55 protein-coding genes and 1 pseudogene (1 of these 56 running past the window's edge) are annotated in these 57,671 nt (G+C 33.8%); 37 read left to right on the plus strand and 19 right to left on the minus strand.

The genetic code is table 11. The features are described from left to right. The 3 genes and pseudogenes from COJ46_RS08925 to COJ46_RS08935 all read left to right on the plus strand — a co-directional run. A pseudogene (locus tag COJ46_RS08925) lies at positions 1–257 on the plus strand (bifunctional 3-deoxy-7-phosphoheptulonate synthase/chorismate mutase); the annotation flags it as partial. A 36-nt stretch (positions 258–293) separates the two neighbouring features. Then, positions 294–1,394, plus strand: coding sequence for a prephenate dehydrogenase (locus COJ46_RS08930; RefSeq protein WP_097978174.1), 1,101 nt, complete (start codon positions 294–296; stop codon positions 1,392–1,394). Between the two features lie 217 nt (positions 1,395–1,611). Continuing rightward, complete coding sequence (locus COJ46_RS08935) at positions 1,612–2,844, plus strand: aminopeptidase (RefSeq protein WP_097978173.1); 1,233 nt, start codon at positions 1,612–1,614, stop codon at positions 2,842–2,844. Between the two features lie 66 nt (positions 2,845–2,910). Here COJ46_RS08935 and COJ46_RS08940 read toward each other — a convergent pair whose 3' ends face one another. After that, positions 2,911–3,456 (minus strand): GNAT family N-acetyltransferase, encoded by a 546-nt coding sequence (locus COJ46_RS08940; RefSeq protein WP_097978172.1) that lies wholly within the window; start codon positions 3,454–3,456, stop codon positions 2,911–2,913. A 181-nt stretch (positions 3,457–3,637) separates the two neighbouring features. On the opposite strand from COJ46_RS08940, the gene COJ46_RS08945 reads away from it, so the two are divergent. Further along, on the plus strand, positions 3,638–4,090 hold the full coding sequence (locus COJ46_RS08945; protein ID WP_097978171.1) for an SRPBCC family protein: 453 nt from the start codon (positions 3,638–3,640) through the stop codon (positions 4,088–4,090). A 63-nt stretch (positions 4,091–4,153) separates the two neighbouring features. On the opposite strand, the gene crcB (COJ46_RS08950) is transcribed toward COJ46_RS08945, so the two are convergent. The 4 genes from crcB (COJ46_RS08950) to COJ46_RS08965 all read right to left on the minus strand — a co-directional run bounded on the left by crcB (COJ46_RS08950) (position 4,154) and on the right by COJ46_RS08965 (position 6,842). Beyond that, positions 4,154–4,513, minus strand: coding sequence for a fluoride efflux transporter CrcB (gene crcB, locus COJ46_RS08950; protein ID WP_097978170.1), 360 nt, complete (start codon positions 4,511–4,513; stop codon positions 4,154–4,156). Beyond that, a complete protein-coding gene (gene crcB / locus COJ46_RS08955; protein ID WP_097978169.1) occupies positions 4,510–4,899 on the minus strand; it encodes a fluoride efflux transporter CrcB in 390 nt (129 codons plus the stop codon). The genes crcB (COJ46_RS08950) and crcB (COJ46_RS08955) overlap by 4 nt, the downstream gene beginning before the upstream one ends. Positions 4,900–4,950: 51 nt before the next feature. Further along, positions 4,951–5,712: a CPBP family intramembrane glutamic endopeptidase gene (locus COJ46_RS08960; RefSeq protein ID WP_176522628.1), complete on the minus strand. Its 762-nt coding sequence runs from the start codon at positions 5,710–5,712 to the stop codon at positions 4,951–4,953. 512 nt (positions 5,713–6,224) lie between these two features. Then, positions 6,225–6,842 carry a GTP pyrophosphokinase gene (locus COJ46_RS08965; protein WP_097978166.1) on the minus strand — a complete coding sequence of 206 codons (618 nt, stop codon included), beginning with the start codon at positions 6,840–6,842 and terminating at the stop codon, positions 6,225–6,227. Between the two features lie 290 nt (positions 6,843–7,132). Here COJ46_RS08965 and COJ46_RS08970 point away from each other — a divergent pair, with 290 nt between their 5' ends. Then, positions 7,133–7,912, plus strand: a complete 780-nt coding sequence (locus tag COJ46_RS08970; RefSeq protein WP_097978165.1) for a phosphatidylserine decarboxylase — start codon at positions 7,133–7,135, stop codon at positions 7,910–7,912. Between the two features lie 128 nt (positions 7,913–8,040). Here the strand turns inward: COJ46_RS08970 and sda are convergent, their stop codons facing one another. Continuing rightward, positions 8,041–8,181 (minus strand): sporulation histidine kinase inhibitor Sda, encoded by a 141-nt coding sequence (gene sda, locus COJ46_RS08975; protein WP_069035227.1) that lies wholly within the window; start codon positions 8,179–8,181, stop codon positions 8,041–8,043. Between the two features lie 261 nt (positions 8,182–8,442). Here sda and COJ46_RS08980 point away from each other — a divergent pair, with 261 nt between their 5' ends. Genes COJ46_RS08980 through COJ46_RS09010 form a run of 7 tightly spaced genes read left to right on the plus strand, consistent with a single transcriptional unit; the run spans position 8,443 to position 12,928 of the window. After that, positions 8,443–8,964 (plus strand): YqeG family HAD IIIA-type phosphatase, encoded by a 522-nt coding sequence (locus tag COJ46_RS08980; RefSeq protein WP_097978164.1) that lies wholly within the window; start codon positions 8,443–8,445, stop codon positions 8,962–8,964. After that, positions 8,961–10,070 (plus strand): ribosome biogenesis GTPase YqeH, encoded by a 1,110-nt coding sequence (gene yqeH / locus COJ46_RS08985; RefSeq protein ID WP_097978163.1) that lies wholly within the window; start codon positions 8,961–8,963, stop codon positions 10,068–10,070. Before COJ46_RS08980 ends, yqeH begins: the two co-directional genes overlap by 4 nt. A 23-nt stretch (positions 10,071–10,093) precedes the next feature. After that, positions 10,094–10,930 carry a shikimate dehydrogenase gene (aroE, locus tag COJ46_RS08990; RefSeq protein ID WP_097978162.1) on the plus strand — a complete coding sequence of 279 codons (837 nt, stop codon included), beginning with the start codon at positions 10,094–10,096 and terminating at the stop codon, positions 10,928–10,930. Next, positions 10,924–11,214, plus strand: coding sequence for a ribosome assembly RNA-binding protein YhbY (gene yhbY / locus COJ46_RS08995; protein ID WP_097978161.1), 291 nt, complete (start codon positions 10,924–10,926; stop codon positions 11,212–11,214). Before aroE ends, yhbY begins: the two co-directional genes overlap by 7 nt. A gap of 37 nt (positions 11,215–11,251) precedes the next feature. Further along, complete coding sequence (yqeK, locus tag COJ46_RS09000) at positions 11,252–11,827, plus strand: bis(5'-nucleosyl)-tetraphosphatase (symmetrical) YqeK (RefSeq protein WP_097978160.1); 576 nt, start codon at positions 11,252–11,254, stop codon at positions 11,825–11,827. A 4-nt stretch (positions 11,828–11,831) separates the two neighbouring features. Then, positions 11,832–12,188 carry a ribosome silencing factor gene (gene rsfS, locus COJ46_RS09005; RefSeq protein WP_097978159.1) on the plus strand — a complete coding sequence of 119 codons (357 nt, stop codon included), beginning with the start codon at positions 11,832–11,834 and terminating at the stop codon, positions 12,186–12,188. Continuing rightward, a complete protein-coding gene (locus COJ46_RS09010) occupies positions 12,185–12,928 on the plus strand; it encodes a class I SAM-dependent DNA methyltransferase (RefSeq protein ID WP_097978158.1) in 744 nt (247 codons plus the stop codon). The genes rsfS and COJ46_RS09010 overlap by 4 nt, the downstream gene beginning before the upstream one ends. A gap of 120 nt (positions 12,929–13,048) precedes the next feature. Here the strand turns inward: COJ46_RS09010 and comER are convergent, their stop codons facing one another. Further along, positions 13,049–13,864, minus strand: a complete 816-nt coding sequence (comER, locus tag COJ46_RS09015; RefSeq protein ID WP_097978157.1) for a late competence protein ComER — start codon at positions 13,862–13,864, stop codon at positions 13,049–13,051. An 89-nt stretch (positions 13,865–13,953) separates the two neighbouring features. Between comER and COJ46_RS09020 the strand changes: the two genes are divergently transcribed. After that, on the plus strand, positions 13,954–14,571 hold the full coding sequence (locus tag COJ46_RS09020; protein WP_097978156.1) for a helix-hairpin-helix domain-containing protein: 618 nt from the start codon (positions 13,954–13,956) through the stop codon (positions 14,569–14,571). An 11-nt stretch (positions 14,572–14,582) separates the two neighbouring features. Beyond that, positions 14,583–16,922, plus strand: a complete 2,340-nt coding sequence (locus COJ46_RS09025; RefSeq protein ID WP_097978155.1) for a DNA internalization-related competence protein ComEC/Rec2 — start codon at positions 14,583–14,585, stop codon at positions 16,920–16,922. 39 nt (positions 16,923–16,961) lie between these two features. Here COJ46_RS09025 and COJ46_RS09030 read toward each other — a convergent pair whose 3' ends face one another. Further along, the gene (locus tag COJ46_RS09030; protein ID WP_097978154.1) at positions 16,962–17,096 is read right to left on the minus strand and encodes a YqzM family protein; all 135 of its coding nucleotides are present in this window, start codon (positions 17,094–17,096) and stop codon (positions 16,962–16,964) included. Positions 17,097–17,305: 209 nt separating this feature from the next. Between COJ46_RS09030 and holA the strand changes: the two genes are divergently transcribed. Further along, the gene (gene holA / locus COJ46_RS09035) at positions 17,306–18,310 is read left to right on the plus strand and encodes a DNA polymerase III subunit delta (protein ID WP_176522626.1); all 1,005 of its coding nucleotides are present in this window, start codon (positions 17,306–17,308) and stop codon (positions 18,308–18,310) included. 183 nt (positions 18,311–18,493) lie between these two features. Continuing rightward, positions 18,494–19,303, plus strand: coding sequence for an aminoglycoside adenylyltransferase domain-containing protein (locus COJ46_RS09040; RefSeq protein ID WP_098565848.1), 810 nt, complete (start codon positions 18,494–18,496; stop codon positions 19,301–19,303). A gap of 81 nt (positions 19,304–19,384) precedes the next feature. Here COJ46_RS09040 and rpsT read toward each other — a convergent pair whose 3' ends face one another. Beyond that, on the minus strand, positions 19,385–19,651 hold the full coding sequence (gene rpsT / locus COJ46_RS09045; protein ID WP_056472820.1) for a 30S ribosomal protein S20: 267 nt from the start codon (positions 19,649–19,651) through the stop codon (positions 19,385–19,387). A gap of 219 nt (positions 19,652–19,870) precedes the next feature. Between rpsT and gpr the strand changes: the two genes are divergently transcribed. The 11 genes from gpr (at position 19,871) to mtaB (ending at position 33,146) form a co-directional block, all read left to right on the plus strand. Then, a complete protein-coding gene (gene gpr / locus COJ46_RS09050) occupies positions 19,871–20,971 on the plus strand; it encodes a GPR endopeptidase (RefSeq protein WP_097978152.1) in 1,101 nt (366 codons plus the stop codon). Positions 20,972–20,995: 24 nt separating this feature from the next. Continuing rightward, positions 20,996–21,346 carry a DUF3679 domain-containing protein gene (locus COJ46_RS09055; RefSeq protein ID WP_069035097.1) on the plus strand — a complete coding sequence of 117 codons (351 nt, stop codon included), beginning with the start codon at positions 20,996–20,998 and terminating at the stop codon, positions 21,344–21,346. A 109-nt stretch (positions 21,347–21,455) separates the two neighbouring features. Then, positions 21,456–23,276: a translation elongation factor 4 gene (gene lepA, locus COJ46_RS09060; protein ID WP_097978151.1), complete on the plus strand. Its 1,821-nt coding sequence runs from the start codon at positions 21,456–21,458 to the stop codon at positions 23,274–23,276. Between the two features lie 261 nt (positions 23,277–23,537). Next, entirely contained in the window at positions 23,538–24,674 is a 1,137-nt protein-coding gene (hemW, locus tag COJ46_RS09065) for a radical SAM family heme chaperone HemW (RefSeq protein WP_097978150.1), read from the plus strand. 189 nt (positions 24,675–24,863) lie between these two features. Further along, a complete protein-coding gene (gene hrcA / locus COJ46_RS09070; RefSeq protein WP_069035094.1) occupies positions 24,864–25,892 on the plus strand; it encodes a heat-inducible transcriptional repressor HrcA in 1,029 nt (342 codons plus the stop codon). Positions 25,893–25,949: 57 nt separating this feature from the next. Continuing rightward, the gene (gene grpE, locus COJ46_RS09075) at positions 25,950–26,522 is read left to right on the plus strand and encodes a nucleotide exchange factor GrpE (protein WP_097978149.1); all 573 of its coding nucleotides are present in this window, start codon (positions 25,950–25,952) and stop codon (positions 26,520–26,522) included. A gap of 94 nt (positions 26,523–26,616) precedes the next feature. Then, positions 26,617–28,440 carry a molecular chaperone DnaK gene (gene dnaK / locus COJ46_RS09080; RefSeq protein WP_069035092.1) on the plus strand — a complete coding sequence of 608 codons (1,824 nt, stop codon included), beginning with the start codon at positions 26,617–26,619 and terminating at the stop codon, positions 28,438–28,440. A gap of 384 nt (positions 28,441–28,824) precedes the next feature. Further along, positions 28,825–29,958 carry a molecular chaperone DnaJ gene (gene dnaJ, locus COJ46_RS09085; protein WP_097978148.1) on the plus strand — a complete coding sequence of 378 codons (1,134 nt, stop codon included), beginning with the start codon at positions 28,825–28,827 and terminating at the stop codon, positions 29,956–29,958. Positions 29,959–30,102: 144 nt separating this feature from the next. Next, complete coding sequence (prmA, locus tag COJ46_RS09090) at positions 30,103–31,053, plus strand: 50S ribosomal protein L11 methyltransferase (protein WP_097978147.1); 951 nt, start codon at positions 30,103–30,105, stop codon at positions 31,051–31,053. A gap of 1 nt (position 31,054) precedes the next feature. Next, the gene (locus COJ46_RS09095; RefSeq protein WP_097978146.1) at positions 31,055–31,807 is read left to right on the plus strand and encodes a 16S rRNA (uracil(1498)-N(3))-methyltransferase; all 753 of its coding nucleotides are present in this window, start codon (positions 31,055–31,057) and stop codon (positions 31,805–31,807) included. A 4-nt stretch (positions 31,808–31,811) separates the two neighbouring features. Beyond that, positions 31,812–33,146, plus strand: coding sequence for a tRNA (N(6)-L-threonylcarbamoyladenosine(37)-C(2))-methylthiotransferase MtaB (gene mtaB / locus COJ46_RS09100; RefSeq protein WP_097978145.1), 1,335 nt, complete (start codon positions 31,812–31,814; stop codon positions 33,144–33,146). 73 nt (positions 33,147–33,219) lie between these two features. Here the strand turns inward: mtaB and COJ46_RS09105 are convergent, their stop codons facing one another. Further along, on the minus strand, positions 33,220–34,698 hold the full coding sequence (locus COJ46_RS09105; RefSeq protein WP_097978144.1) for a S8 family serine peptidase: 1,479 nt from the start codon (positions 34,696–34,698) through the stop codon (positions 33,220–33,222). Positions 34,699–34,965: 267 nt separating this feature from the next. On the opposite strand from COJ46_RS09105, the gene COJ46_RS09110 reads away from it, so the two are divergent. Further along, positions 34,966–35,163, plus strand: a complete 198-nt coding sequence (locus COJ46_RS09110; RefSeq protein WP_097978143.1) for a hypothetical protein — start codon at positions 34,966–34,968, stop codon at positions 35,161–35,163. A gap of 49 nt (positions 35,164–35,212) precedes the next feature. Here COJ46_RS09110 and COJ46_RS09115 read toward each other — a convergent pair whose 3' ends face one another. The 8 genes from COJ46_RS09115 to nikC all read right to left on the minus strand — a co-directional run bounded on the left by COJ46_RS09115 (position 35,213) and on the right by nikC (position 43,075). Further along, positions 35,213–35,887, minus strand: coding sequence for a Rossmann-fold NAD(P)-binding domain-containing protein (locus COJ46_RS09115; RefSeq protein WP_097978142.1), 675 nt, complete (start codon positions 35,885–35,887; stop codon positions 35,213–35,215). Positions 35,888–36,124: 237 nt separating this feature from the next. Continuing rightward, positions 36,125–37,444 carry an SLC5/6 family protein gene (locus COJ46_RS09120; RefSeq protein WP_097978141.1) on the minus strand — a complete coding sequence of 440 codons (1,320 nt, stop codon included), beginning with the start codon at positions 37,442–37,444 and terminating at the stop codon, positions 36,125–36,127. Between the two features lie 3 nt (positions 37,445–37,447). Further along, positions 37,448–38,146: a response regulator transcription factor gene (locus COJ46_RS09125; RefSeq protein WP_097978140.1), complete on the minus strand. Its 699-nt coding sequence runs from the start codon at positions 38,144–38,146 to the stop codon at positions 37,448–37,450. Further along, the gene (locus COJ46_RS09130) at positions 38,143–38,904 is read right to left on the minus strand and encodes a sensor histidine kinase (protein WP_097978139.1); all 762 of its coding nucleotides are present in this window, start codon (positions 38,902–38,904) and stop codon (positions 38,143–38,145) included. The genes COJ46_RS09125 and COJ46_RS09130 overlap by 4 nt, the downstream gene beginning before the upstream one ends. 308 nt (positions 38,905–39,212) lie before the next feature. Further along, positions 39,213–40,199, minus strand: coding sequence for an ABC transporter ATP-binding protein (locus COJ46_RS09135; RefSeq protein WP_097978138.1), 987 nt, complete (start codon positions 40,197–40,199; stop codon positions 39,213–39,215). Continuing rightward, positions 40,199–41,227, minus strand: a complete 1,029-nt coding sequence (locus COJ46_RS09140; RefSeq protein ID WP_097978137.1) for an ABC transporter ATP-binding protein — start codon at positions 41,225–41,227, stop codon at positions 40,199–40,201. Before COJ46_RS09140 ends, COJ46_RS09135 begins: the two co-directional genes overlap by 1 nt. Positions 41,228–41,239: 12 nt before the next feature. Continuing rightward, a complete protein-coding gene (locus tag COJ46_RS09145) occupies positions 41,240–42,160 on the minus strand; it encodes an ABC transporter permease (protein ID WP_025569271.1) in 921 nt (306 codons plus the stop codon). A gap of 12 nt (positions 42,161–42,172) precedes the next feature. Then, positions 42,173–43,075, minus strand: coding sequence for a nickel transporter permease (nikC, locus tag COJ46_RS09150; RefSeq protein WP_097978136.1), 903 nt, complete (start codon positions 43,073–43,075; stop codon positions 42,173–42,175). A 210-nt stretch (positions 43,076–43,285) separates the two neighbouring features. Between nikC and COJ46_RS09155 the strand changes: the two genes are divergently transcribed. From COJ46_RS09155 to COJ46_RS09195, 9 genes are all read left to right on the plus strand, one after another. Next, the gene (locus tag COJ46_RS09155) at positions 43,286–44,842 is read left to right on the plus strand and encodes a glutathione ABC transporter substrate-binding protein (RefSeq protein ID WP_097978135.1); all 1,557 of its coding nucleotides are present in this window, start codon (positions 43,286–43,288) and stop codon (positions 44,840–44,842) included. A 106-nt stretch (positions 44,843–44,948) separates the two neighbouring features. Continuing rightward, on the plus strand, positions 44,949–46,427 hold the full coding sequence (locus COJ46_RS09160) for an amidohydrolase family protein (protein WP_098565849.1): 1,479 nt from the start codon (positions 44,949–44,951) through the stop codon (positions 46,425–46,427). 31 nt (positions 46,428–46,458) lie between these two features. Further along, positions 46,459–47,955, plus strand: a complete 1,497-nt coding sequence (locus COJ46_RS09165) for an amidohydrolase family protein (RefSeq protein WP_097978183.1) — start codon at positions 46,459–46,461, stop codon at positions 47,953–47,955. Positions 47,956–48,070: 115 nt separating this feature from the next. Further along, the gene (locus tag COJ46_RS09170) at positions 48,071–49,636 is read left to right on the plus strand and encodes a glutathione ABC transporter substrate-binding protein (RefSeq protein WP_097978133.1); all 1,566 of its coding nucleotides are present in this window, start codon (positions 48,071–48,073) and stop codon (positions 49,634–49,636) included. 718 nt (positions 49,637–50,354) lie between these two features. Then, the gene (locus COJ46_RS09175) at positions 50,355–51,626 is read left to right on the plus strand and encodes an amidohydrolase family protein (RefSeq protein WP_420488313.1); all 1,272 of its coding nucleotides are present in this window, start codon (positions 50,355–50,357) and stop codon (positions 51,624–51,626) included. Positions 51,627–51,649: 23 nt separating this feature from the next. Further along, on the plus strand, positions 51,650–52,891 hold the full coding sequence (locus COJ46_RS09180; RefSeq protein ID WP_097978131.1) for an amidohydrolase: 1,242 nt from the start codon (positions 51,650–51,652) through the stop codon (positions 52,889–52,891). 33 nt (positions 52,892–52,924) lie between these two features. After that, the gene (locus tag COJ46_RS09185) at positions 52,925–54,169 is read left to right on the plus strand and encodes an amidohydrolase (RefSeq protein WP_098565850.1); all 1,245 of its coding nucleotides are present in this window, start codon (positions 52,925–52,927) and stop codon (positions 54,167–54,169) included. Positions 54,170–54,514: 345 nt separating this feature from the next. Further along, the gene (locus COJ46_RS09190) at positions 54,515–55,420 is read left to right on the plus strand and encodes a DMT family transporter (RefSeq protein WP_097978129.1); all 906 of its coding nucleotides are present in this window, start codon (positions 54,515–54,517) and stop codon (positions 55,418–55,420) included. A 19-nt stretch (positions 55,421–55,439) separates the two neighbouring features. Continuing rightward, complete coding sequence (locus COJ46_RS09195) at positions 55,440–56,735, plus strand: uracil/xanthine transporter (RefSeq protein ID WP_097978128.1); 1,296 nt, start codon at positions 55,440–55,442, stop codon at positions 56,733–56,735. A gap of 204 nt (positions 56,736–56,939) precedes the next feature. On the opposite strand, the gene COJ46_RS09200 is transcribed toward COJ46_RS09195, so the two are convergent. Then, positions 56,940–57,671: the 3' portion of a LacI family DNA-binding transcriptional regulator gene (locus COJ46_RS09200; RefSeq protein WP_176522625.1), read on the minus strand. It continues 279 nt past the right edge of the window; 732 of the gene's 1,011 nt are visible here — the last part of the coding sequence; its start codon lies off the right edge, out of view; its stop codon occupies positions 56,940–56,942.

Here is a 57,671-nt window from a genome sequence, read left to right on the forward strand (position 1 = left end):
ATATCTCAGCAGTACCTATTCTGAAGAAAGAAACACATTTACCAGTTGTTGTAGATGTTACACATTCTACAGGTCGTAAGGACTTACTATTACCAACAGCAAAAGCAGCATTAGCAATTGGAGCAGATGCGGTAATGGCTGAAGTACACCCTGATCCAGCAGTTGCTTTATCAGATTCAGCTCAACAAATGAATATCCCACAATTTGAAGAATTTATGTTTGAGTTAAAAGACTTCCGTGCAAAACTTCAATCATAAATAATATTACTTAATGAAGGATAGGCGGTGAATGCCTTGAAAAAGAACGTCCTTTTAATTGGCACAGGATTAATCGGAGGCTCAATTGCCTTGGCAATAAAAAAAGTTCATGATGTAAATATAATTGGATATGATATAAACGAAAGACAACTTGAAATTGGTAAAAGAATTCAAGTTTTAGATGAAATCTCGGTACAGCTTAAAGACTGTGCCGAGAAGGCTCATCTAATCATTTTTTCTTGTCCTGTAGAGGAGTCAATAAAATATATACATATGTTAAGTGAATATGAACTTAAGAATGATGTCATATTAACTGATGTAGGTAGTACGAAAAGTGAAATTATGAGACATTCGAAGACTCTTACAGATAAAGGTTATTGCTTTATTGGAGGCCATCCAATGGCAGGCTCCCATAAAACGGGCATCGAGAGTGCAAAAGTTCATTTATTTGAAAATGCATATTTTATTTTGACACCAAGTGAAAATACTAAAAATGATCAAATTGATGAATTAAAAGAATGGCTTAAAGGAACAGGTTCACATTTTGTTGTAATTGATGAGGAAACACATGATCAAATCACCGGAGTGGTAAGCCATTTTCCACATCTCATTGCTTCTAATCTTGTTAAGCAAGTTAAAACTTACTCGAAGGACGAGCCTTTAGTAACAGCCTTAGCTGCCGGAGGGTTTAGAGATATTACTAGGATTGCATCAAGCAGCCCAAAAATGTGGACTGATATTGTGATACAAAATAAGGATACATTGCTTTCATTAATTTCGAATTGGATTGATGATATGAAAAAAATGTATCAGCTTGTTGAAAGCCAGGATAAAGAAGACATCTTTCATTATTTCAAGGAATCAAAAGATTTTAGAGACAACATGCCAGCAAAAGCAAATGGCGCCATCCCAAGTTATTTTGATTTGTATGTAGACGTTTTAGATCGGGTCGGTGAGCTTGCTAACATCACGACAATCTTATCGATTCACCAAGTAAGCATTACGAATCTAAGGATCATTGAATCACGTGAAGGGCTACCAGGTGTACTAAGAATAAGCCTTCAAACGGAAAATGACAGAGAGAAAGCTGAAAAGTTCCTAAATGTTAATGGTTATGAAACATACATTGTTTCATAAAAAATTTCAGACTTATTTACACAAAAAAAGCACTTTGAAGAGTGCTTTTTTTGGTTAAATAGCGACAACTAATCAAGTCATTTGCTAATCAGGTAAAGTCTCTCTGACATTTCAGATAAAAATGAATAGTCAGTCTCTTTTAAGTACCAATTTTCTGAACTTTATATTATAATTTAGTAGGTTAGGTTTTTAATTCGTTAAACATGGAGGGATATCAATGTCTCAGTTTGAAAAATCATTAGAAAAATATGCTGAACTTGCGGTAAAAAGTGGTGTTAATATCGTACCAGGACAAACATTACAAATAAATGCACCAATCGGAGCTGCAGAATTCGTTCGTAAAGTAGTAAAATTCGCTTACGAAGCTGGAGCTAAAAATGTAAACATCGATTGGAATGATGATGTAATTACTCGTACTAAATATGAACTAGCTCCTGATGAAGTTTTTGAAGAATTCCCAGGCTGGAAAGTAACAGCAATGGAAGAATTAGCTGAAAATGGCGGTGCTGTTTTATCAGTAATTTCACCAAACCCAGAATTATTAAAAGGGATCGATCCAAAACGTATTGCAAATTTTAATAAAACAGCTAGCAAAGCACTACATAATTATCGTGAATACATGATGGCTGATAGAATTCGTTGGTCAATTGTAGCTATTCCATGTGTTGAATGGGCTGAAAAAGTTTATCCAAATGAACCAATTGATAAAGCGATGGATTTACTTTGGGATTCAGTATTCAAAATTTGCCGAGTTGACAATGAAAATCCAGTTGAAGCTTGGGTTAAACACAATGATTTCTTACAAGAAAAAGTTGTTCAATTAAATGACAAACGTTACAAAACATTACATTACACAGCACCTGGTACTGATTTAAAACTAGATTTAGTAGATAATCATGTATGGAAAGGTGGCGGAGCGAACAGTGAAGATGGAAAATGGTTTAATCCTAATATTCCAACTGAAGAAGTTTTCTCTATGCCACATAGCCATGGTGTAAATGGTACTGTTCAAGCGACATTACCATTAAATTACGGTGGAAATTTAATTGAAAACTTCTCTTTAACATTTAAAGATGGTAAAGTTGTCGATTTCACAGCTGAAAAAGGCTATGATACTTTACAACACTTATTAGATACTGATGAAGGTGCTCGCCGTCTAGGTGAAGTAGCATTAGTACCACATGATTCACCAATTTCAAATACAGGTTTAATTTTCTTCAACACATTATATGATGAAAATGCTTCTTGCCACTTAGCTTTAGGTAAAGCATATCCAAACAATATGAAGGATGGAGAAAAATTACCTTCAGAAGAGCAAGAAAAATTAGGAATTAACCAAAGTTTAACTCACGTTGATTTTATGATCGGATCAGCGGAATTAAACATCGATGGAATTAAAGAAGATGGTTCAGTTGAACCAATCATGAGAAATGGTAACTGGGCATTTTAATAGTAAATAAAAAGAAAAGGGGAGTCTCAAAAGATTTTTTGGGACTCCCCTTTATTTTTACTGTTCTTAAATTGTTTGAAATTGATCGTTACTTCTTAAAACCGTTATAAACCCATCTAATATTGTATGACTAACAGAGAATCCCTTACGTTTATAAAATTCTAGAGCGTCTTCATTTCCATTTGAAACATAGATAAAATAATCCTCTACATCATCAAATTGCTTTAGCCAGTTCATTGACATTTTGAATAGTTTAGAGCCTACTCCATATTTTCTATATTCTTCTTTAATGTAAAATTGAGATAAACATCCAACATTCTTTTTATGGACTGAAGAAAGGTCAAAAAAAGTTGCAAATTCGCTTGAATATACTTCTTTTGGAGAAATATTTGAATAAACGTAACCAACAATTTGATCTTCATCTTTCACGATCACAATATAATTATGTATAGCCTTTTTTACTGAAGGAACCATACGTGAATCGAAATTCATACGATCAAACAACTCTGGTTTTATCTTCGCTTTTGCCTTCTGAAAAGTCATTAATTCATTACATAAATCTTTACATAATTCAATGTGATTCTCGTCAATCACTTCATAAGTTAACTTCATCTTGTCACCCCTCATTAAAATTGATTCTTTAGCTTTAAATAAATTTCGTATGATTTAATTTTAATCTATAAGTACTGGAAAATAAATGAAATAATAAGTTGATCCGTTTTTGGTATATAATGGAAGTGTCATCTAGAATCAATTCATCATTCTACACATAAAACAAATGGAGGATGAGAAAATGGAAGATCTTAAGTATGAGTTTTATATTGGGGCTAAACCTGAAGAGGTGTGGAACATATTTGTTTCGCCAGAAGGAACTAAAGCTATCTTTTTTGGTTGTATTTTAAAATCAACATTTGAAGTCGGAGCACAATATGAATATGTCGGACCAGGAGAAGCTGGAGATCATACAGTGCATGTTTATGGGGAAATTCTAGCATTTGAGCCTCATAAAAAGATGAGTTATACAGAACATCCAGGCCCAGTTTACCGTGAAAATCATGCTGAATTAGAAACTAGAATTACACTTACACTTGAAGAGATGGGTGAATGCACAAAATTAACACTAGTAAACGACAAATGGCCAGAAAATCACCCTTCATATGAAAATACGAAATCAACCTGGCCAATGATTTTAAGTAATGTAAAAACTTATTCAGAAGCTGGTAAAACACTAGATTTCGGCTGGTGAAAATTGAAAATAAAAAAAACCTCTGGGAACAGAGGTTTTTGTTTTAGATTTAAATTTATCGGTTCATCTAAAAATATGAAAACCGACATATGCACTACAAATACTAATAATAGTAGATAAAATGATATAAGATAACGCAGTTTTATACTTTTTTGCAACCAATAATTGAATCGATTCGTAACCAAATGTAGAAAAGGTTGTAAACCCACCTAATATTCCTACCCCAATAAACAGCCACATTGTAGTAGAAATCGATCTATCGAGATATAAATGGTTTAGTAAACCTAAAATAAACGATCCGAGTATGTTTATAACGAATGTTCCAGCAGGGAAATTTGTTTTAACTTTTTTATTAACATAGTTTCCAAGGGCATAACGAAAAATTGCTCCGATTCCCCCACCTATTCCAACAATAAAAATCATGATGAGGTTTCTCCTTTTACTTTGTTGAATTTCTCAGCCCCTTTAAAACCAAGATACGCCAAACTTATTCCGATCACTAAACTTGAGATGATATAGACTAAACTTATTAGTAATTTTTTTTCATCCATCAGAGCAACATTTTCAAGTGAAAAAGTAGAGAATGTAGTGAATGCTCCAGTAAATCCAGTTCCGATTAGTAAAGTATATTCAGGTTTTAATTTAACTTTAGCCATCGGTAAAAAGAAACCTAAAAAGAAGCATCCTATTATATTAATTAAAAACGTTTGAATTGGAAATCCATTTGAAAGAGGATGGATTGATAGACCTATTAGGTAACGGAGAATTGCTCCAAAAAATCCTCCGATTAGTATAAATAAATAATTCATAAAACACCTCATAAAAACATTATAAAAACGCTCCTTAGAGCGTTTTTTTTGTTAGTTTACAATAAAAAAAGCAATAATTGAAACTAAGTTATTTAAAAAATGGGCAAAAATCGTAACTTCGATTTTTTTTGTTTTGATATAGATAATACCAAAAATTAAACCAGCTAAGGAATAAGATAGTAATGCATAGATTGAAAAACCAGCAAGCATATGCAATAAACCAAACCCAAATGAACTTACAATTAAACCAATAATCGGCGAGTTTTTAAAAATTGATCCAATAATTAACTTTCGTGTAATCCATTCTTCTTTTATTGGTGCAAGAATAACCGCAGATATAATCATAAGGACTGGATTTGTCCGTAATAAGCCTTCCACTGCTTTTTGGTTATCTGGCGTAGCAATTGAGTAATTGAAATGTTGAAAAATAACATCAAGAAGTTGTGAAGAAGCCATAAGAACTACGTATGCCCCTAAAACGATCACAACATCAATCACATTTATATTTATTCGTCTTAAAGTTAGAAGTCCTTTTTTCTTCGTATAATAATAGAGCCATAATAAGCTGAGGACACCAAAAATTGAATCCGAATAAATTGATACGGTATTTACAAGATTATCAAATTGTTTTTCAGTAAGGTTTATATCCGCTACACTAACAAAAATCATACCCCATATTGAAGCAATCAAGATTAGTAAGTTCAAGCCAACAATAAATATTAAAAAATAGTAGCCAAGTGTTTTTAAGGCGGACTTACGTTCATTCGGAATATTTTCTGGAATGATTGTTTTATAGTTTAATTCATTATCCAAATCGGCTCCTCCAATTTTTTGATCTATGTTCATAAACTTTTTAATTTATATTTATACTAACATATCCTATTTTATCTTAAATTTAAAGCTGAAAGAGCTAGAAATAGAATATATGAGTTTAATTCTTTTAAAAGCTTTGTTATTTAATATATGAAAGATTGAGTGGATTATATGAGTTGTGAATGTACTAAAACATAATTAAAAAACAAGGTATGCTAATATAACTTGTTTTCACGTTGTTGAAATAAAGGGAGTAGAGTGATGTTGATTTCCATTACAGGATGCTCGCTTTCCATTGGGCGAGATTCTTTCGCCTCCTCGGCAAGCCTGCGGGGTCTTTAGCCAAAAAAGGAATTTTAACATCATTAATGTTCCACTTAATTTTGTTTTCTCTAGAGACCGTTTTATATTTCATCACTCTAAAAAACAAGGTATGTCAATATACCTTGTTTTTTCAATTACAAATTTAATTTTAGGAATACTAGGAAAGAAAATAGCCTAGCCTTAGTTCTTCAATTCAATTGTTCTACTTGATCTCTAATCATTTCCATTTTAAAGTCTAATGAATTTACAGTTGCAGAAGCTTCATTCAGACTTTCGATAATTGCTTTTGGTACCTTTTTATTGTATTTATAAAAAATCTTGTGTTCAAGGCTTGCCCAGAAATCCATTGCAACGGTTCTAATTTGGATTTCCACTTTTACTCTTTTTGTTTCAGAAGCAAGGAAAATTGGAATTTCAATAATCATATGAAAGCTTTTATAGCCATTTGGTTTTGGATTTTTTATATAATCTTTTATTTCTATTATATGGATATCGTCTTGTTGTTTTAATAGTTCATAGATCATATAAATATCACTAATAAATGAACAACTAATACGAACTCCAGCTATATCACTCATATAATTTTCCAAATTATATTGGGTAAGTTCTAATCCTTTTCGCTCAAGCTTTTCTATTATACTGTCAGGTTTTTTTAAGCGTGATTTTACGTGTTCTATTGGATTATGATTATGAGTTAAAGTAAATTCTTCATTTAAAATTCTAATTTTAGTATTGATTTCATCTAACGCAAATTTATATATTAAAAGTGTGTTAGTCCATTCACCTAAGCTTTGATCTTTCAACATAGGCAACCTCCTAATGTATATTACATCAGTAATTGTACCAGCTTAATGTGAACTCAGTGTGAAATCTTGGTGAACAGTTAGTGACAAGTAAAATACAGGGATATTAAGTGTTTTCGGTAAAGGGAATAGTAAAGGGTAGCAATGGCAGGATCATTAAAGAAGTAGAGAGTGCAAGTTATATTATAAGAATAAACAATTTATAGCAGCGAAAGTAAGACATTTAGGGTTTTGTTAGTTTTGGAATAATATGTTATAAATTTATATATATAATTTTAGTTAGGAGTACATTGATGAAACAGAGTTTTTATCGTTTGTTTATAGAGTTGACCAATAATCGTTTTACTTCGGGTCTTTTGCGTAGGCTTGCTACTTCTAGATTTAGTAGGGTTTTTATTAATCCTTATATTAAAGCGTTTAATTTAAATATGGATGAGAGTAAAGAGACTGTTTTTCCTACTTTACATGCTTTGTTTACTAGAGAACTAAAGCAAAATGCTAGACCGATTCATGCTGGAGAAAGTGAATTAGCTTGTCCGGTAGATGGTGTGTTAGAGTCATGTGGGAAAATTGAGATGGATATTAAATTTGTCGTTAAAGGAAAGACATATAGCATTATTGAGATGTTAGGTTCAAAGGAAATGGCAGATAAATATGATGAGGGTTATTATATGGTCTTGTATTTAAGTCCTAGCCATTACCATCGTATACATAGCCCGATCGAAGGCGAAATTGTATCACAATTCGAGTTAGGTGCTAAATCTTATCCAGTAAATAAAGCAGGATTAACTTATGGTAAAGATCCACTTTCAAAAAATTATCGAGTTATTTCAGAAGTATTATGCTCTGAAAACAATAAACATGTTGCGATGATTAAAGTTGGTGCTATGTTTGTTAACACAATCGTAGTAACCAAAAAAGAAAAGCGTTTGAAAAAAGGTGAAGAAGTAGGGTATTTTTCTTTCGGTTCTACAGTTGTTTTACTTTTTGAAGCTAATAGTTTTTCACCAAATTTGAAACTTCAATCTGGCCAAGCGATCAGAGTTGGTCAAAATCTTGGTAAATTACACTAAGTATGCACTTTTTTTCACGAAATGAGGGCCATCGTATAGAAAGATGGTTCTTTTTCTGTTATTGTAAAGAGTGCTTGTATTTTAATTTCACTTGTATTATTTGCATATATTGAAAATAATAAAAATGTTTAAGATGTTTTTTTTATATAGTAATCTAGACCTCTTCGTTTAATTTCTTTTTCAATTAAATAAATGAAGGCAGGATCAAGCTGTAAACCTAGAGCTTTTTTGTAGGACTCAAGTAACAACTCATCATTTAATTTGTACATATTATTTGCCCGGTTGGGCATTCACCTCCGAGTGAGATAAGTTTTTTGAATTTCTTCGTAAACTTAATGTATCAAATTTTTAAAAATAGAACAATCGTTCGTTTATCCACAGAAAAAGGTGGATAAGTTGTGGGTAAATTGTTTATATATTCTAAAAAAGGTAGATTTTTGGACTAAGGATAATGTGTATAAGATTTATCCACAGTTAGAATGATTGTAGTTATTTGTCGAACGATTTTAAGAATATATTGAGGTGTAATAATGTTTAATAAATTTTTACCGAGTGAAACTGTTAATAATGTTTATGCAATTACGCCTGAGCATTTAAAAGGCTTAGGAATAAAAGGGATCATTACTGATTTAGATAACACGTTAGTAGAGTGGGACCGTCCATTAGCTACTCCAGAGCTAACGAAATGGTTTAAAAGCATGGATGATGTAGGAATCAAAATTACAGTTGTATCGAATAACAATGCTGAGCGTGTTGGAAAGTTTTGTGATCCTTTAGGAATTCCATTCATTCATCGTGCGCGTAAACCACTCGCTACATCATATAAAAAAGCATATAAACAAATGAATTTAAAGCCAAATGAAGTCGTGATGATTGGAGATCAATTGCTTACAGACGTATTTGGTGGTAATCGTCAAGGAATTCATACAATTTTAGTTGTTCCGGTTGCAAGTACAGATGGAATTTGGACAAGATTTAATCGAATGGTAGAACGTAGAATTCTTTCATCCTTAAGGAAGCAAGGATTGCTACAATGGGAGGATAAAAAGTGAGTAATACAGAAGTTAGATGTATTGGTTGTGGGGTTGAAATTCAAACAGAAGATAAGAACAAGCTTGGATATGCACCGCCATCTTCATTAGAAAAAGATGAGATTATTTGCCAACGTTGTTTCCGTTTAAAAAACTATAATGAGATTCAAGATGTAGAGTTGACTGATTCGGACTTTATTCGTATCTTAAATGGGATAGGTTCTAAGGATTGTCTTGTTATTAAAGTCGTTGATGTTTTTGATTTTTCTGGTAGCTGGTTAAATGGAATTAATCGATTCGTTGGAAACAACAAAATATTATTAGTTGGAAATAAGGCAGATTTAATTCCGAAGTCAGTTAAGAAAAATAAGCTTACGCAATGGATGAGCGGAACTGCAAAACGTTGGGGACTTAAACCTGTAGGTGTTCATTTAATTAGTGCAGTAAAAGGCACTGGTATAGATGAATTAGCTGAAAGTATTGAAAAGCATCGTGAGGGTAAGGATGTATACGTTGTAGGTTGTACAAATGTTGGAAAATCAACATTTATCAATACGATGATTAAACGTTATAGTGAAGAGAATAGTAATATCATTACAACATCGCATTTTCCGGGTACAACACTTGATATGATTCAAATCCCACTTGATGATCAGAGTGATCTAATTGATACACCAGGTATTATTAATCATCATCAAATGGCTCATTTCGTTGATAAAAAAGGTTTAAAGATTATTACACCGAAAAAAGAAATTAAGCCTATGGTTTATCAATTAAATGAAGGACAAACATTATTCTTTGGTGGATTAGCTCGTTTTGATTATTTAGAGGGTGGAAGACGTTCTTTTACTTGTCACTTCTCAAACGAATTATCAATTCATCGTACTAAACAAGAAAATGCTGATGATTTATATGAAAGACAAGCTGGGGAATTATTAGTCCCACCATATGGTGAACAAATAAATGAGCTTCCTAAATTAGTGAAACATGAATTTATGATAAAAGATGCTAAAACTGATATAGTTTATTCAGGGTTAGGATGGATCACAGTGAATGAACCAGGTGCTAAAATTGTTGCTCATGTACCAAAAGGTGTATCTGTAACTCTTCGTAATTCTATTATATAAGAATAATTTGGGGGCTAAGAGAAATGAAAGACCAATATTATGTAATCGGTCAACCGATTGGTCATTCAATGTCACCAACTATGCATAATGAATGGTTTGGCTCTAATCAGATTTCGGGTCACTATTCTGCAAAAGAAGTTGGGATAACAGAATTAGAATCAGTTATGACAGAATTTCGTTCAACAGTTAAAGGATTTAATGTAACAGCACCACTAAAAGTAGAAATTATGCAGTACTTAGATGAAATAGATCCATTAGCAAAAGCAATTGGGGCAGTTAATACTGTCATCAATAAAAATGGAAAACTTTATGGTAAAAATACGGATGGAATCGGTTATTGTAGGGGCTTATCTTATGTTTTGAAAAATCCGATTGAAGATGAAAAAATTTTAATCATCGGTGCAGGCGGTGCTGCTAGAGCAATCCTTTATAGTTTACTGCACTTAGGGGTTAAGCATATTACAATCACCAACCGAACGTTAGAAAAAGCAGAGGATCTACTAGATGGTAAGCTGATGAATGAAGTTAATATTATGCCCATTTCAGATGCTGAAGAACATTTAGGTAACTTTTCTCTTATCATTCAAACAACTTCTGTTGGAATGAAGCCAAATGAAAATAGCACGCCAATAGCACTAACGAATTTATCACCAGATGCAATTGTATCGGACCTAATATATAGCCCATTTAAAACAGTATTCTTAAAAGAAGCTGAAGAAAGAAATGCGACTATACAAAACGGATTACCGATGTTTATATATCAAGGAGCATTAGCATTTCAAGAGTGGACGGGAATTTTTCCAAATACGATTGATGCATACTCATTATTAGAAAGAAAACTTGGAGGAACAAAATGTTAACAGGTAAACAAAAAAGATTTTTACGTTCGAAAGCTCATCACTTAAACCCTATTTTTCAAGTAGGTAAAGGTGGAGTTAATGAAAATATGGTTAAACAAATTTCAGAAGCGCTTGAAGTAAGGGAACTTTTAAAAGTAAGTATACTTCAAAATTGTGATGATGATCGTTATGATGTAGCGGATCAGCTTGTTGAAGGTACAAACGCTGAACTAGTACAAGTAATTGGACATACAGTTGTTTTATATAAAGAGTCTGAAGAAAATAAAACAATCGTACTTCCTTAATATGTAAAATACCGTTAATTAGAGGAGAAGCGGATTAATGGATAAACAAAAAGCACTTTCACTTGTAAAAGAAAAACTAACGAATGGGCGTTTTACACATACTATTGGTGTGATGGAGACAGCAGTTAGGCTAGCCGAAAAGTATGGTGCGGATGTAAAAAAAGCAGAACTAGCTGCAATTTTCCATGATGTCGCAAAATGCATGCCGATTAAAGACTTAAAATCAATAATGGAAGAAAATAAACTTTCATTAAAGCTTTTAAAGTACAATAAAGAATTATGGCATGCTCCTGTTGGTGCATATCTTACTGAACATGAATATGGAATTGATGATCAAGAGATATTACAAGCAATCACATATCATACAAGTGGTCATAAAGAGATGAATTTATTAGATAAAGTAATATATGTAGCAGATTATATTGAACCTAATCGTAATTTTCCAGGTGTAGAGGAAGCTCGTGGATTAGCGGATCAAGATTTAGATCGAGCTTTATTATTTGCATTAAAAAATACAATTACATTTTTGATTGATAAAGAACAAACAGTCTACCCATTAACGGTTAAAACATATAACTCAATATTAAAGCAAGTTAAAAGCCAGGGGGAATAAAAAAATGAATGAAAAAGAATTAATGAAGCTAGCTGTAAATGCTGCTGACGATAAAAAAGCTGAGGATTTAGTCGTATTAGATATGAAAGGAATCTCTGCAATTGCAGATTATTTCATTATTTGTCACGGTAATTCAGATAAGCAAGTTCAGGCTATTGCAAGAGAAGTGAAAGATCAAGCTCTACAAAATGGTAAAGATGTTAAACGTCTAGAAGGATTTGACGAAGCTCGTTGGGTATTAGTAGACATCGGTGACGTTGTCGTTCATGTTTTCCATCGCGACGAAAGAAACTATTACAACTTAGAAAAACTTTGGGGAGATGCACCTTCTCTTGATGTTTACGGAGAGCTTCTTTCATGACATACAATCGCTTCGCGTATTTGTATGATCAATTAATGAATGATGTCCCATATGAAAGATGGGTTCAATTCCTAAAAGATGCATTTCAAAAATATGAAATGCTTCAGCCTTCAATTTTAGATATAGGTTGTGGAACAGGTACATTACCCATCTCATTGGCAAAATTGAATTATTCAATTAGCGGGGTTGATTTATCTGAGGAAATGTTAAGTGTTGCAATGGCTAAAGCAGAAATTGAAAAAGTTAATATCCCTTTTTTTCAACAAAATATGGTGGAATTAGAAGGGTTTGATCAATTAGATTGTGTAACGATTTTCTGTGATTCACTTAATTATTTAGAAACAGAAGATCAAGTGAAACAAACCTTTATAAGAGTAAATGAAAGCTTAAAAGATAATGGTTTATTTTTATTTGATGTACATTCTCCATATAAAATTGAAGAAATCTTTGGTGAAGAGACATTTTTTATTGATGATGCAGAGTTAAGCTTAGTCTGGTCTTGTACGCAAGGGGAACATCCATTAAGTGTTGAACATGATTTAGTTTTCTTTATGAAAGAGGAAAATCGTGATTTATATGAACGCTTCGAAGAGTATCACAATCAAAGAACATTTCCAATAAATACGTATAAATCATTGTTAAATCAAACTGGATTCGAAGTAAAAGAAATCATAGCAGATTTCGATGAAGATGTAGATGATACTTCTGAACGAATCTTTTTTATTGCAATGAAAAAATAAAAAAACCCTTTTAAGAAAATTCCTTTTCTTAAAGGGTTTTTTTCTTTGTTAGACGTACAAAATTGAATTTTGTATTTTTGTTACGAATGAAGTAAAGCAGTATAATCATTTTTAAGATAATCAAAACTGTTCCTTTACTCGCTCAATTTCCTTATCAAACTTATCATGTGTTTTTTCAAAAATTTCTTCGAATAAATCTCCTACTCGTGCTTCTAATACTTTAATACCTTCACCAGTAATTCCGCCTTTTACACATACCTTTTCTTGAAGTGTCTCAAGCGTAAAATGTTTTTGTTCAATTAGTTTTCCAAAACCAATAATCATTTCTTCAGCTAAGATCGTTGCTTGCTCTTTTGAAATTGAAGTTTGACAAACAGCCGCATCGATAAATTTTTGAAGCAAGTAACTAAAAAATGCGGGTCCACAGCTTGCAATATCCGATGAAACTCTAGTGATATCTTCTGTAATCATGACTGGCTTAGATATGTTCGAAAAAAGTTCGATTATTTGTTCCTTACTTTTGGCCGTACACCTATTCCCGAAATTAACTAAAGTTACCCCACTCAATGCTTGATTCGTAATACTTGGAATAACGCGTGCAACTTGACATGGTAAGATCGCCTCTAATTGTTCAACATTAATTGGACTAGTGATCGATATAACGCAATGTTTTTTAGTGAAATATTTTTGTAAAGATGATAAAAGTGGCTGAATTTCTAAAGGCTTTACACACACTAATACAATTTCAGAAGCGGTAATTACTTCTTTGGCTGTCTCAACAACATTTAAATCAGGATATATATTTTTTAGCTCATAAGCTTTATACATTGAGCGGTTTGTAACAGTTATTTCGGAGGGCTTCACGGCATTTGATTTTATAAATCCATTGAGCAATATAGTGCCCATATTTCCTGTACCTATGATTCCTACGTTCATGAGTACATCCCTTCCTTTGCATACATTCTCTCCTACACTATATGAAGCAAGGTCGAAAATAATGATATAAGTTAAATGGAGGACTAATAATGAAAAAGTTAATTCATAATAAACTAGTTTGGCTCGGTCTCGTAATTGTCGGTATATTAGTCGTGAATTTTTATCAAACCGAGCGTAAAAATGAAGTGGTTTTTGCGAAACAATCAATTGAAGAAGAAATAGTAAAGAAGAAAGATGATCAGAAAAAAGAAGTTAGTATGCCAGTGAATTCAAAAGTATTTATGGTTGATGTAAAAGGTGCAATACAAAAACCAGGTGTAATCCAATGTAATGAAGGAGAACGTGTTTTTGACGTGATTAGATTGGCGGGGGGATTTAAAGAAAAAGCTGATGTTAATAAGGTTAATTTAGCCGAAAAAATAGTTGACGAGATGGTCATTTATGTACCGTTCAATGGAGAAGAAACCGATCAAACTATCATTACTAATAGAGGGGATGAAACCAAACAAAATGAGATGATTGATATAAACCATGCATCACAGTCAGATTTGGAAAAAATACCGGGTGTTGGTCCAGCGAAAGCAAAAAATATTTTAGAGTATATTGATCAAAACGGACCATTTACTTCAGTAGAACAATTAGAATCTGTAAATGGAATCGGCAAAAAATCCCTTGAAAAAATGACTCCGTATATTGTCATTCGCTAATTTAAATTATTATGAGTATTTATCTGGCTTATATTGTTTTTGTACAAATAATAACAATCGTCTTTTTTAAAAGCGATAATTTATTCTTTATATTAATATTACTCATTTTAATGATTTTTTTAGTCGGAAAGAAAAAATGGCTGCTTTTAATAATTTGTGTTATTTCGCTATGTATTACCTCTAGTATATGTTACCTACAAAACAATAAAGTGATTTCCTCTAAACCAAAGCCCACGCAAAATGTTCGTGGTGAAATTACTTCTACTCCAATAATAGATGGTAATAAGGTTTCGTTTACATTTAAACTCCATAATCAAGAGATCTTACTTAATAGTTTTGCTAATACAAAAGAACAATTAAAAGTTTTTCAAAAAAGAAAAATTGGTGAAATATGTGAAGTAAAAGGTGAGGTTACATTGCCTTTAGAAAACTCGAACCCATACTTGTTTAATTATAAGAAATACTTATTAAATAAAGGGATTCACTGGATTATTACTGCTAATCCAAATAGTTTAGGGGATTGTGAAAATGGAAAACGAACCATCATTCAATCAATAAATTATAGTCGACATGCTTTAACTAAATATGTAGAGGTAAATTTTAATTCCAATACAGAAGGTTATATTAATGCTCTACTATTTGGGGACCGTACAAAAATGAATGCAATTACAGAATCTCAATATCAAATAATTGGGATTGTGCATTTACTTGCGATTAGCGGTTCTCATATTAGTTTATTGAGTCTTGGTATCTATTTTCTCTTAATTAGAATTGGAGTAACGAAGGAAACCAGTTTATTTATAACGATTTTGTGTATTATATCGTATGGATTTCTTGCAGGTGCTTCAGCATCAGTTGTCAGGGCAGTTATTATTGGGGTTCTAGTTTGCTTCTACAAGTTAGCAAAAATGAAAGTTGACATTACTTCACTATTATTCACTTCTTGTATAATCATGTTATTTACAAAACCAAATTATATTGATGATATTGGATTTCAATTTTCCTTTGTAACAAGTTTTGTACTGGTTTTAACTTCTGAACAAATTTTAAATTACAAATCTTGGTATGCAAGGGCTCTTTATACATCGAGTATTACCCAATTAGCATCAATCCCTATATTACTTTTTAATTTTCATGAATTATCACCTTACAGTATAATAATCAACTTACTTTTCATTCCTTATATTAGTTTTATTATAATGCCACTATGTATTTTTTGTTTTGGCTTAAGTTTTATTAATTTAGAAATCAGCGAAATGTTAACATTATTGCTAACATTCTTTATTAACATGTCAGATAAATTATTGAGTATTTGCATGCAATTACCATTTATTAAGTTGATTTTTATACATCCTTCAAAAGGAATTCTATTTATATATATCGTGTTAATATTTTTAATTTTATACTTTATGGAAAGTCAGAAAGAGAAGAAATTATTGATGAATTGCCTGATTGGTTTTTTTATTCTTATTTTCGGGCATTTAGTATATCCCTCTATTAACCCTGTTGGAAAGATTATGTTTATAGATGTAGGTCAAGGTGACTGTATACTAATAAAATTGCCTTTTAATAAAGGGAATTATGTAATTGATACTGGAGGTAAGTTAACTGGTAAAGAAGAAACATGGATGAAGCGTAAAAAGCCATTTTCAACGGGCAATGATCTATTGATTCCAATATTAAAAGGAGAAGGAATAAGTAAAATAGATAAATTAATATTTACACATGGTGACATTGATCATATTGGAGGTGGAAAAGAGGTACTACAGTCATTTAATGTTAAACAATTAATCGTAGGTGACAAGACGGAATTTACTTCAGCAGAAAAAGAAAGAATTAGTATAGCCATAAAAAAGGGAGTCGAAATTAAAAAAATAAGCGAAGGTATGAGTTGGAAAATCGATACAAATTATTTTCAAGTGATTTCGCCAATTAAAGACTATGTAGGTGAGGAAAACCAAGGGTCAATTGTTTTAAAGGCATACATAGGCGGAAAGAATTGGATGTTTTCTGGTGATTTAGATGAAAATGGAGAAAATCGACTGATCTCTAAATATCCTGATTTAAAGGCAGATGTTTTGAAAATAGGGCATCATGGGAGCAAAACATCTACTTCCGAAAGGTTTATTAAAGCAGTTATGCCTAAAATTGGCATTATTTCAGTTGGCGAAAAAAATCGATATGGTCATCCAACAAAAGAAGTACTTGATCGATTAAAAAAGTACAATGTTAAAATCTTACGTACTGATGAACTTGGTGCAATAACTTATGAATTTAAAAGAGGACAAGGTACCATAAATACATTTAAAGCATATCGTAAAACAAATAACAGAAACCAAGAAAAAAATTAAAAAGACTGCCGAGGCAGTCCCGTCATTTGATTCTATGTATTATCTCGTAACAAACTCCACAATTGTTGCGATGATAAATAGAGTAGCGAAGAAACCAAATGAAACAGCAAAACCAACGCCAGAATCTGTTGAATCATTACGTTTGCTTTGAACATTTTTTTCAAAAGTATTCACAAATAACCCCTCCTAATTCAATTTTAGTATAAATCAATATAACTAAAAAATCCATAGTATGTTTGTTTTAGTTATACCGTTTTAAATGAAGAAACCGGGTCTTTATTTAAAACGTTAATATAAATTAGAGATTAGTATTTACTAATCTCTTCCTTCTCATGTAGGACATGTTATACTATACTAAGAAAATTAGTGTAGAGGAGCAAAACATGATTAATGATTTACATAAAAAATTGAAAAAGAATGTGTCGCCAATGTATTTATTGGTAGGTACTGAAGATTTTTTACTTCAAGAAGCAGAAAACTTAATCGTGAAAGCAGCTTTACAAGGAGAAATTGATGATTTTAACTATCAAACATATGATTTAAAAGAGTCTTATTTAAGTGAAGCTCTTGAGGATGCACAAACACCGTCCTTTTTCGGTGGAAATAAAGTCATCATCATAAAATCATGTTTGTTTTTAACAGCTCAAAAAGAAAAAATTGTACAAGATATAGAACCACTATTTGATTATATTGAAAATCCTGCGCCTTTTACTACTGTTGTTTTTGTTGCTCCTTTTGAAAAATTGGATGAGCGGAAAAAAGTAACAAAAGCGATAAAAAAACAAGTAGAGCTAGTTGAATGTCATCCTGTTGAAACGAGTAATTTAGACGGCTGGATTAAAGAGCGGTTCACTGGGAATGTAACGATTACTAAAGATGCGATTGAAAAATTAAAATTACTAGTTGGAAATAATTTATCAATTTTAAAACTTGAATGTGAGAAGCTACAATTGTTTATTGGGAATGAAGGCGAAGTTGATGCAGACCTAGTAGAAATGATGGTAGCAAAAACCATTGAACAAAACGTTTTTTCTCTTATTGAAAAAACAGCAGTAAGACAGACAACTGAGGCACTTAAAATTCTTCATGAATTATTATTTATAGGTGAAGAACCGATAAAAATAGTTGCCTTGTTAGCTAGTCAGTTTAGATTATTGTATGGAATAAAACAATTATCAAGTAGTGGATATTCAAATAATCAAATTGCCTCTTCAGTTGGTGTATCACCAGGAAGAGTGTTTTATGGACAAAAGCAAGCGAATAACTTTCAAGCAAGTGAATTGAAAGAAGCAATACGATTAATTGCTGAAGTTGATTACAAAATGAAAACTGGTCAAGGAGATAAGGTTATGATCCTTGAAATGTTGATTCTTCAATTAAATAAATAAATATAAGAAATACAGTCTTAAATGAGTATAAAAACAAATCAAATGGCAGTCCGATAACATTAAATTGGACTGCCATTTTTGTGTTATAAAAAGGCCACGATTTTCAGTCTACAACTTTTACAATTTGTTATAATGTAGTAATTGTTAATATTTACCAATAAGAGCTATTTGGGAGATGGGTGAATGAAGGAAATTCCTAAAGAAATAAACGTTGTATTAGATACATACTTACAATATTTTGATTTAAAATTACCCAATTTAATTGATTCATTTTATCTTTATGGATCGATTACATTAGGTGCTTTTAAGAATGGATTTAGCGATATCGATTTTATAGCAGTTGTTAAGCGTAAAGTATCTGATGCCGATGTAAAAATACTGAGAGAAATTCATAAAGATATGCAAAGAAAGTTTCCTAATACAATTTTGGATGGGTGGTATATTCTTAATGAAGATATCATGTCCTTAAATGAAGAAGGAAATTTATGTATTCGTTTCAATGATGGGAAGTTTCAAGGTTTAAATAAATTTCAAAAGAACTCCATAGATGCTTTTCAATTAAAAAAATACGGCATAACTGTCAGAGGGCTAAATATTGATAATGTGGATATTTCGGTAAACTGGGATATAATACTAGCTAATATGAGAGACAATCTTAATTCTTATTGGCTTAGCTGGTTAAACAAAAGTAAGAAGTTTCCTACAGTTAAATACTTGAGTTTATTTATAAGTTTAAGAAGTATTGAATGGGGGATTTTGGGAATTTCTCGACTTTATTATACATTTAAAGAAAAAGATATTACATCGAAAGTAGGAGCAGGTGAATATGTTTTAGAGGCTGTTCCGAAAAGATGGCATAAGATTATTACCGAGTCAATGAGATTACGAACTAATCAAAAAAAATCATATTACAAATCAATTTTTACAAGAAGAAAAGATGCAATTGATTATATGGAGTTTATGATTCGCGAATGTAATAAACTTATACGATAAGTGGACCTGTCTTTTGAAATTAAAAAACAAAACTTTATTGCACGAAAAAATGGTGTCTCAGATGAGACACCATTTAATTCATTACGCGTTCATAGCGTTAACTTTTTTAGCTAAACGAGACTTTTGACGTGAAGCAGCGTTTTTGTGGATTAGATTGCTGTTAACAGCTTTATCTAATTTTTTAGAAGCAGTTAATAAAGCTTCTTGCGCTTTTTCAGTTTCGTTATTAGTAACTAAAGCTTCAACAGTTTTCACTGCAGTACGCATTTCTGATTTTAGAGATGCGTTGTGAGCACGATGAGCTTCAGCTGTTTTTACACGTTTAATAGCTGATTTAATATTTGGCATACCTTTCACCTCCCGAATGCAGTCGAGAAATTTGCCTCGAATACAAATAGAACAAAACTTATTTTATCAAAACAAGTCCCATTTGGCAATAGAATTCATAAAGCTATTTTCGCCTTTTCAAAAGAAAAATAAACAACTCGTTTAGAATTGGTAACATCTAGCTAAACTAGTTAAGAAGAGAATTGTTAAATTTCGATGAGTATTGTGGAGGCTAGATAAATGAGTGAGTTAGATTTAAGTCAATATAGTGTTCGAACAGATTTAGCAGTAGAGGCAAAAGAGATGCTCGAGGAGCGTGAACAGACAAAGGAAGAAATTACCGGCGTAATCGTCAAAGAACGTGAAGCAGATGGTGTAAGTATTTCTCATGTTCATATTAAAGAATCGGCATCTGAAAGAATCGGTAAAAAGCCAGGGAATTATTTAACACTTCAAGTTCAGGGAATTCGTGAACAAGATACTGAACTTCAAGAAAAGGTTGAAAAAGTTTTTGCAAACGAGTTTTCTGCATTCCTAAAAAATTTAGGCATTACGGAAGATCAAACTTGTTTAGTAGTCGGATTAGGAAATTGGAATGTGACGCCTGATGCACTTGGTCCAATGGTTGTTGAAAATTTAGTTGTTACGAAGCATCTTTTTGAATTACAGCCTGAGAGTGTACAAGATGGATATCGTCCAGTTTGTGCTTTATCCCCTGGTGTAATGGGGATAACTGGAATTGAAACGAGCGATATTATTTCAGGTGTCATTGATAAAGTAAAACCAGATTTTGTTATTGCAATTGATGCGCTTGCAGCTAGGTCCATTGAGCGAGTTAATACAACAATCCAAATTACAGATAATGGCATTCATCCAGGTTCTGGGATAGGGAATAAACGTAAGGAATTAAGTAAGGAAACATTAGGTATTCCAGTAATTGCTATTGGCGTTCCAACTGTTGTTGATGCTGTTGCTATTACAAGTGATACAATTGACTTCATTTTAAAACATTTTGGACGAGAAATAAAAGAGGGAGACAAGCCTGCTAAAGCGCTAATCCCTTCAGGAATGGCATTTGGAGAAAAGAAAAAGTATACCGACGAAGATATGCCTAATGAAAAAGAACGTATGGCATTTATGGGGATTGTAGGAACACTTGAAGAGAATGAAAAACGGAAATTAATTCATGAAGTACTATCGCCACTAGGTCATAACTTAATGGTTACACCAAAAGAAGTGGATACATTTATTGAAGATATGGCAAATATTATTGCTGGCGGTATGAACGCTGCTCTGCATTCTAAAATTAATCAAGACAATATTGGCTCATATACTCATTAATATTTCGTAAGTGAGGAGAAACAAATGAAATATATGGTTCGGTATTTTACACTAATCATCATTTTTTCGATAACAATCATTACTTGTATGCAAGTTGCAAAAGATGGAATAAGTAAAGTTACTTCAACTGATTACTATCATGTAGACGATGTAGTAAAAATCTCAAAAGAAGATGGGAAAGCTGGTCCAGTACTTTTTGGAAAGGATTACACGAAAGAAGGACTAGCAATTAGAGAAGATCATTTAGAAAGATTAGGGGCATTTAATTATTTTACAGTTGTTGGTAAAGGACTATCCCATTTTGTTACGTATGTAACTGAAAAAGGGGTTAAGATTGTTGAAAAAATTCCTTCTATTATTGATAGCTTTAATTAGACCTTCTAAACTTCATTCGACATATACTGCTAATATAGATTGAATATTTCCCTATTTCTTTGATATAATCAAAACTATCTATGCTGTCGAGAAATTTAGGAGTGATGAAATGAATAAAGAGTCAAGATCAGAAAGACAAAAGAGAATTAGAAACTTTTCAATCATCGCACACATTGACCATGGAAAATCTACATTAGCAGATAGAATTCTTGAGAAAACAAATGCATTAACTCAGCGTGAGATGAAGTCTCAGCTATTAGACTCAATGGATTTAGAGCGTGAACGTGGAATTACCATTAAATTAAATGCTGTGCAGTTACAATATAAAGCCAAAAATGGAGAAGAATATATTCTTCATTTAATTGATACACCTGGACATGTCGACTTCACTTATGAAGTTTCACGTAGTTTAGCTGCTTGTGAAGGCGCAATTCTTGTAGTTGATGCTGCACAAGGTATCGAAGCTCAAACATTGGCGAACGTATATTTAGCTTTAGATAATGACTTAGAAATCTTACCGGTTATTAATAAGATTGACTTACCAAGTGCAGAGCCTGAACGTGTAAGACAAGAAGTTGAAGAAGTAATTGGTCTAGATGCTTCTGAAGCGGTATTAGCATCTGCTAAAGCAGGAATCGGAATAGAAGAAATTTTAGAACAAATCGTAGAGAAAGTACCTGCTCCAACAGGTGATCCAGATGGGCCTTTAAAGGCACTTATTTTTGATTCATTATTCGATCCATATCGTGGTGTTGTAGCTTATATTCGTATTGTAGAAGGTACTGTAAAAGTAGGCCAAAAAATTAGAATGATGGCTACAGGTAAAGAATTTGAAGTAGTTGAAGCTGGAGTATTCACTCCTCGCACTACACAACGAGACGAATTAACTGTAGGTGACGTAGGTTTCTTAACAGCTTCTATTAAGAATGTTGGAGATACTCGCGTTGGGGATACAATTACCCTCGCTGAGAATCCAGCAACTGAGCCACTACCAGGTTATCGTAAATTAAATCCTATGGTATTCTGTGGATTATATCCAATTGATACTTCTAAATATAATGATTTACGTGATGCACTTGAAAAGCTTCAATTAAATGATGCAGCTTTACAATTTGAAGCAGAAACTTCACAAGCTTTAGGGTTTGGTTTCCGTTGTGGATTTTTAGGATTATTACACATGGAAATCATTCAAGAGCGTATTGAACGTGAATTCAAAATTGATTTAATTACAACAGCACCAAGTGTTATTTATAATGTTTACACAACAAAAGACGAAATGATTATTGTTGATAACCCTGCTCATATGCCAGACCCTCAATCAATTGATCGAGTGGAAGAGCCTTACGTAAAAGCAAAAATTATGGTTCCAAATGACTTTGTTGGAGCAATCATGGAGCTTTGCCAAAAGAAACGCGGGAACTTTATTGATATGCAATATTTAGATGCTAACCGTGTAACATTAACTTACGAAATTCCATTATCTGAAATTGTTTATGATTTCTTTGACCAATTAAAATCAAGTACAAAAGGTTATGCATCATTTGACTATGAGCTAATTGGCTACAAAGTTTCTAAACTTGTGAAAATGGATATTTTATTAAACGGTGAACAAGTAGATGCTCTATCATTTATCGTTCATAGAGACGCTGCTTATGACCGTGGAAAAATTATCGTTGAAAAATTAAAAGAACTTATTCCAAGACAACAGTTCGAAGTACCAGTTCAAGCGGCAATCGGACAAAAAATCGTTGCTCGTTCAACAATTAAGTCAATGGGTAAAAACGTATTAGCAAAATGTTACGGTGGGGATATTTCACGTAAACGTAAGCTATTAGACAAGCAAAAAGAAGGTAAAAAGCGAATGAAAGCTGTTGGATCTGTAGAGGTTCCACAAGAGGCATTCATGGCTGTTTTACGTATGGATGACTAATAATTAATAGGAATTCATCCTAAAAATGCCACCGTAATTTATTTACGGTGGCATTTTTAATTTAAGAATCATTATTTTTTTACCCAAATTGTTATTAATAAAAAGTAAGATGTAAATAATGATTAGTAAAAGTAAAGCGATTAATTAGACAAATATGATAAGAAAATATACAATCATAAAGTTAAAATCAACAAAAGTCCCTGAATCTCACCTTAGATGGTATTGAATCAGGGGCTTTTCACATAGAAAAGAGGAGAAGGTATGGCATCTTCCGTTTATATTCATATACCATTTTGTCAGCAGATTTGTTACTACTGCGATTTTAATAAATTTATGATGGACCGTCAGCCGGTTGATCAATATTTAGAATATCTTGAGAAAGAAATTGTTGAAAGTCTAAAAAGAAATCCGATTTCAGATTTGAAAACAGTTTTTGTAGGTGGAGGAACTCCTACTGCATTAACTTTGCCTCAAACTCAAACGTTAGTAGATATGATTAATAAACATATCATTAAAGGGAATAAAGAAATTGAAATGACTTTTGAAAGTAATCCGAATGAAATTTCAAAAGAGAAGCTTCAAATTTTAAAAGATGGTGGAGTGAATCGAATTAGTTTTGGAGCGCAAACATTTGATGAAGGTTTACTTAAAAAGATTGGAAGAACACATTCACCTAATGAAATAGAAGAAGCAATTCAAACCGCCAAAGAAGTTGGAATTGATAATATCAATCTTGATTTAATGTATGCATTACCTGGTCAAACAATGGAACAATTCGTTGATTCGTTAGATAAAGCAATGAAGTTACCGATTCAGCATATCTCAGCATATTCATTAATTATTGAACCAAAAACTGTGTTTTACATAGAAATGAATAGGGGCAAGCTTAAGCCGGCTCCTGAAGAAGATGAAGCAGCTATGTATGACTTTTTAATGAAGTATTTAGAAGAAAAAGGTTTTCATCAATATGAAATCAGCAATTTTGAAAAGAATGGCTTAGAAAGTAAGCATAATCTTGTTTATTGGAATAATGAAGAGTATTTTGGATTTGGTGCAGGAGCACATGGCTATATTAATGGAATTCGATATTCAAATGCAGGACCATTAAAGAAATATTTTCAGTTGATCGATGATACTGGTGTCCCAATTGTTCATGAGCATACGGTAACAAAGCAAGAAAAAATGGAAGAAGAAATGTTTTTAGGGTTACGTAAAATGCAGGGAGTTTCGGAAAGAAAGTTCCAAGAAAAATTTGGCTCAAACTTTAATGAAGTATTTCCGAACGTAATTGAAAAACTAATGAAAGATGGATTAGTCGAGATGAATGGAGTATTTCTTCGATTAACTCACAAAGGGAAGTTACTAGGAAACGAAGTATTTCAAGCATTTTTACTTTAGTGTGAACAGCAGGAGAAGCGGATTAGATAAGGGACAATAGTTAAATCAGATGTATTAAATAGTTCCTAATCCATTAATCCTGCACTTCTTTATTCCTTCCTTTAACTTCTTGACATCGTATAAAGGATTTGTTAAGTTAATAATATATTTAGCACTCACTAGATAAGAGTGCTAATAGAGGTGATAAACATGTTGACTGAAAGACAGTTATTGATACTCCAAATTATTATCGATGACTTTATTCGCATGGCACAACCTGTTGGTTCAAGGAGTTTATCTAAAAAGGAAGGTATTTCATTTAGTTCAGCAACGATACGAAATGAGATGGCTGATTTAGAGGAACTTGGTTATATTGAAAAGCCTCATAGCTCTGCAGGTCGAATCCCTTCTGAAAAAGGGTATCGTTTTTATGTAGACCATCTGTTATCACCACAAATTGTTAATGACGATGATGTTCGTTCGATAAAAGGTATTTTTGCCGAGCGTATTTTTGAAATAGAAAAGCTTGTGAAAAATTCAGCTGATATACTATCTGATTTAACAAATTACACAACAATTGCTCTAGGACCAAAGGTTACTGAAAATAAGCTAAAAAATATTCAGCTTATTCCAATAGGACCTAATACAGCAGTATCAATTATTGTGACAGACACAGGTATTGTTAAAAATCGAACAGTAACGATACCACCTGGTGTGTCTATGAGTGATATTGAGAAAATGGTAAATATTTTAAATGAACGACTAGTAAATGTTCCAATTCATCAAATAAATGACAAGCTTTATAAAGAAATTGCAATGATTTTACGTACGCATATTTCAAATTATGAAAGTGTTATTAAGATGATTGGTGGCACTATTGACGTACCGATTGAACAAAAGCTGATTTTAAGTGGAAAAACGAATATTTTAGCTCAACCAGAATTTCATAATGTTGAGACAATGAAAGTATTGTTAAACATGATTGAAAAGCAAGATGAACTAAAAAGTATTATTCCTTTTGAACAGATGGGTTTAAGTGTCAAAATTGGTAAGGAAAATGAAAAGTCTGGATTAGAAAATGTAAGTATCATTAGCGCAACCTATTCATTAGGTGAAGATCAAATTGGTACAATCGCAGTATTAGGACCAACTCGAATGGAATACTCCCGAGTAATCTCATTAATGCATTTAATAACAGGGCAATTGAATTTATTATTTTCATCTAAGGATGTTGAATAAATCCATTGTGAAAAGAAACAATGGATTACATATAAAAAAATAGGAGGTGAAGGTGACATGACAGAACGTCAGGAAGAACTTTTAAATGAAGAAGTAGTGAATGAAGAAACTACTGTTGAAGAACCTTCAATCTTTACAGAAGAAAATACAGAAGAGAAAACTGACAATGTGAATTCTTCTGAAGAAGAGCTTCAAAAACTTCGTGCTGAAGTGGATGAGAAGGAAAATAAGTACTTACGTCTACATGCTGATTTCGAAAATTATAAACGTCGTGCACTTTTAGACCAACAATCATTAATGACTTATCGTGCTCAAAGTTTAGTAACTGATTTATTACCAGTACTAGATAATTTCGAACGTGCACTACAAGTTGAAGCAACAGACGAGCAAACTGCTTCTTTAAAACAAGGTATGGAAATGGTTTACCGTTTACTTGTTGAAGCTGTGAAAAAAGAAGGGGTAGAAGAAATCCCAGCACTAGGTGAACAATTCGATCCGAATGTCCATCAAGCTGTAATGCAAGAAAGTGATGATTCTAAACCATCTAATGAAATTTTACAAGAATTCCAAAAAGGCTATAAGCTAAAGGACAGAGTAATTCGTCCATCAATGGTGAAAGTAAACGAGTAATTCGTTAAGCTTCTATTTAAATCGCCAACATAAATATAAAAATTTTTTAAAAAAACTAAAATATAACTTATGTAAATTTTAGGAGGAACATGCAATGAGTAAAATTATTGGTATTGACTTAGGGACAACTAACTCTTGTGTCGCAGTATTAGAAGGTGGAGAGCCAAAAGTAATTCCGAACCCAGAGGGTGGACGTACAACTCCGTCAGTTGTTGCGTTCAAAAATGGTGAGCGTCAAGTTGGGGAAGTAGCAAAACGTCAAGCAATTACAAACCCTAACACAATCATGTCAATTAAACGTCATATGGGTACTACACATAAAGAAAACATTGAAGGTAAAGATTTTTCTCCACAAGAGATTTCTGCAATTATTCTTCAAAACTTAAAAGCATCTGCTGAAGCTTATTTAGGTGAAGCAGTAACGAAAGCAGTTATTACAGTACCTGCATATTTCAATGATGCTGAGCGTCAAGCAACTAAAGATGCTGGTAAAATCGCAGGTTTAGAAGTAGAACGTATCATCAATGAGCCAACTGCGGCTGCATTAGCATACGGTTTAGATAAAATGGATGAAGACCAAACAATCTTAGTTTATGACTTAGGTGGCGGTACATTCGACGTTTCAATCCTTGAATTAGGAGATGGAATTTTTGAAGTTAAAGCTACAGCTGGTGACAACCGTTTAGGTGGAGATGACTTCGACCAAGTGATCATTGATTACTTAGTAGCTGAATTCAAAAAAGAAAACGGTGTTGATTTAAGCCAAGATAAAATGGCATTACAACGTTTAAAAGATGCTGCTGAAAAAGCGAAAAAAGATTTATCAGGTATTACTTCAACTCAAATTTCATTACCATTCATTAGCATGGGTGCAGCTGGTCCATTACACTTAGAGTTAAACTTAACTCGTGCAAAATTCGAAGAGCTTTCTCACAACTTAGTAGAAAGAACTTTAGGCCCAACTCGTCAAGCAATGAAGGATTCTGGCTTAACTGCTAGTCAAATTGATAAAGTAATTTTAGTAGGTGGTTCAACTCGTATTCCTGCTGTTCAAGAAGCAATCAAAAAAGAAACAGGAAAAGAACCACATAAAGGTGTAAACCCTGATGAAGTAGTAGCATTAGGTGCTGCAATTCAAGGTGGAGTATTAACTGGTGATGTAAAAGACGTAGTATTACTAGACGTAACACCATTATCATTAGGTATCGAAACAATGGGTGGAGTATTTACTAAGTTAATCGAACGTAATACAACAATCCCAACAAGCAAATCTCAAGTTTTCTCAACAGCTGCTGACAACCAACCTGCTGTAGACATTCACGTACTACAAGGTGAGCGTCCAATGGCTAATGACAATAAAACATTAGGTCGCTTCCAATTATCGGATATCCCACCAGCACCACGTGGAATTCCTCAAATTGAAGTATCGTTTGATATCGACAAAAATGGTATCGTAACAGTACGTGCCAAAGACCTAGGTACTCAGAAAGAACAAAACATCGTAATTCAATCTTCTTCAGGTTTAAGTGATGAAGAAGTAGAACGCATGGTTAAAGAAGCAGAATTAAATGCTGATGCAGATGCAAAACGTAAAGAAGAAGTAGATCTTAAAAACGAAGCTGATCAATTAGTATTCCAAGTAGAGAAAACTTTAAAAGATCTTGAAGGAAAAGTTGAAGAAGCAGAGGTTACAAAAGCGAACGAAGCTAAAGACGCATTAAAAGCAGCTTTAGAAGCTGGTAACTTAGATGATATTCGTACTAAGAAAGATGCTCTTTCTGAAATCGTTCAAGCTTTATCTATGAAGCTTTATGAGCAAGCTGCTGCTGCACAGCAAGCTGCAGGTGGAGCTGAAGGCGGAGCGAAACAAGACGATGTAGTAGACGCTGAGTTTACTGAAGTTAAAGACGAAAAATAATAACGAAAAGTGGAAGGCGTTTGGTCAGCCCCGACAAGCATAAGAACGAGTATGGAAAAAGTTGGGATTATAACTTTTACCATAATTGGGCTAATGACCTCGAGGGGCTAACGCCTGGAACTAGACAATATATATATCTAAAAAAGGGAAGTCAAAGTCAGGGTAGCCTTGGCTTTGACTTTTTCTCACTTTAAGAAATCATAAATTGGCATCGATGATGAGAATTCGACGTAGTTCCCAATTTTAGGAATAAAGTATAAGTGCAACTACGCCTCTGACTTCGCCTAAAAGGCTCGCCAGTAGACGAGTTTTCTTTATTTTCTTTTAGAAAAGCACAGGATATGTTAAAATATTCTTTATGTGAAAGGAGCGGATTGTAACACTATGAGTAAACGTGATTACTATGATGTACTTGGTGTTAGTAAAAGTGCATCACAAGATGAAATAAAAAAATCGTTTCGTAAATTAGCAAAAACATATCATCCGGACGTTAATAAGGATCCTGATGCACCTGAAAAGTTTAAAGAGGTGCAAGAAGCATACGAAAATTTATCAGATGATCAAAAACGTGCTCATTATGATCAGTTTGGTCATACAGATCCAAACCAAGGTTTCGGCGGTGGCGGATTTGGCGGCGGCGGATTCGGTGGATTTGAAGATATTTTCAGTCAGTTTTTTGGTGGTGGCGGTGGACGTCGTCGTGACCCGAACGCACCAAGAGCTGGAGCAGATTTACAATATACAATGACGATCCAGTTTGAAGAAGCAGCATTTGGAATGGAAAAAGAAATTGAAATTCCAACTGAAGAAACATGTCATACATGTAGTGGATCAGGTGCGAAACCTGGTACATCAAAAGAAACATGTAAACATTGTCAAGGTTCGGGACAAATGAGTGTTGAACAAAATACTCCATTTGGACGTATTGTGAACCGTACGACATGTTCACACTGTCAAGGTACTGGTCAAATGATTAAAGATAAATGTACTACTTGTCATGGTGCTGGCCGAGTGAAAACTCGTAAGAAAATCATGGTTAAAGTACCAGCTGGTATCGATGATGGACAACAAATTCGACTTTCAGGTCAAGGAGAACCAGGTAAAAATGGTGGTCCTGCTGGAGATTTATATATTGCATTCCATGTTCGTGAGCATGAATTCTTTGAACGTGACGGAAATGATGTTTACTGTGAGCTTCCATTAACTTTTGCACAAGCTGCATTAGGTGATGAAGTTGAAGTTCCTACATTACATGGTAAAGTAAAAACGAAAATTCCTGCTGGAACGCAAACTGGTACTAGAATGCGTTTAAAAGGTAAAGGAATCAAAGATGTGCGTGGATATGGTCAAGGCGATCAGCACGTAATCGTAAAAGTTATCACACCAACAAAACTAACAAGCCGTCAAAAAGAATTGCTTGAGGAGTTTTACAATATTGGCAAAGGTCAAAAAGACGACAAACACGATTCTTTCTTTACAAAGTTAAAGCGTGCAGTTAAGACTTTTGGCGAACAATAAGGAAGTTATTAATTCAGTACGTTAGTTAAGGTAAAAAGTGGAAACACTAATAGAAGAAGTAATTTAAATGGCACCCTCTAATTCTGACTATGATTAGAGGGTATTGCCAAGTAAAGAAGAGAGTATGAATGGAGTTGGTAGGTAATGAAATGGTCAGAATTAAGTATTCACACTACACAGGATGCGGTTGAACCGATTTCTAACATTTTACACGAAGCTGGTGCAAGTGGTGTTGTCATAGAGGATGTGTTTGATTTGACGAAGGAGCGAGCACAGGTTTACGGTGAAATCTACCAACTTAACCCAAAAGATTATCCAGAGGAAGGTGTAATCGTTAAAGCATACCTTCCTGTGAATAGTTTTTTAAACGATACGATCGACGGTATAAAGGAAGCAATTAATAATTTAATTTCATATGATATTGATTTAGGAAAAAATACATTTGCTGTGCATGAAGTTAACGAAGAAGATTGGGCGACTGCATGGAAAAAATATTATCATCCAATTTCAATCTCAGATCGATTTACAATTGTACCTTCTTGGGAAGAGTATGAAGTCAAATCGTCAGATGAATTAATTATCGAATTAGATCCAGGAATGGCGTTTGGTACTGGTACTCACCCTACAACTGTTATGTGTATTCGTGCACTTGAGAAAGTTGTTAAATCAACTGACCGTGTAATCGATGTAGGTACTGGTTCAGGAGTATTAAGTATTGCAGCTGCTAAACTTGGCTCTACAAATATAGAAGCTTATGACTTAGACGATGTAGCTGTTCGAAGTGCAAGAGAAAACGTTGTATTAAACAAAGTTGACGATGTTATAAAAGTTGGACAAGGTAACTTACTACAAGGTATTGAAGGTCCGTTCCAAGTAGTTGTTGCGAACTTACTTGCTGAAATTATTCTTCGTTTCGTAGACGATGTGTTTAATGTTTTAGAACCAGGTGGAACATTTATTTCTTCAGGAATTATTGGTGCTAAACAAGAAGACATCGAAAATGAGCTTAAACGAGTTGGTTTTGAAGTGAAGGAAGTATTACATTTAGAGGACTGGGTTGCAATTATTGCAAAAAAGCCAGAACAAGGAATGTAATATGCAAAGATATTTTATAGAAGAAACGCAGCTTCAAAATGATCTTGTTACAATAGTTGGTGATGATGCTCATCATATCGCAAATGTTATGCGAATGAAGCTAGATCAAGAAATCATTTGTACAGTTCCAGGTTCTTCAACTGTTCGTTGTACACTTACAAATATTTCTAGTGAACAAATAACTGCAGCTGTTGTAGAATATGTTGAGAATACAAATGAACTGCCTATATCAATTACGATTGCTAGTGGACTACCAAAAGGTGATAAACTAGAGTTAATCATACAAAAAGGTACGGAGCTTGGTGCTTCTGGTTTTTTACCTTTTGCGGCAGCTAGATCAATTGTTAAATTAGATGATAAAAAAGCTGGTAAAAAGGTTGTTAGATGGCAAAAAATTGCAAAAGAAGCGGCTGAACAATCCTATCGATTTATTGTACCAACCGTGGAACAGCCAGCATCTTTTCAACAATTACTTAACTCAATACAGTATTATGATGCGTGTATTGTAGCATATGAAGAAAGTGCAAAAACAGGAGAATCAGCAGGACTTGTTCAGACATTCCAGTCATTAAAGGAAGGTTCACGATTATTAGTAGTTTTCGGACCAGAAGGTGGTTTGTCAGAGAAAGAAGTTAATCAGCTAGAAGAAAAAGGTGCTAAGCTATGTGGACTTGGACCAAGAATTCTACGAACAGAAACAGCACCATTTTATGTTTTAGCTGCTGCCTCCTTTCATTTTGAATTAATGGGGTGAAGAAATGCCACATGTAGCTTTTCATACATTAGGCTGTAAAGTTAACCATTACGAAACAGAAGCAATTTGGCAACTGTTTAAAGCAGCAGGCTATGAACGTACTGAATACGAGACAAAAGCTGATGTTTATGTAATTAATACTTGTACAGTTACAAATACAGGTGACAAAAAAAGTAGACAAGTAATCCGTCGTGCCGTGCGCAAAAATCCAGATGCAGTAATTTGTGTAACTGGATGTTATGCACAAACATCTCCAGCCGAAATCATGGCAATTCCTGGGGTAGATATCGTTGTTGGTACACAGGACCGTACTAAAATGCTAGATTATATCGAGCAATATCGTGTAGAACGCCAACCAATTAATGGCGTAGGAAATATTATGAAAGCACGAGTTTATGAAGAGTTAGATGTACCGGCTTTTACTGACCGTACACGTGCTTCATTAAAAATTCAAGAAGGTTGTAACAACTTCTGTACTTTCTGTATTATTCCATGGGCACGTGGTTTAATGCGTTCTCGTGATCCAAAAGAAGTTGTAAAACAAGCTACGCAATTAGTTGAATCAGGCTATAAGGAAATTGTTTTAACTGGAATTCACACTGGTGGATACGGTCAAGACATGAAAGATTACAACTTAGCAATGTTATTAAAAGATTTAGAAACAGTTGAAGGATTAAAACGTGTTCGTATTTCTTCAATTGAAGCTAGTCAAATTACAGATGAAGTAATTGAAGTACTTCGTCATTCAAATATTGTAGTTCGTCACTTACACGTACCATTACAATCGGGATCAGATACTGTCCTAAAACGTATGCGTCGTAAATATACAATGGCTGAATTTGCTGAAAGAATTGAAAAATTACGTGAAGTCTTACCAAACTGTTCAATTACATCTGATGTAATCGTAGGTTTCCCAGGTGAATCTGAAGAAGAGTTCATGGAAACGTACAATTTCATTCGCGACAATAAGTTCTCTGAATTACACGTATTCCCATACTCTAAACGCACAGGTACTCCAGCTGCACGTATGGAAGATCAAGTTGACGAAGAAATTAAAAATGAACGTGTACACCGTTTAATTGAATTATCAAATCAGCTTGCAAAAGAATATGCATCAATGTTTGATGGAGATGTTCTAGAAGTTATTCCGGAAGAAAAGTATACTGAAGATGGCGCAGAAGGACTATTAATTGGTTACACAGACAATTATCTAAAAGTCGTGTTCGAAGGAACAGAAGACATGATCGGTAAAATTGTAAAAGTTAAAATCGCTGAAGCTGGTTATCCAGTTAATAAAGGTGAATTTGTCCGAGTATTAGAAGATGTAGCTGTTAACTAACGATAAAATAAATAAAAGGATAGATAATCTAGTATTCATCTGGATTATCTATCCTTTTTTGTTCTACGTGTTGTTATTTGTTATTTGATAAGAAATTATAAATGTTTGCTTCACCAGAACCAAAAAGTGGATCTTGTCCTTTTTTACCATAATCAAGAGCAGTTTGTCTGATTGCTGCTGCTACTTGAGAAGGATTATATTCAGGGTGAGCTGCCTTAATTACGCCAGCAATACCGGCAACTTTTGGTGCTGCCATAGAAGTTCCATGTAGATATGAATAACCATGCCATTTTCCATCACTAAATTGTGTTGTTGCATTTGTCCCATTTGGATTAGCTGCATTTACACCTACTGGATATGTAGGATAAGTAGACAAAGTACGATATGTATAATCACGTTTATTTAAAAAGTTACCTGTTGGATTTTGACGATATAAACCATCGTATACAGGCCCGTTATCTCCACCAGGTGCAGCTACATCGATTACACTTCCATAATTTGAGTAGAAAGCAATACTATCTTTTGACCATTGATTAGAAGAAGAAACTGTGATGACACCTGGGATTTGCGCAGGAACAACACGTGAAGGTCCTTTAATATCTAAACCGTAAGTTGTTTTCCAATAATCTTGCATATCGTGTATATTGTTAAAATCTCTTGAGTCATTCCCCGCAGATACAACGACCGTTACACCTTTATTAATTGCATATTGAATCGCTCTGTGATATGCCACCATTGAAGCTGACTCACCTTTTTCATCTAAGTTATGAGCCATCCAGCGCCATCCACCGATCGACATATTAATTACTTCTACTCCATCGTTTGCAGCTGAAACAATTGCATCTGTTATCCATGACTGTTCAGCTCCGCCAGTTGCACCGAAAACTCGATAAGCGCGAACTGTTAATTCTGGGCCAACGCCCTTAACTTTTCCATTTGCTGCAATTGAGCCAGCTACGTGAGTTCCATGACCATTTTTATCCCATGCATCGGTTGTTCCAGGAACAAATGTTTTTGAACCAGCAAGATCTGCATTAGCTTTTAAATCTGGATGGCTAAAGTCAATTCCAGTATCGATTACAGCGACGACCGTTTTATGGTTTCCTTTATTAATATTATAGGAATCACCATTATGAGTTAAATGCTGCATGTCCCATTGTTTATCCCAGTACGAGTTAGCATTTGCATCAAGAGTTACTTTTTCACCATTCGGAGTTCCTGGCGTAAACTCAATATGATCATCCGGGTCAGCTTCTAAGTATGCTTGAAGCTCTTTACCAGCTGATTGAATGCTAGTATCTTTTTTAATATTAGTTAGAAATTCATCATTAGACGATGAAACTTCAACAATTCCAACTTCTGAAATAATTCGTTCAATCGAACCTCCAGCTTTTGAAATTGTATCTGAGAAATTGCTTGGTAAATTTCCTTTATAAGCTAAAATATAAAGAAGTTCCTCAGATGCAGCATTTGCTTGTTTGGATTGTGTACCAATAAGTAATGAAAAGGATAAAACAGAACAGATTGATAAGGCAGCAATTCTTTTTTTCATGAAATCTCTCCAATTTGTATTATTTACGTATATACGCATTTAATCAAATTTTAATAAATCTCCCTATATAAACTTGTCGAAATATGAAGTGAAAATTACAAAATTTTTTGATAATTCATTGGAGAATAAATCGATAAAGGGCAGACTAACAATACAAATGAAAAGAACAACATGAAATAAACTTTGAAAAGGATAATAATTCCCTCAAACTACCTGTAATTAAAAATTTATAATGATACAAAATATAAATACAGAGGTGAAATAATCATGTCAAAAGAGAATCAATCAAGAAAAACTGATGACAATCATATCCACGTTGCTACCAACTCATATTTAGACACGAGTGAGAGCGATGATTCTAATAAAATTAATTATGACGATGGTGGTAGCCCTTACCTAGATACAAGTGAAGACGCAACTTCAGCAGCCAACACAAGACGAGGAGCTCCATATTTAAATACTTGATGGTGAGAGGAATGGGGAAAGAGGGAAACTCTTTTCCCTATACCTTTTTTTACTTATCTTTTTCTGCAGTCCTATTAATATCTTCAACCTCAATAAATGGCTTATGATAACCAACTTTTGCAATATTGATCATTGATCGACCAATCTGTTCTGAAGTTGTTATTGAGTTTGGAAAGACTTTTTTTAGCATTGGATAAATAGGTTTCGTTAGGTTATAGCCGTATTGATATAGTTTAGTTTTTGATTTTATATCTTTATGTGGAATAATTGCGCCTGGTCGAAACATGTATGCGGCTTTAAATGGTAACTTTAACAAGTCATTTTCGGTTTTTCCCTTCACTCTAGCCCACATTATACGACCTTTCTCAGTACGATCGGTACCTGATCCAGTGACATAAATGAAAGTCATTTGAGGATTTAATATTGATAATGTACGTGCGATGGATAATGTAAGGTCATATGTTATCCTACGATAATCTTCCTCTGTCATTCTAAATGATGAAACACCTAAACAGAAAAAACATGCATCAAATCCAGCTAACTGATTTTCAATTGAAGATAAATCAAGCAGATTAGAATGCTTAATTTCATAGAATTTTTCATGTTGAATTCCTGTAATACTACGCCCAATTGAGGAAATCGAGCTAACAGAAGGATCTTGTAAGCATTCTCTTAATACACTTTGACCAACCATTCCAGTTGCTCCAAAAAGTAAAACCTTCATAATGTAACCTCCATAATTTATTTTCACCGCTTTAGTCTCATGGGCAAATAATAAATGATAAATCATTTTTAAGCAATTTAAAACTGAAAAATAATCGTTCAAAATATGTAAGTGAATAGATAAAAACTAATAAAATAGGTCGTTTCTTGAAGGGGGAAATATAGAACGATTACTTACTTTTCAGGTGAATACTTCAAAATAGAAAAGAGCTAATCAAGTCAACTGATTAGCTCTTCTTTATGACATATTTACAGACTCTTTCTTACTAAAAAATTGGATTGAAAAACCAAAAATAATTATCACAATAGAAAATAATAAACTCAACCAAATGCTTTGAAATTCACCTACATACGGCTGAACAATATATGAAAGTATGATGCTGATTACAATACTAATTGGAATGTAATTACCGACTTTACCCTTACTAAAGACAATAACTAAAATTGGAAATAGCAATGCAGAATATACATTTCCTGAGTAAAATAATAGTTCAATAATTTTTTTTGATTGAATAATTGTAGCAAAAAAGATGATCGCCCCAATTATCATGGATAGAAGATAAGCAAGCTTTATTTTTTTTTGATCATTTTTTATCGTGTGAAATGGCTCGATTATATTGATAATGATTAAGCTAGCAAGCGAATGTAAAACCGCACCAAATGTTGATGTAATTGCATTAAAAGCACATAAAACGAAAAGTATGAAAAAGAATGGTGTTGTAATTTTATTTGCTAAACCAACTAAAATTGATTGAATATCTGTAAATCCACCTGTGAATATAACGATAATAAAAAGACATGAAAATGAAAGTGGGAAAATACACCATATTAACCCGGAAATTGAGAATGTTAAAGGAAGTTTTTTCGATTCAATCATAAATAATCGGTGCCATGAAGTAATGTCAAAGAAAAATTGACCAAATCCAACTAATAAGCCTGAAAATAAAAAACCCCATAAATCGTAATGATCAATGACTAGCATGTATGGATGGTATAATTTAATCCCATCATATACGGGTTGAACGCCTTCTTTTACGAAAAAATACAACGGAATTAAAATTGCCGCTGCAAACATGGTAATGACTTGGAATCCAGCTAATCCATGTATCATCTTTAATCCACCAAAACCTGCAAAAAGTACACAAAAGCTTATAAAAATGATTATTTCTATGTACAACGGTAAATTAAAAAGAAAATGAAATAACGTAGATGCAGTCATCGACTGTATATATAATATGTGTAAACTAGTTAATATTAAAATACAAATCATAATCCAATAACCAAGTGGGTGTAGTTTCTTCTTCAAATAATCTCCAATTGTTAAACCATCAGGGTACTCTTGTCGAACTTTTTTCCCGATAAAACTAAATACAAATAATGCAATCGCGCCTAAAAATGCATATCCGATTCCACCAAATACGCCATATTTAATCATTGATTCTGGCGAAGATAATATCGTAGTTCCTGTTACCCAACGTGCCAAGAGAGAAATAATTCCCATACCCATTCCAATTTGAATAGGACCTTGTACGTATTCTCTAAATGAACGTGAATTCACTGTTTATTTTCCTTTCTCACGATACTCTTTTGGAGTAATGCCCTCAATTTTGCGGAATAAAGTACTGAAGTAATGCTGACTATTAAAGCCTGAGTTTTCTGCTACATCGGATATGTTCCAATTTGGATTATTTGTTAAATATCGCTTGGCTGCTTGTATTCTATAGTCTATTAAATATTCTGAAAACGATACTCCGACTTCTTCGTGAAATTTTCTACTTAAATAAGTATGATTTGTATGAACTTCTCGAGCAACGTCAGAAAGAGAAAGTTTTTCAGCGAAATGATCATGAATATATAAAAGAGTTTGATGTATTAAACTAGAATATTGGTTTGATGTGTCGGTGTCACTATATTTAGATAAAACTTTATATAATTCACTTTCTATAATTGGCTTAGTTAAATAGTCTAGAACGCCGATTCGGATTGACTGTTGGGCATAATCAAAACTTTGATATGCTGTAACCATAATAATATCAACGTCATTATTTAGTGCTCTAAGTTCTTCACCAAACTCTAGTCCTGAACGTCCAGGTAGATTGATATCTAGGAACGCAATATTAATTTTATGATTTTGATTAATTGTGATTGCTTGGCATGCATCAGCAGCTTTAAAAAACTTCCATAATGGAAACATATTTTTTATCAAATATTCCATCTGTTCAAGCTCTAATGGTTCATCATCTACTAATAATACATTCAATTTATTTTCCCTCCTTTACTCTCATATATAAGTGGCCAAACAACTTTAACATTTGTTCCTGATTCATTTGAAGTAATCAGTACATGTCCACTATTACCAAAATATAGTTGTAATCTCTTTTTTATATTGTCTAATCCATGGCCTTCTTCATTAGAAAAAGAATTAGTCATTCCCATTAAACCATTATCAATTACTTCTAAACAGACTAGCTCGGAATCTTGATAAAATCGAATATGCAGTAAAGCCTCTCCAACCTTTTTTTCTAAACCGTGTTTAAATGAATTTTCTACTAAGGTTTGCAAAATAAAAGGGGGAACTAGCGCATCATATAAATCTTTTGGACAATCTAACTGTGTTTTAAGACGATCTCCAAACCGTAGATTTTGAATGTCTAAATAATATTGAGTATATTGTATTTCTTGATTTAACGGAATTAAGGGCTCGGATGATTTATATTTAAATTTTAAAAATTGAGAGAACGTTTCTAGGGCACGGATTAATTCCGAAGTTCGATTTAAACGCGCTAAGCTTAATATGACATTAAGTGTATTAAATAAAAAGTGCGGTTGGATTTGCTGATTTAATTTATTGTATTGAGCTTCTTGTAATGCATGTTCTAACCGAATTTCTCTATTTTTATTTTCAAGTAAGTCAATTCTTTTTTCAAAGATAAACAAAAATAATAAAGCAATAGCTCCCATAATAGGAGCTAAAATAAATAGCATAATTAGTAAAGTAAATCCCTCGTAACTAAGCATGAAGAACCTCAAATAGTTTTTTTGATAATATTTTTAATTTTTTTGAAAACTTTGTTTATAAATGGTTGATTTCAAGTAAAGTTGCTCCAATGGGAATGGAACGAAAGCTGAACATCCTATTGGAGCTTCTTAGAGGAGTCTCTAACCTTCGCGCATTTTCCATTGGAGCTTTAGAAAATCTTGATCCAATCAACATTCGATTTATCCAATTTTATAAGCATTTATTATATTGAAGAAAGAAAGAGGATATCTACATGGCAGGATCAATTCTCTTCATTTCCTTCACTTCATGCCTATAAGAATACTATTTAATTAATTATGTGACAAGCAACTTGATGATTTTGCTCGGATATTTTTAATTCAGGTGCTTGTGTTTTACAAATATCAATCGCAAAAGGGCATCTTGTGTGAAAACGACAGCCGCTTGGAGGATTGATTGGAGAAGGTACATCTCCTGTTAAAATGATTCTTTCTCTTTGATGTACCGGGTTCGGTACTGGAATAGCAGATAATAGGGCACGTGTATAAGGATGCTGCGGATTTTCGAATATCGATTTTTTATCGGCAATCTCAACAATTTTTCCTAAATACATTACCATTACCCGATCAGAAATATGTCTTACTACACCTAAATCATGTGAGATAAAAAGAAAGGTAAGTGAGAATTTTTTCTGTAACGATTTTAATAAGTTTAATACTTGAGCTTGGATCGAAACATCTAGAGCAGAAACTGCTTCATCACAAATGATTAGTTTTGGATCAACTGCAAGTGCACGTGCAATTCCGACACGCTGACGTTGACCACCACTAAATTCATGAGGATATCGCTCCATAGCTTCTGGTCTTAACCCGACATGTCCTAATAATTCCTCAATTCTAGCTTTACGCTCTTCTTTTGGAACGACATTTTGAATGGCTAATGCTTCACCTAAAATTTGTCCAATTGTTTGTCTAGGGTTAAGTGAGGCAAACGGATCTTGGAAGATTACTTGTAGATCTTTTCTTATTTTACGCATTTCTTTTTTTCCTAAGCTTAATAAATCTTTTTCCTTAAAATGAATGCTTCCACTTGTAGGCTCGTCCAATCTTAGAATGGCTCTACCAGTAGTAGACTTACCACAACCAGATTCTCCAACTATACTTAAAGTTTCTCCCTCGTAAATGTGGAAGCTAATATCATCTACAGCTTTTACGTGATCAACCGTTCTTCCTAAAATACCACCTTTAATTGGAAAGTATTGTTTTAAATGATCTACATTAAGTAGTATTTTTTTATCCACTAGTTGTAATGCCATTATTCAATCCCTACTTTCTCTTTGATGGTATGATCTGTTTCCCATTGTGATGTGTACATCCAACAACTGACTTCAGTATTTTTGTCGAGTGTTTGTAAATCTGGTACTGATTCATGACACATTGGCTTTGCATGTGCACAGCGTGGTGCAAAACTACAGCCCTTAGGCATATTGAATGGACTAGGTACAGTACCAGGAATTGTTGTTAATTCATCTTGATCCATATCAAGACGTGGAAGGGAGTTTAATAACCCGATTGTATATGGGTGCTTAGGGTTATTATAAAGTTCTTTTGCTGATGTATATTCAACAATTCTTCCAGCGTACATGACAGCTACTCGATCGCAAGTCTCATAAACGACGCCTAAATCATGCGTGATTAAGATTACAGCTGTACCTAAATCCTTTTGAAGTGATTTAATTAATTCCAGAATTTGAGCTTGAATTGTCACATCAAGAGCGGTAGTTGGTTCATCTGCGATTAGCACTTCTGGATGACAAGCAAGTGCCATTGCGATCATAACCCTTTGTCTCATTCCACCACTAAGTTCATGTGGTTCTTGCTTTGCACGTTTTTCAGGAGAAGGGATCCCTACAAGTCGTAGCATTTCAACTGCTTTATCCCAAGCTTCCTTTTTACTTAATTTTTGGTGAAGACGAATCGCTTCTGCAATTTGTTCGCCGGCTGAATAAACTGGGTTTAAAGATGTCATTGGCTCTTGAAAGATCATTGAAATTTCATTACCACGAATAGAACGCATTTGTTTTTCAGTTTTTGCTAGTAAGTCTTCACCTTTAAAAAGAATACTACCACCAGTTATTTTTCCTGGAGGAGAGGGGATTAATCGTAAAAGGGATAATGATGTAATACTTTTACCACTTCCAGATTCTCCTACTATTCCAAGTGTTTCACCTTTTTTTAATTTAAAGCTAATTCCATTAACTGCTTTACTTATTCCATCATCTGTATAAAAGTAGGTTTGTAGATTTTTAACCTCAAGAATTGTTTCATCAAATTGTTTTTTCATAGTAGTACCTCCTTAATTCAAGTCAACTCGTTTATTAAAGTAACGGTAGAGAATATCAACAGCTAGATTCATAAATACAAAGATAACCGAAGCGATTAATACGCCACCTTGAACCATAGGTAAATCTCTTGTTCTAATTGCATCAACAATTAATCTACCAAGTCCATTAATTGCAAAAACTGACTCTGTTAAAACGGTACCACCAAGTAATGCACCAAACTGAAGTCCAACAACAGTTATTACAGGAATAAGAGCATTCTTTAAACCATGTTTATAGATAATGACATGCTCTTTTAATCCTTTTGCTCTTGCTGTACGCATATAGTCTTGACGAACAACTTCAAGCATACTTGACCTAGTCATTCTAGCTACTATTGCCGCACCACCTGCACCTAATGTTAATGCTGGTAGTACCATATGTTTAAACGTTCCCCAGCCAGCAACTGGGAATATATGAAGATTAACTGAAAAGAAGTAGATCAGCATTAAACCAAACCAGAAACTTGGTAAAGAGATTCCTAGTAAAGCGACAATCATAATTGTAATATCAGCCGCGGAGTACTGTTTAGTCGCTGATATAATTCCTGCTAGCATACCAAGTACAACTGTAATGAAAATACTAGCCAGTGCAAGTTCAATTGTAATCGGCAAACGAATCATAATCTCATCTAATACTGGACGATTATTTCGAAGCGATTCACCAAAATCTCCTTGAAGTACATGAACAACATAGTCGAAATACTGAATAATGACAGGGCGATCAAGTCCAAGTTGATGACGAATCATTTCGATTGTTTGTTTCGTAGCACCTTCTCCAGCAAGTAGTGTTGCTGGATCACCAGGAACCATCTGCATAATTAAAAAAACGACTAAACTTACACCAAGTAAAACCGGAATAGTTTGTATAATTCTTCTGACAATAAATAGAAACATTTACTTTCCTCCTTATTTTTTCATTCTTGGATCAAGAGCATCTCTTAGTCCATCTCCGAAAATATTAAATCCCAATACAAGTGTTGAAATCGCAATACCCGGAAATAAGGCAATGTGAGGTGCTGTAAATAAGTAATCACGTCCACTGCTTAACATCGCTCCCCATTCTGGTGATGGAGGCTGAGCACCTAATCCTAGATATGATAAGCCTGCTGCTGAAAGAATAGCTGTAGCCAGTTTTAACGTAGCTTGGACAATTATTGGTGAAAGAATATTCGGAAAAATATGTTTGAAAATAATTGTTGAATCAGTTGCACCTAATGCACGAATTGCGTCTATATACTCAAGTTTTCTGACGGATAACGTAGATCCTCTAACGATTCGTGCAAACGTTGGGATTGAAAAGATACCGACAGCAACCATTACATTAATTAGACTAGGACCTAGTGCACTAATAATCGCAAGTGCTAGTAAAATACCTGGAAATGCTAGTAAAACATCAACAACCCTCATAATGATCGTGTCAACCCATTTTCCGTAATAACCTGCAATTAACCCGAGCGTGATTCCGAAAATTGCTCCAAATAAGACAGATACGAAACCAACAGAAATTGAAAGTCGACTTCCATAAATGATTCTACTTAAAATATCTCTTCCTTTATCATCTGTTCCCATCCAATGTTCTAGCGATGGAGTTTGCAGTTTGTTCATTAAATCAATCGCAAAAGGATCCTTCGGCGAAATGAGTGGTGCTAAAAAAGCTACTAAAATATAAAAAAGTACGATATATCCACCAACTAGTGCCAATTTATTTTTTTTAAACTTCTTATAAAATACTTTCCATCTTTTTAGTTTTTGAGATTCTTTTTTTTCTAATTTGATTTCATTGTTATTCAATACAATCTCTGTTTTCATATTTTTTCCCCCTTTTCTTTGTTTAAATTTATTCAAAATTGGAATTGAAGTAAATATAATGCGGAAAAGCAGTAAAGATAATTAAAAAACGAGTAAAGATTCTGAAAATATAAAATTTTATTTTTTTTTATAATTTGAATAAGCCTACGTAATAAAGAAAAATGGTGAACAAGAGATCATAGGGAAAGTATTAAGAGGAGGAAGAAAACAATGAAGAGAAAGACAGCTGGAGTATTATTTGCATCATTATTAACAGTTTCTACTGCGCTTGCAGGTTGTACATCTGACCAAACAAGCAGTAGTGCAACAGGAACAAAGGCAAAAGCAGGAGGAACTTTGGTCGTAGCTAGATTATCTGATGCGACTACATTGGATCCACATTTTATTACTGATATACCATCAGCAAACGTTGTTTATGAAAAGGTATATGAAACATTAGTAGAACCAGATAAAAATATGGAGCCACAACCTCTTTTAGCAACAGAATGGAAGCAAGTAGATAATGTGACTTGGGAGTTCAAATTACGACAAGGCGTTAAGTTCCAGGATGGATCACCATTTAATGCAGATGCAGTTAAAACAAATTTTGATCGAGTACTTGACCCAAAAACAGCATCACCTCAAGCTGGTAAATTTGAAATGATAAAAGAAGTTAAAGTCGTAGACGATTCAACTGTTCAATTTATTTTGAAATACCCATACGCTCCACTTTTATCAATTTTAATGAGTAATGAAGGAGATATTATTAGTCCAAAATCGATTAAAGAAAACAGTGATAAAATTGGACGAAATCCAGTTGGAACTGGTCCTTATGTATTTAAATCGTGGAAATCAGGAGAAGAAATTAAAATTGAAAAAAATAAAGATTACTGGGGTAATAAACCTAAAATTGATGGTGTAATCTTTAAAGTAGTTCCTGAAGATGCTACAAGACTAGCAATGATTGAAACTGGTGAAGCACATGTAACTGATCAAGTGCCTGTAACAGAAATCGATCGAATTGAAGCTTCTGACACAATGGATTTATACCGTACAGATGGACTAGCTGTTGAATATTTAAGCTTCAATACAAAGAAAAAACCATTTAATGATGTTCGTGTTCGTCAAGCAATTGCACATGCAATTGAAGTAGATTCAATTATTAAAGGTGTCTATAACGATGTTGGAACAAAAGCAAATTCAACAATGAGTCCAAAAGTATTTGGATATGACCCAAATCTTAAAGGATATGACTACGATATTAATGAATCTAAAAAGCTATTAAAAGAAGCCGGAATTAAGGACGGCCTATCATTTACGCTTACAACTAGTGACCGTAAAGAAAGAATAAATATGGCTGAAGTTATTCAATCTCAATTAAAAGGTATTGGTATTAATGTGAAAATCCAAGTTCTTGAATACGGAGCTTATATTGATGCAATTGCAAAAGGTGAGCATCAAGTTTCGATTGGTGGATGGGGAAATGCTACTGGTGATGGCGACTATAACCAATTTAACTTATTTGATAGTAAATCCCAAGGTGCAGCAGGAAATAGTTCTTTCTATAGTAACCCAGAAGTTGATAAATTAATTGAATCAGCTCGTCAAGAAGCGGATAGTGAAAAACGTAAAGAACTTTATGCTCAAGCACAAGAAATTGAAAACAAAGATGTACCATATGTACCTATTCGTAACTATGAGCACTTAGCAGTTACTGCCTCATCAGTTAAAGGACTTTGGTTAAACCCAGCAAGTTATTTAATGCTTGATGATGTAACAGTGAAATAAAATTTTAGAACTTTGTCTACAAACTGACAGCATAATCGTATTATGCTGTTTTTTTGAGAATATCACAAATTGATGAAAATCAGACTAAAGAATAGGAGGAGAAAAAATGATTGATTTGCTTTTAGTTAATGGAACTGTTATCACAATGGACACAGAAAGAAGAATTATCGAAAATGCCTCCGTTGCTATTCACAATGGGAGAATACTAGATATTGATCTTACCGAAAACTTGAAAACTAAGTATGAGGCGAAAAAAGTTATTGATTGTAGTCATCAGTGTATTTTACCTGGATTAATAGATGTTCATGGTCATGGTGGACATTCAATGTTTAAAACAATCGCGATGGAGAATATCGATTTTTGGATGCCGATTATGACGAATACGTATAAGCATTATGTAACGGATGATTTTTGGTATTACGAAGGAAAGCTGTCAGCACTTGAACGACTGAAAGCAGGCATAACAACAGGGGTTAGTGTTTTAGGCTCAGTACCAAGATCTGATGATCCAATATTTGCAATAAACCATGCAAAAGCTTACAACGAAGTAGGAGTTCGTGAAGTAGTATGTACAGGTCCGTGTAACCCACCATGGCCACATTCATTTAGTAGATGGGTTGATGGGAAAAGAATTGAGAAAGAAGTTACTTATGAAGATGTGCTAAAAGGGGCAGAAGCTGTTATCGAGGCATTAAATCACGCAAATGATGATCGAACAAGAGCCTTTATTACGCCATTTGTTATTGTAACGTCTGTTGATCCTTCCTATCCGACTTCTCCAGATCGACTATACGGGTTAACAAAGCATGATCTTTATCAAGCTAAAAAAATAAGAGAGATTGCTAGGAAATATAATACAAGAATTCATTCAGATGCATTTGGTGGAATGATTCATTTAGCCATTCAAGATAAAGAAAATGCGCTATTAGGTCCTGATGTCCATCTTCAGCATTGTCGAGGCATATCATTTGATGAAGCCAAAATATTAGCTGAAACTGGTACAAACATAAGTGCTTCTCCAGGTTTTGGACAAGTTAATGCACGTACACCAATTACAGAATTAATTGAAATGGGCGCAACTGTTGCGATTTCTACAGATGGTACCTCACCATCTACGAGCTTTGATTTATTCCAAGCAATGAGGAAGACACAGTTTGTACATCAAGCAGCTCTTAGAGACTATTACTATCTACCACCAGGTAAGCTTTTAGAAATGGTAACAATTGATGCAGCAAAATGTATAGGTTGGGATGATGAAATCGGTTCACTTGAAATTTGGAAAAAAGCAGATGTCATCACAGTTAATCTTCATCAACCACATTTGACTCCAGAGTATATGGATGTGCATCGATTAGTATTTCAAGCTGTAGCAAATGATGTAGACCATGTGATTGTTGATGGAAAACTTATTATGGAAGGCAGAAATGTAAATACCGTTCATGAAAGCACAGTTTTAAATGAAGCAAATGAAGAAGCTTTTGCAACGATAAAACGCGCTGGATTAGAAAAATATATGCAACCTACAAAGTATTTCTGGGGACATGCTCGTGCCTATGTTGACGAGATGAGATATGTTGAAAAATAAAATAAAATTTTCAAATTCGAAGGGAGAAAAAATGAAAACGAAGCTAAAGGGAAGATATGTAATTGGTTTTGACGGAAGTGAACATGTCATATTGGAAAATGCAGAGATTGTATATGAAAAAGATACAATTTTGTTTGCTGGAAAAAAATATACAGAAGAAGTAGATCAAGTAATTGACGTTGGAAATGCGATCCTTAGTCCTGGTTTTATTGATTTAAATGCATTAGGAGACATTGACCATGATATTTTGCATTTAGAAGCGAAATCAAATAAACAAAAAAATCTCCTTTGGTCTGAGGAGTTTATAAAAAATGGGCATCATGAGCTAATGAGTGAGGAGGAAGAAGCATTTAAATCTTTATATGCATATTCGCAGCTTATTTTAAATGGAATTACTACTGCTATGCCGATTACATCCGTTTTTTACAAAAATTGGGCGGAAACTTTTGAAGAGTTAGAAGCAGCCGCGAATCATGCAGGAAAACTAGGATTGAGAATTTACCTTGGACCAAGCTATCAGGCTGGAATTAGAGTAGTCGAACCAGATGGAAACATCAAAATTCATTGGGATGAAAAAGCAGGCGAGGAAGGATTAGAAAGAGCAGTAAAGTTTGTTGAAACCTTTGACGGTGCATTTGATGGATTGGTCAGAGGGATGCTAGCTCCAGAAAGAATCGAATCACAGACTGAAGAAATTTTGATAAAAACAAAATATTACAGTGACAAATTAAACGTTCCAATCAAGCTCCATGCCGCGCAAGGAAGTTTTGAATTTAATACAATCTTAAAAGAACACGGAGTTACACCAATTAAGTATTTATATAATCTTGGATTCTTAGGTCCAAATACTGGAATACCACACGCTCATTTTGTATCGGGCTATAGTGGAGCGAATTACAATATTGATAATGACATTTCACTTCTGAAAGAAACAAATACTACTGTTATCCATTGTCCACTTATTATAGGAAGACATGGAGAAGGGCTTGAATCATATGCAAAATATAGAAAAGAAGGAATCAATATTGCATTAGGTACTGATACTTTCCCTCCAGATATTTTTCAAAATGTACGTACTGGTAGTATGCTTTCTAGACTTGTAGAAAAAGAAGTTGAAGGATCTACATACGCTGATTTCTTCAATTCTATCACTCTAGGGGCAGCGGCATTTCTAAATCGTGAAGATTTAGGTCGCATTGCCGTCGGAGCGAAGGCGGATATCATTGCGATTGATTTAGATGGATTCCATATGGGTGTTATTGATGATCCAATTCGAACAATGTTTGTAAGTGGTTCAGGTAGAGATGTAAAACTATCCATTATAAATGGAAGAATTGTGATGCAAGATCAAGTAATTCCTAATCTTGATATGGAGGTATTAAAACAAAAAGGACAAGTGTATTTTAATAAGATGAGAAGAGGATATATGGAAAGAGATTACGAACAACTTCCTGAAAATGAGCTATTTCCACCATCTTTTAAAAGGCTTGAATCAATTAAAGAACTAGAAGTAAAGTCAAATAATTAAAAAATAAGTAAAGAAACTGAAAAAACAGGTAAAGATAATCAAAAATAATTATCAGAATATTTTATATAATTAGATAAATATTTGTAAGACAACTTTAAACAGGGAGGCAGTGCCATTGAAACGAAAATCGGGAATAGGTAAATGTTTTCTAGTATTATTTTCTGCTATCACAATTACAGGATGTTCATCTAATCAAGACGTAGGTACGAAAGCAAATGGACAAGCAAATGATTCCAAAGGAGGAAGCACGCTAGTAATCGCTCGGTTATCAGATGCCGAAAATTTAGATCAGCAATTTATGTCTACAATAAATGCTGCGAGTGTTACCCATCATAAAATTTATGAAGGTCTAGTGCAGCGAGATAGTAATAACGAAATTCAACCAATGCTAGCAGAGTCATGGAATCAAATCAATGATAAAACTTGGGAATTTAAACTACGACATGATGTAAAGTTTCACGATGGTACACCATTTAATGCAGAGGCTGTAAAGAAAACTTTTGATCGTTTATTAGATCCTAAAGTTGCTTCACCAAGAGCTGTTGTATTCAAAATGGTAAAAGAAGTTAAAGTAGTCGACGAATATACAGTCCAATTTATTTTAAGTGAGCCATTCTCACCACTTCTTTCAATTTTAGCAAATCATGAAGGTGGAATTATAAGTCCTAAAACAATTGATAAATATGGTAAGAACATTATTCAAGAACCAAACGGAACAGGTCCTTTTAAATTTAAATCATGGTCTCCTGGTCAGGATATTATACTAGTTAAAAATGAAAATTACTGGGGGAAAAAACCAAAGATTGACAAGGTTGACTTCAAGGTTGTCCCAGAAGACTCAACAAGAATTTCAATGATTGAAACAGGAGAAGCTCAAATTGCAGAGCCACTCCCAATAGCAGTTATGAAACAAGTTGAATCATCCTCGGCTATGGAAGTGTACCGAAGTGAAGGATACGGAACAGAGTATATCGGATTCAATGTAACGAAAAAACCGTTTAATGACGTACGTGTACGTAAAGCAATCGCTCATGCTGTTGAAATGGATTCGATTATAAAAGGTGTATATAACAATGTTGGTAAAAAAGCGAATTCAGCAATGGGCTCAAAAGTATTCGGATACGATGAGCAATTAAAAGCATACAATTACAACTTAAAAGAAGCGAAGAAACTATTAACAGAAGCAGGATATCCAAATGGATTTGATGCAACGATCCTAACGATGGATAGTAAAGAACGAGTAAATTTAGCGGAAGTTATTCAATCACAATTAAAAGGAATTGGCATTAATTTAAAAGTACAAGTGATGGAATACGGATTGTTCGTTGAAAAAGTTAATAAAGGTCAATCAGAAATGTTTATTATTAGCTGGAGAAACGCAACTGGAGATGCTGATTACAACCAGTACAATCTATTCCACTCAGACTCACGCGGCGCTGCCGGAAACACATTCTTCTATAGCAATCCAAAAGTTGATGACTTAATTAATGCTGGAAGAAAAGAAAAAGACGAAGCAAAACGTAAAGAAATTTACGCTAAAGCACAAGAAATTGAAATGGATGATTCACCTTATATTCCTGTAAGAGTAATCGAAAATGTCGCTGCAATCTCGAAAAATATAAAAGGCTTCTCAATCAGCCCTTCAGGCTATTTAGAGATTAACGATGTAACGGTTAAATAATCTGATTTTTCTGCAAGTGAAGGTTCATCCTGATTTAGGGGTGGGCTTTCTTTCTTGTAGAAGTATAACTAAAACTTACTCGGAACAGGTTCATGAGGGAGCAAAACAGGAAAAAAATGAAAATAGCTTCCTCATAAAAGGTTCATTAGGAAGTAAAACAGGAAAAATGTGAAACTAACTTCCTCATAGAGGGTTCATGAGGAAGTAAAACAGGAAAAATGTGAAACTAACTTCCTTATAGAGGGTTCATGAGTAAGTAAACCAGGAAAAATGTGAAACTAACTTACTCATAGAGGGTTCATGAGTAAGTAAACCAGGAAAAATGTGAAACTAACTTACTCGTAAAGGGATCATGAGGAAGTAAACCAGGAAAAATGTGAAACTAACTTCCTCATAGAGGGTTCATGAGGAAGTAAAACAGGAAAAAAATGAAAATAGCTACTCATAAAGGGTTCATGAGTAAGGATAATAGTGTCTTAAAGATAATCTTTTTCGTGATGAATAAGTTGTTTAGAACGGATGTTGCTCGACTCCTATAGGAGATGCGGAAACCTGAGACCCCATAGGCTCAAGAATCATGCCCCAAGGAAAGCGAGCATCCCGTAGCAACAACACTAGTAATGAAATAGTAATTAGTAAAAATACCTTAAAAATATGTAAACATACTAAAATCAAAATATTTCAAACAGACTTATAATTAAAAAAGAATCAAAATTTAATGTGGGATGGAAGGGTGAGTATATTGTCAAAATCGTATTGGTTAACAAATGTGAGTCTGGAAAATGGTTTTACTTATAATGACAATGAAGTGATCAACGGAACTGCAACTGGAAAGTACAATGTTAAAATTGAAAATGGAAAAATTGCTTCGATTCAATTAGTTAGTGATTTAATTACGGATCAATTGTCTCAATATGATGTGCAAGGCCTTCTTATGGTTCCTTCATTTAAAGAAATGCATATTCATATTGATAAAACTTATTATGGTGGACCATGGAAAGCGTGTATGCCAGCAACAAATGGTGTAAAAACACGTATTGAAGAAGAGCAAATTTTATTACCAAAATTATTACCAACTGCGAAAGAAAGAGCAGAAAAGATGCTAGATCTATTATTAAGTTATGGTACGACTCACATTCGTACACATTGTAATATTGATCCAGTTATTGGATTAAAAAACTTAGAAGCAACGCTGCAAGCTTTAGAAGGATATAAAGATAAATTAACTCATGAAATTGTTGCATTTCCACAACACGGACTATTAAGAAGTCACTCTGTTGAACTAGTAAGAGAAGCGATGAAATATGGAGCAAATCTAGTAGGTGGAGTTGATCCAGCTTCTATCGATGAAAACATCGAACGTTCTCTTGAGACGATTATGGAGATCGCAGTTGAATCAAATTCTGATATCGATGTTCATTTACATGACCCAGATCATCTTGGATTATTTACAATGCAAAGATTAGCAACATTAACTGAAAAAGCAGGATGGCAAGGAAGAGTTACAGTAAGTCATGCAAGTGGTTTAGCAGATCTTTCTGTTCCAGATGCTACTGCGATTGCTGAGAGATTTGCTGATTTAGGGATTTCAATTACTTCTACGGTTCCAATTTTTAGAACAATTCCAATTCCTTTATTAAGTGAAAAAGGTGTAAAAGTTGAACTAGGTAATGACAGCATTACAGATCATTGGACGCCATTTGGAATTGGAGATAATCTTGAAAAAGTTGGACGACTTGCTGAAAGATTTAGATATATAGAAGAAAAAACACTTGCTAATAGTCTTGGATTTATTACAGGCGGAGTAACTCCTTTAAATAATGAAGGTGAAAAAGCATGGCCAAATGTAGGAGATGAAGCAAATATCGTACTTGTAGAAGCAACTTGCTCAGCTGAAGCAGTTGCGAGACGAGCAAAACGAGCTGCAGTTATTTTTAAAGGTAATGTTGTAAGTGGTTCAATTTCAAATCTTGAATCAACAACAGTTTAAGTTTTATTAAAGAGAGTGATGAGATGAATCAATCATATTGGCTTAAGAATGTAAAACTTGATAGCGGATTTGTATTTGAAGATGGAAAAATTGATCGTACTGAGACTACTCTTTACAATTTACTAATTAATGATGGGAAAATTGAACAATTACAATTGGCTAATTTACCATTACAAACAGATCTACCAGTCCAGGACGCAAAAAATTTACTGGCTTTACCTGCGTTTAAAGAAATGCATAATCATTTAGATAAGACTTATCTTGGAATTCCATGGAAGGCTTGTATTCCAGCTGCAAATTTAGTAGAGAGATTAAATTTAGAAGCAGCCGAACTTGTTGAACTAGCTGAAACAGGTCAACATCGTGCTGAACAAATGCTTCATCTATTATTAAAAGGTGGAGCAACCCATGTTCGATCACATGTTAATATTGATCCGTATATTGGCTTGAAAAATTTAGAAGAAATTCAAAAAGCACTTTATACGTATAAAGATAAAATGACCCACGAAATTGTTGCTTTTCCTCAGCATGGATTACTTCGCACAAATAGTAAATCATTTATGAAAACAGCGATGAGAGAGGGAGCAACGATTGTCGGAGGATTAGATCCTGGTGGTATTGATCAAAATATTGAACTTTCATTATTTGAAATGGTTGATCTAGCAGTACAGTTTGATGCTGATATAGATATTCATATACATGACCCAGGCCATCTTGGTTTTTATACAATACAAAAACTAGTTTCATTTATTGAACAAGCTGGTTGGAAAAATCGGGTAGCAGTCAGTCATGCATTTGCGCTAGGTGACGTACCGCAAAATGAATCAGTTGAAATGGCTAGCAAACTAGCAAGCTTAGGCGTATCGATTATGTCGACTGTTCCGATTAACAGAGTAATGCCACCTGTTGATTTACTCCATTCAAAAGGTGTTCAGGTTGCTTTAGGTTGTGATGGATTCTATGATTCCTGGTCTCCACATGGAACAGGGGATATGTTAGAAAAAGCTGGAAGATTAGCTGAGAGATACAATTGGAAAGATGAATACGGGCTATCTCAAACATTGCAATTTATAACTGGTGGTATAAAGACTCTTGATGAAGAGGGTAATCTGTTATGGCCAAAGGTTGGAGATGACGCAAGTATGGTTTTAGTAGATGCATCATGTTCTGCAGAGGCTGTAGCAAGACGTGCAAAACGTGCTGCTGTAATTGCTGGTGGAAATATTGTTTATGGTGGACTGAATTACGAATCAGTTTTGAAATAAAGTAATAATTGATTAAAAGAAGGGGTGAAATTCATGAAATCTAGCTATTGGTTAAAAAATGCTCGATTAGAAATTGGGTTTGAAAAAGAAGACGGCAAAGTGGTCGGTACTGCTACTGAATTATTTCATCTTTTTATTGAAAATGGAAAGATCACTCGAATAACAAAAGAAGAAACGGATATTACTAGTGAATTTACTGTTCAAGATGCAGACGGTTTACTAGTTTTACCTTCATTTATTGAAAAGCATGTTCATCTTGATAAAACGTTAATGGGTGATGTATGGAGAGCGTGTACTCCAACTTCTAGTGTGATCGAACGATTTGAATATGAAAAAATGGCCTTACCGACGATTGCTTCAAGTACGAAGGAACGTGCAGAAGCATTACTTGAAATCCTTTTAGCTTCAGGATCTACACATGTGAGAACGCATGTTGATATTTATCCAGAGGTTGGAATAAGAAATTTAGAGCAAGTCGAACAAGCATTAACTAACTATTCGAACCGACTTAGCTCTGAAGTTGTTGCATTTGCTCAGCATGGATTATTAAGATCAAATGCGTTCAATTATGTGAGAGAAGCATTAAGAAATGGAGCAGGAATTGTTGGCTCAGTTGACCCTGCTATTGTAGACCAAAATATTGAAGAGTCACTATATCAACTTTATAATTTAGCAGTTGAAGCTGATGCAGATATTGATATACATTTACACGATCCTGGTCATTTAGGCTCATTTACGATGAAGCGCATAGTAGAATTTACTAAACAAGCAGGCTGGGAAGGAAGAGTAGCAATCAGTCATGCATTTGGGATAGGAGATATCCAAAGGGAAGAAGCGTTTGACCTGGCAAACAGCTTTAGAGACGCTGGAATTTCGATTGTCACAAGTGTACCTATTAATAGACAAATGCCTCCTGTGGATTTACTAAATGAACGCGGAGTCGAGGTAGCTGTGGGTAATGATAATATTTTTGATGTTTGGTCTCCACATGGAACAGGTGATATTCTTGAAAGAGCGGGAAGACTAGCTGAACGCTTTAGATGGATTGATGAAGTATCACTAGCGCAAACATTAAAATATATTACAGGTGGAAAAACTCCATTAGATATTGAAGGAAATCAAGTATGGCCAAAAATAGGTGATTCTGCAAATCTAGTTTTAGTTGAAGCAGGCTGTTCGGCAGAGGCTGTTGCTAGACGCGCAAATCGAAAAGCAGTAATTTATAATGGGAAGATCGTTAGTGGTTCCTTAAGTGAAGAAAGATTGATTCGTAAATAAATAGAGCAATTAGAAAGAATAGGATAGGAAAAAGTTAAGTGGCCTTTTAGTTAAACCCACTTAGCTAAGATTAAAAAAGGATGCCAAAAAAGCCTCCCCAAGGAAAATAAACATCCAAACATAGACTTTATACTACCTATCCTGTCCGGAAAAATATGAACAAGGCTTTGTAAAAAGCCTAAAATATTAGAAGAAAAAGGAACTCTAGAATGATCTAGATTTCCTTTTTCATTTTTTCACATTAAGAATGGTTAAATTGGGAACTAGGAAGATTGTTCGACGTCGTATAAAGGGTCGTCAGTCGACGAGTTTTCTTTAAAATAATTCGAGAAAGCAGGCTGTAAAATGGTTCGTTCTTACCTGTTATTACTTTTTTGTGTAATCTGTTGGGGAAGTAATTTTATTTTTGGCTCAATACTAGTAAAAGAGTTTTCACCAATATTATTGTCAGCGTTAAGATTGTGCTTTATATTACTATTTATGGCTTTCTATGCATTAATGAAGAAAAAGTGGAAAAAGATTAAGAAAAAAGATTGGTTTATGATTATTTTATTAGGATTAATTGGTACTTGTATTAATCAATGGTCATTTTATTCCGCTTTAGAAACAACCCATCCAACAACTTCAGCATTAATACTTGCGCTTGCTCCTCTTACTACATCTTTTTTAGCTTCAATATTTTTAAAGGAAAGACTAACAAAAGGTTTTGTATTAGGTTCAATTATAGCTTTTATAGGTGTCTTTTTTGTCATTACAAACGGACAAAAGGTTCAAATTACAATTGGCTTGATTTGGATTTTTCTAACGATGCTCACGTTTTCAATTTCAATCATTATGATTAAAAAGCTAACGGAAAACTATGAATCGACCACGATTACGCTTTATTCGAATTTTATCGGTTTTGGAGGTTTATTACCGATTGCGCTTTTTTCAGAAACCACTGCGGCGTTGAGTAAGGAAGTGATGCCTTGGATCCTTTTAATTGTAACAGCAATTGTTATGCATGGGATTTGTACTTTAATTTGGAATCATCAAATTCAAATTGTCGGAGCATCAAAAGCGGCTATGTTTCTAAACTTAGAACCATTTGTTGCAATGCTAGTTGGATTGATTGTTTTAAAAAATAATATTACTTCATCTCAACTTTTCGGTGGAGCACTCATTATTATTGGTGTTTTTCTTTCAACTTCATTAAAATGGAGAAAGACGATTAATGACCCAGTCTATATAAAAGACACGAAGAATTTTTAAGCAAGAGGAGGAGGAAACTATGAAAAACGTGAGAGTTTCTACTACTCTTTTTTCATCGGTTCAATGGCTATTTTTTATTTTTGCGAATACGATTGTAGTCCCCATATCAATAGGAGCTGCATTTCATTTGCCTTCAGATGTTATTGAAAGTACGATCAGAAGTTCATTAATCTTTACTGGTATTGCATCCGTTTTACAAGGATGGATTGGTCATAAATATCCGGTCATGGAGGGGCATTCTGGTTTATTATGGGGAGTTATGCTGAACTTAGGATTATCAGCCTCTGCTTTTGGGTTAAGTTATACAGAAATTGGAGGAGGAATGGCAACAGGATTTATTGCTGCAGGTATTGTTACATTACTTTTATCAGCATTCAATTTGATTTCATTTCTTCAAAAAATCTTTACCCCAATGGTTATGACAGTTTATTTATTTTTACTTTCATTTCAGCTCATATTTGTATTCTTTAAAGGAATGCTTGGAATTACGAGTAAAGGTGAAATCAGTATATCGGTTAGTATACTTTCTTTATGTATCGTATTATTTGTTAGTATTTTAAAATTAAAAGGTTCTCGTATTATCAGCAATTTTTCAATATTAATTGGCATTATCGTAGGGTGGTTATTCTACTCGATTTTATTTGGATCAGATGCAAAAGAAGTAGGGGCAGCAAGTGCGCATTTTTCTTTATTCCCTTTAGGAGCACCAAATTTAGAAATAGGTATAATTGCGATTTCATTTTTTGCTGGAATTATGAATTTAAGTAATACATTTGCATCAATTAAAGCTGCGTCTGATTTATTAAAGGAAGAAGCGAGTACAAATCAATACCGTTTTTCACTATTTTTCACAGGTAGCTTCACAATTATTGCTGCATTATTTGGAATTGTCCCATATACACCATTTACATCTTCACTTGGATTTTTGCAAAGTACACAAATATATGAAAGGAAACCATTTATCTATGGGGGGACTCTGCTAGCAATAATTGGCGTACTACCACCATTAATTTCATTTTTAGCAACTATGCCTGTAACAGTTGGAAATGCGGTATTATTTGTTGCATATCTTCAATTGTTTGGAACAGCATTTAGTAGTACTAATGGAAAAGTATTTACATCAGATACAATTTTTAGACTGGCAGCCCCAGTATTAGTAGGGGTAAGCTTAATGAATATTGCTCCTGGTACATTTGGAAATCTACCAATGATTGTTCAACCATTTTTAACAAATGGACTGATTATGGGCGTAATTCTTTCAATTTTATTAGAGAAGTCAATTAACTGGAATCAGTTTGAGAAGGTAAAAGGATAAAAAATGGCTCGAGGAAAATATGACCGAGCCTATTTAAGTGCGGTATTACTTCTAATCGCTCGTTCCAATTAGATTAAACACCCTTTTGCAACTAACGCATTTGATAATTGAACAAATGATAGACTGTCTTTAATTGGATGGAAAATCGGAGACGTGAGTTATTCACGTCTCTATTTTTTGTTAAAATAGTTTCACTTCTAAAATCTATTTTATTCTAGGTTTTCCAGTTGAACGTCTAACAATTAAATGAGGTTTAATTGTAGTTGATACAGGATTAATTTGTTTTTCTTTATTTTCAATTAAATTAATTAGATGTTCCATAGCGAGATTTCCTAGAGATTGACTTAAATGAGTTCCCACTGTTGTTAATTGAATAGATGCATGGGCAGAAAACTCGATATTGTCAATTGCACCAATGCTGATATCTTCCGGTACCTTAAATCCTTTACTAAGTAGGAAATCCATACATGTTAAAGCGATTGCATCTGTGGCAGCGACAATGGCTGTTGGATATTCTATACCTGAAAATAACTCTTTACAGGCTTGTACGATGGATTCTACACTTGTATCGGTTGTTTTTATCCACTCTTCGCGAACCGCTACTTTATGTCTACTAGTCTCCATTTTATATCCTTCTAAGCGACCATAAAAAGTAGAGGCTTGTAGCGGTCCACCTATATAGGCTATATTCTTATGCCCTATTTCTATCATATGATCTGTAATTAGTTCACCGGCTTTTATGTTATCAATCTCAAAATAGTTTGTTCCACGCGAATGCTTTCGATTGAACGTCACATACGGTTTGCCTTCCAAACTTTCTAAGATGGGAAAAATAGAATCATTCAATAAAATAGAGGACATTATGATTCCATCAACAGGGGCACTTAAAACTTGGTTGTAAAGCATTTTATCGTTATCTATTTTATGGAAATAAAC

The sequence above is a fragment of the Bacillus sp. AFS077874 genome (assembly GCF_002566505.1).
Taxonomy (GTDB): Bacteria; Bacillota; Bacilli; order Bacillales; family Bacillaceae_G; genus Gottfriedia.

Excerpts from the sequence above, each read along its gene's own strand:
- COJ46_RS08935 (WP_097978173.1), top strand. The coding sequence starts at position 1,612 with ATGTCTCAGTTTGAAAAATCATTAGAAAAATATGCTGAACTTGCGGTA.
- COJ46_RS08940 (WP_097978172.1), bottom strand. The coding sequence starts at position 3,456 with ATGAAGTTAACTTATGAAGTGATTGACGAGAATCACATTGAATTATGT.
- COJ46_RS08945 (WP_097978171.1), top strand. The coding sequence starts at position 3,638 with ATGGAAGATCTTAAGTATGAGTTTTATATTGGGGCTAAACCTGAAGAG.
- crcB (WP_097978170.1), bottom strand. The coding sequence starts at position 4,513 with ATGATTTTTATTGTTGGAATAGGTGGGGGAATCGGAGCAATTTTTCGT.
- crcB (WP_097978169.1), bottom strand. The coding sequence starts at position 4,899 with ATGAATTATTTATTTATACTAATCGGAGGATTTTTTGGAGCAATTCTC.
- COJ46_RS08965 (WP_097978166.1), bottom strand. The coding sequence starts at position 6,842 with ATGTTGAAAGATCAAAGCTTAGGTGAATGGACTAACACACTTTTAATA.
- COJ46_RS08970 (WP_097978165.1), top strand. The coding sequence starts at position 7,133 with ATGAAACAGAGTTTTTATCGTTTGTTTATAGAGTTGACCAATAATCGT.
- sda (WP_069035227.1), bottom strand. The coding sequence starts at position 8,181 with ATGTACAAATTAAATGATGAGTTGTTACTTGAGTCCTACAAAAAAGCT.
- COJ46_RS08980 (WP_097978164.1), top strand. The coding sequence starts at position 8,443 with ATGTTTAATAAATTTTTACCGAGTGAAACTGTTAATAATGTTTATGCA.
- aroE (WP_097978162.1), top strand. The coding sequence starts at position 10,094 with ATGAAAGACCAATATTATGTAATCGGTCAACCGATTGGTCATTCAATG.
- yhbY (WP_097978161.1), top strand. The coding sequence starts at position 10,924 with ATGTTAACAGGTAAACAAAAAAGATTTTTACGTTCGAAAGCTCATCAC.
- yqeK (WP_097978160.1), top strand. The coding sequence starts at position 11,252 with ATGGATAAACAAAAAGCACTTTCACTTGTAAAAGAAAAACTAACGAAT.
- rsfS (WP_097978159.1), top strand. The coding sequence starts at position 11,832 with ATGAATGAAAAAGAATTAATGAAGCTAGCTGTAAATGCTGCTGACGAT.
- COJ46_RS09010 (WP_097978158.1), top strand. The coding sequence starts at position 12,185 with ATGACATACAATCGCTTCGCGTATTTGTATGATCAATTAATGAATGAT.
- comER (WP_097978157.1), bottom strand. The coding sequence starts at position 13,864 with ATGAACGTAGGAATCATAGGTACAGGAAATATGGGCACTATATTGCTC.
- COJ46_RS09020 (WP_097978156.1), top strand. The coding sequence starts at position 13,954 with ATGAAAAAGTTAATTCATAATAAACTAGTTTGGCTCGGTCTCGTAATT.
- COJ46_RS09025 (WP_097978155.1), top strand. The coding sequence starts at position 14,583 with ATGAGTATTTATCTGGCTTATATTGTTTTTGTACAAATAATAACAATC.
- holA (WP_176522626.1), top strand. The coding sequence starts at position 17,306 with ATGATTAATGATTTACATAAAAAATTGAAAAAGAATGTGTCGCCAATG.
- COJ46_RS09040 (WP_098565848.1), top strand. The coding sequence starts at position 18,494 with ATGAAGGAAATTCCTAAAGAAATAAACGTTGTATTAGATACATACTTA.
- rpsT (WP_056472820.1), bottom strand. The coding sequence starts at position 19,651 with ATGCCAAATATTAAATCAGCTATTAAACGTGTAAAAACAGCTGAAGCT.
- gpr (WP_097978152.1), top strand. The coding sequence starts at position 19,871 with ATGAGTGAGTTAGATTTAAGTCAATATAGTGTTCGAACAGATTTAGCA.
- COJ46_RS09055 (WP_069035097.1), top strand. The coding sequence starts at position 20,996 with ATGAAATATATGGTTCGGTATTTTACACTAATCATCATTTTTTCGATA.
- lepA (WP_097978151.1), top strand. The coding sequence starts at position 21,456 with ATGAATAAAGAGTCAAGATCAGAAAGACAAAAGAGAATTAGAAACTTT.
- hemW (WP_097978150.1), top strand. The coding sequence starts at position 23,538 with ATGGCATCTTCCGTTTATATTCATATACCATTTTGTCAGCAGATTTGT.
- hrcA (WP_069035094.1), top strand. The coding sequence starts at position 24,864 with ATGTTGACTGAAAGACAGTTATTGATACTCCAAATTATTATCGATGAC.
- grpE (WP_097978149.1), top strand. The coding sequence starts at position 25,950 with ATGACAGAACGTCAGGAAGAACTTTTAAATGAAGAAGTAGTGAATGAA.
- dnaK (WP_069035092.1), top strand. The coding sequence starts at position 26,617 with ATGAGTAAAATTATTGGTATTGACTTAGGGACAACTAACTCTTGTGTC.
- dnaJ (WP_097978148.1), top strand. The coding sequence starts at position 28,825 with ATGAGTAAACGTGATTACTATGATGTACTTGGTGTTAGTAAAAGTGCA.
- prmA (WP_097978147.1), top strand. The coding sequence starts at position 30,103 with ATGAAATGGTCAGAATTAAGTATTCACACTACACAGGATGCGGTTGAA.
- COJ46_RS09095 (WP_097978146.1), top strand. The coding sequence starts at position 31,055 with ATGCAAAGATATTTTATAGAAGAAACGCAGCTTCAAAATGATCTTGTT.
- mtaB (WP_097978145.1), top strand. The coding sequence starts at position 31,812 with ATGCCACATGTAGCTTTTCATACATTAGGCTGTAAAGTTAACCATTAC.
- COJ46_RS09105 (WP_097978144.1), bottom strand. The coding sequence starts at position 34,698 with ATGAAAAAAAGAATTGCTGCCTTATCAATCTGTTCTGTTTTATCCTTT.
- COJ46_RS09110 (WP_097978143.1), top strand. The coding sequence starts at position 34,966 with ATGTCAAAAGAGAATCAATCAAGAAAAACTGATGACAATCATATCCAC.
- COJ46_RS09115 (WP_097978142.1), bottom strand. The coding sequence starts at position 35,887 with ATGAAGGTTTTACTTTTTGGAGCAACTGGAATGGTTGGTCAAAGTGTA.
- COJ46_RS09130 (WP_097978139.1), bottom strand. The coding sequence starts at position 38,904 with ATGCTTAGTTACGAGGGATTTACTTTACTAATTATGCTATTTATTTTA.
- COJ46_RS09135 (WP_097978138.1), bottom strand. The coding sequence starts at position 40,199 with ATGGCATTACAACTAGTGGATAAAAAAATACTACTTAATGTAGATCAT.
- COJ46_RS09140 (WP_097978137.1), bottom strand. The coding sequence starts at position 41,227 with ATGAAAAAACAATTTGATGAAACAATTCTTGAGGTTAAAAATCTACAA.
- COJ46_RS09145 (WP_025569271.1), bottom strand. The coding sequence starts at position 42,160 with ATGTTTCTATTTATTGTCAGAAGAATTATACAAACTATTCCGGTTTTA.
- nikC (WP_097978136.1), bottom strand. The coding sequence starts at position 43,075 with ATGAAAACAGAGATTGTATTGAATAACAATGAAATCAAATTAGAAAAA.
- COJ46_RS09155 (WP_097978135.1), top strand. The coding sequence starts at position 43,286 with ATGAAGAGAAAGACAGCTGGAGTATTATTTGCATCATTATTAACAGTT.
- COJ46_RS09160 (WP_098565849.1), top strand. The coding sequence starts at position 44,949 with ATGATTGATTTGCTTTTAGTTAATGGAACTGTTATCACAATGGACACA.
- COJ46_RS09165 (WP_097978183.1), top strand. The coding sequence starts at position 46,459 with ATGAAAACGAAGCTAAAGGGAAGATATGTAATTGGTTTTGACGGAAGT.
- COJ46_RS09175 (WP_420488313.1), top strand. The coding sequence starts at position 50,355 with ATGTGGGATGGAAGGGTGAGTATATTGTCAAAATCGTATTGGTTAACA.
- COJ46_RS09180 (WP_097978131.1), top strand. The coding sequence starts at position 51,650 with ATGAATCAATCATATTGGCTTAAGAATGTAAAACTTGATAGCGGATTT.
- COJ46_RS09185 (WP_098565850.1), top strand. The coding sequence starts at position 52,925 with ATGAAATCTAGCTATTGGTTAAAAAATGCTCGATTAGAAATTGGGTTT.
- COJ46_RS09190 (WP_097978129.1), top strand. The coding sequence starts at position 54,515 with ATGGTTCGTTCTTACCTGTTATTACTTTTTTGTGTAATCTGTTGGGGA.
- COJ46_RS09195 (WP_097978128.1), top strand. The coding sequence starts at position 55,440 with ATGAAAAACGTGAGAGTTTCTACTACTCTTTTTTCATCGGTTCAATGG.